The 57,671-nt window shown below is 36.3% G+C and carries 62 protein-coding genes (2 of these 62 running past the window's edge); all 62 read left to right on the top strand.

All coding sequences use genetic code 11. The features are described from left to right. Window positions 1–1,286: the 3' portion of a signal recognition particle protein gene (gene ffh / locus BMY13_RS12695; RefSeq protein WP_092505034.1), read on the top strand. Its footprint begins 58 nt before the window's first position; 1,286 of the gene's 1,344 nt are visible here — the last part of the coding sequence; the start codon falls outside the window, past its left edge; it ends in the stop codon at window positions 1,284–1,286. Window positions 1,287–1,682: 396 nt separating this feature from the next. After that, window positions 1,683–1,955, top strand: coding sequence for a 30S ribosomal protein S16 (gene rpsP / locus BMY13_RS12690; protein ID WP_092492974.1), 273 nt, complete (start codon window positions 1,683–1,685; stop codon window positions 1,953–1,955). Window positions 1,956–1,969: 14 nt separating this feature from the next. After that, window positions 1,970–2,197 carry a KH domain-containing protein gene (locus BMY13_RS12685; protein ID WP_092492973.1) on the top strand — a complete coding sequence of 76 codons (228 nt, stop codon included), beginning with the start codon at window positions 1,970–1,972 and terminating at the stop codon, window positions 2,195–2,197. A gap of 84 nt (window positions 2,198–2,281) precedes the next feature. Next, window positions 2,282–2,671 (top strand): YlqD family protein, encoded by a 390-nt coding sequence (locus BMY13_RS12680; protein WP_092492972.1) that lies wholly within the window; start codon window positions 2,282–2,284, stop codon window positions 2,669–2,671. Window positions 2,672–2,682: 11 nt separating this feature from the next. Continuing rightward, window positions 2,683–3,198, top strand: a complete 516-nt coding sequence (rimM, locus tag BMY13_RS12675) for a ribosome maturation factor RimM (RefSeq protein ID WP_092492971.1) — start codon at window positions 2,683–2,685, stop codon at window positions 3,196–3,198. Then, on the top strand, window positions 3,198–3,929 hold the full coding sequence (gene trmD / locus BMY13_RS12670) for a tRNA (guanosine(37)-N1)-methyltransferase TrmD (protein WP_092505032.1): 732 nt from the start codon (window positions 3,198–3,200) through the stop codon (window positions 3,927–3,929). Before rimM ends, trmD begins: the two co-directional genes overlap by 1 nt. Window positions 3,930–4,064: 135 nt before the next feature. Further along, window positions 4,065–4,409: a 50S ribosomal protein L19 gene (rplS, locus tag BMY13_RS12665; protein WP_092492969.1), complete on the top strand. Its 345-nt coding sequence runs from the start codon at window positions 4,065–4,067 to the stop codon at window positions 4,407–4,409. Between the two features lie 145 nt (window positions 4,410–4,554). Next, window positions 4,555–5,115 carry a signal peptidase I gene (gene lepB / locus BMY13_RS12660; RefSeq protein ID WP_092492968.1) on the top strand — a complete coding sequence of 187 codons (561 nt, stop codon included), beginning with the start codon at window positions 4,555–4,557 and terminating at the stop codon, window positions 5,113–5,115. A gap of 12 nt (window positions 5,116–5,127) precedes the next feature. Continuing rightward, on the top strand, window positions 5,128–5,976 hold the full coding sequence (ylqF, locus tag BMY13_RS12655; protein ID WP_092492967.1) for a ribosome biogenesis GTPase YlqF: 849 nt from the start codon (window positions 5,128–5,130) through the stop codon (window positions 5,974–5,976). A gap of 81 nt (window positions 5,977–6,057) precedes the next feature. Then, complete coding sequence (locus BMY13_RS12650) at window positions 6,058–6,828, top strand: ribonuclease HII (RefSeq protein WP_092505029.1); 771 nt, start codon at window positions 6,058–6,060, stop codon at window positions 6,826–6,828. Between the two features lie 565 nt (window positions 6,829–7,393). After that, on the top strand, window positions 7,394–9,178 hold the full coding sequence (locus BMY13_RS12645) for a hypothetical protein (protein ID WP_092505027.1): 1,785 nt from the start codon (window positions 7,394–7,396) through the stop codon (window positions 9,176–9,178). Further along, window positions 9,175–9,456 (top strand): EscU/YscU/HrcU family type III secretion system export apparatus switch protein, encoded by a 282-nt coding sequence (locus tag BMY13_RS12640; RefSeq protein WP_092505273.1) that lies wholly within the window; start codon window positions 9,175–9,177, stop codon window positions 9,454–9,456. The genes BMY13_RS12645 and BMY13_RS12640 overlap by 4 nt, the downstream gene beginning before the upstream one ends. Before the next feature lie 294 nt (window positions 9,457–9,750). Continuing rightward, window positions 9,751–10,911: an ADP-forming succinate--CoA ligase subunit beta gene (gene sucC, locus BMY13_RS12635; protein ID WP_092492964.1), complete on the top strand. Its 1,161-nt coding sequence runs from the start codon at window positions 9,751–9,753 to the stop codon at window positions 10,909–10,911. 66 nt (window positions 10,912–10,977) lie between these two features. After that, complete coding sequence (gene sucD, locus BMY13_RS12630; RefSeq protein WP_092492963.1) at window positions 10,978–11,880, top strand: succinate--CoA ligase subunit alpha; 903 nt, start codon at window positions 10,978–10,980, stop codon at window positions 11,878–11,880. Between the two features lie 68 nt (window positions 11,881–11,948). Continuing rightward, entirely contained in the window at window positions 11,949–12,842 is an 894-nt protein-coding gene (gene dprA / locus BMY13_RS12625) for a DNA-processing protein DprA (RefSeq protein ID WP_092492962.1), read from the top strand. 118 nt (window positions 12,843–12,960) lie between these two features. After that, entirely contained in the window at window positions 12,961–15,039 is a 2,079-nt protein-coding gene (gene topA, locus BMY13_RS12620) for a type I DNA topoisomerase (RefSeq protein WP_092505025.1), read from the top strand. 768 nt (window positions 15,040–15,807) lie between these two features. Continuing rightward, complete coding sequence (xerC, locus tag BMY13_RS12615; protein ID WP_092492960.1) at window positions 15,808–16,752, top strand: tyrosine recombinase XerC; 945 nt, start codon at window positions 15,808–15,810, stop codon at window positions 16,750–16,752. Further along, the gene (hslV, locus tag BMY13_RS12610; protein ID WP_092492959.1) at window positions 16,742–17,287 is read left to right on the top strand and encodes an ATP-dependent protease subunit HslV; all 546 of its coding nucleotides are present in this window, start codon (window positions 16,742–16,744) and stop codon (window positions 17,285–17,287) included. Before xerC ends, hslV begins: the two co-directional genes overlap by 11 nt. 20 nt (window positions 17,288–17,307) lie before the next feature. Next, a complete protein-coding gene (gene hslU, locus BMY13_RS12605; protein WP_092505023.1) occupies window positions 17,308–18,699 on the top strand; it encodes an ATP-dependent protease ATPase subunit HslU in 1,392 nt (463 codons plus the stop codon). Between the two features lie 27 nt (window positions 18,700–18,726). Further along, window positions 18,727–19,506, top strand: coding sequence for a GTP-sensing pleiotropic transcriptional regulator CodY (gene codY, locus BMY13_RS12600; protein WP_092492957.1), 780 nt, complete (start codon window positions 18,727–18,729; stop codon window positions 19,504–19,506). A gap of 281 nt (window positions 19,507–19,787) precedes the next feature. Further along, window positions 19,788–20,186, top strand: coding sequence for a flagellar basal body rod protein FlgB (flgB, locus tag BMY13_RS12595; RefSeq protein WP_092492956.1), 399 nt, complete (start codon window positions 19,788–19,790; stop codon window positions 20,184–20,186). Between the two features lie 2 nt (window positions 20,187–20,188). After that, window positions 20,189–20,641 carry a flagellar basal body rod protein FlgC gene (gene flgC / locus BMY13_RS12590; protein ID WP_092492955.1) on the top strand — a complete coding sequence of 151 codons (453 nt, stop codon included), beginning with the start codon at window positions 20,189–20,191 and terminating at the stop codon, window positions 20,639–20,641. A gap of 18 nt (window positions 20,642–20,659) precedes the next feature. After that, window positions 20,660–20,965, top strand: a complete 306-nt coding sequence (gene fliE, locus BMY13_RS12585) for a flagellar hook-basal body complex protein FliE (RefSeq protein WP_092492954.1) — start codon at window positions 20,660–20,662, stop codon at window positions 20,963–20,965. A gap of 369 nt (window positions 20,966–21,334) precedes the next feature. Then, on the top strand, window positions 21,335–22,930 hold the full coding sequence (gene fliF / locus BMY13_RS12580; RefSeq protein WP_092505021.1) for a flagellar basal-body MS-ring/collar protein FliF: 1,596 nt from the start codon (window positions 21,335–21,337) through the stop codon (window positions 22,928–22,930). A gap of 14 nt (window positions 22,931–22,944) precedes the next feature. Beyond that, window positions 22,945–23,955, top strand: coding sequence for a flagellar motor switch protein FliG (gene fliG / locus BMY13_RS12575; RefSeq protein WP_092492952.1), 1,011 nt, complete (start codon window positions 22,945–22,947; stop codon window positions 23,953–23,955). Then, the gene (gene fliH, locus BMY13_RS12570; RefSeq protein ID WP_175476798.1) at window positions 23,948–24,712 is read left to right on the top strand and encodes a flagellar assembly protein FliH; all 765 of its coding nucleotides are present in this window, start codon (window positions 23,948–23,950) and stop codon (window positions 24,710–24,712) included. Before fliG ends, fliH begins: the two co-directional genes overlap by 8 nt. Continuing rightward, complete coding sequence (gene fliI, locus BMY13_RS12565) at window positions 24,709–26,022, top strand: flagellar protein export ATPase FliI (protein ID WP_092492950.1); 1,314 nt, start codon at window positions 24,709–24,711, stop codon at window positions 26,020–26,022. The genes fliH and fliI overlap by 4 nt, the downstream gene beginning before the upstream one ends. Continuing rightward, complete coding sequence (gene fliJ, locus BMY13_RS12560) at window positions 26,022–26,468, top strand: flagellar export protein FliJ (protein WP_092492949.1); 447 nt, start codon at window positions 26,022–26,024, stop codon at window positions 26,466–26,468. The genes fliI and fliJ overlap by 1 nt, the downstream gene beginning before the upstream one ends. 8 nt (window positions 26,469–26,476) lie before the next feature. Beyond that, window positions 26,477–27,073, top strand: a complete 597-nt coding sequence (locus BMY13_RS12555; RefSeq protein WP_175476797.1) for a MotE family protein — start codon at window positions 26,477–26,479, stop codon at window positions 27,071–27,073. Window positions 27,074–27,109: 36 nt separating this feature from the next. Then, complete coding sequence (locus BMY13_RS12550) at window positions 27,110–28,492, top strand: flagellar hook-length control protein FliK (protein WP_092505017.1); 1,383 nt, start codon at window positions 27,110–27,112, stop codon at window positions 28,490–28,492. 9 nt (window positions 28,493–28,501) lie between these two features. Beyond that, on the top strand, window positions 28,502–28,999 hold the full coding sequence (gene flgD, locus BMY13_RS12545; protein ID WP_092493240.1) for a flagellar hook assembly protein FlgD: 498 nt from the start codon (window positions 28,502–28,504) through the stop codon (window positions 28,997–28,999). Window position 29,000: 1 nt separating this feature from the next. After that, a complete protein-coding gene (locus BMY13_RS12540; RefSeq protein ID WP_092492946.1) occupies window positions 29,001–29,372 on the top strand; it encodes a TIGR02530 family flagellar biosynthesis protein in 372 nt (123 codons plus the stop codon). 122 nt (window positions 29,373–29,494) lie between these two features. Next, window positions 29,495–30,385 (top strand): flagellar basal body rod protein FlgG, encoded by an 891-nt coding sequence (gene flgG, locus BMY13_RS12535; protein WP_092492945.1) that lies wholly within the window; start codon window positions 29,495–29,497, stop codon window positions 30,383–30,385. A gap of 51 nt (window positions 30,386–30,436) precedes the next feature. Beyond that, window positions 30,437–30,658, top strand: a complete 222-nt coding sequence (locus tag BMY13_RS12530) for a flagellar FlbD family protein (protein ID WP_092492944.1) — start codon at window positions 30,437–30,439, stop codon at window positions 30,656–30,658. Continuing rightward, the gene (fliL, locus tag BMY13_RS12525; protein WP_092505015.1) at window positions 30,648–31,070 is read left to right on the top strand and encodes a flagellar basal body-associated protein FliL; all 423 of its coding nucleotides are present in this window, start codon (window positions 30,648–30,650) and stop codon (window positions 31,068–31,070) included. The genes BMY13_RS12530 and fliL overlap by 11 nt, the downstream gene beginning before the upstream one ends. A 36-nt stretch (window positions 31,071–31,106) precedes the next feature. Then, a complete protein-coding gene (fliM, locus tag BMY13_RS12520) occupies window positions 31,107–32,099 on the top strand; it encodes a flagellar motor switch protein FliM (RefSeq protein ID WP_092492942.1) in 993 nt (330 codons plus the stop codon). Beyond that, on the top strand, window positions 32,089–33,234 hold the full coding sequence (fliY, locus tag BMY13_RS12515) for a flagellar motor switch phosphatase FliY (RefSeq protein WP_175476812.1): 1,146 nt from the start codon (window positions 32,089–32,091) through the stop codon (window positions 33,232–33,234). The genes fliM and fliY overlap by 11 nt, the downstream gene beginning before the upstream one ends. Before the next feature lie 25 nt (window positions 33,235–33,259). Beyond that, complete coding sequence (locus BMY13_RS12510) at window positions 33,260–33,622, top strand: response regulator (RefSeq protein WP_092492940.1); 363 nt, start codon at window positions 33,260–33,262, stop codon at window positions 33,620–33,622. 16 nt (window positions 33,623–33,638) lie between these two features. Next, window positions 33,639–34,283 (top strand): flagellar biosynthetic protein FliO, encoded by a 645-nt coding sequence (locus BMY13_RS12505; RefSeq protein ID WP_139180786.1) that lies wholly within the window; start codon window positions 33,639–33,641, stop codon window positions 34,281–34,283. Further along, window positions 34,276–34,941 carry a flagellar type III secretion system pore protein FliP gene (gene fliP, locus BMY13_RS12500; protein ID WP_092492938.1) on the top strand — a complete coding sequence of 222 codons (666 nt, stop codon included), beginning with the start codon at window positions 34,276–34,278 and terminating at the stop codon, window positions 34,939–34,941. Before BMY13_RS12505 ends, fliP begins: the two co-directional genes overlap by 8 nt. Before the next feature lie 15 nt (window positions 34,942–34,956). Next, window positions 34,957–35,226 carry a flagellar biosynthesis protein FliQ gene (fliQ, locus tag BMY13_RS12495; RefSeq protein WP_092492937.1) on the top strand — a complete coding sequence of 90 codons (270 nt, stop codon included), beginning with the start codon at window positions 34,957–34,959 and terminating at the stop codon, window positions 35,224–35,226. Window positions 35,227–35,229: 3 nt separating this feature from the next. Then, entirely contained in the window at window positions 35,230–36,009 is a 780-nt protein-coding gene (fliR, locus tag BMY13_RS12490) for a flagellar biosynthetic protein FliR (RefSeq protein ID WP_092492936.1), read from the top strand. Window position 36,010: 1 nt separating this feature from the next. Then, window positions 36,011–37,102: a flagellar biosynthesis protein FlhB gene (gene flhB / locus BMY13_RS12485; protein WP_092492935.1), complete on the top strand. Its 1,092-nt coding sequence runs from the start codon at window positions 36,011–36,013 to the stop codon at window positions 37,100–37,102. Window positions 37,103–37,114: 12 nt separating this feature from the next. Further along, window positions 37,115–39,148, top strand: a complete 2,034-nt coding sequence (flhA, locus tag BMY13_RS12480) for a flagellar biosynthesis protein FlhA (protein WP_092492934.1) — start codon at window positions 37,115–37,117, stop codon at window positions 39,146–39,148. Beyond that, window positions 39,145–40,260, top strand: coding sequence for a flagellar biosynthesis GTPase FlhF (gene flhF / locus BMY13_RS12475; protein WP_092505011.1), 1,116 nt, complete (start codon window positions 39,145–39,147; stop codon window positions 40,258–40,260). The genes flhA and flhF overlap by 4 nt, the downstream gene beginning before the upstream one ends. After that, complete coding sequence (locus tag BMY13_RS12470; RefSeq protein WP_092505009.1) at window positions 40,253–41,116, top strand: MinD/ParA family protein; 864 nt, start codon at window positions 40,253–40,255, stop codon at window positions 41,114–41,116. The genes flhF and BMY13_RS12470 overlap by 8 nt, the downstream gene beginning before the upstream one ends. A gap of 5 nt (window positions 41,117–41,121) precedes the next feature. Beyond that, on the top strand, window positions 41,122–42,180 hold the full coding sequence (locus BMY13_RS12465; RefSeq protein WP_092505007.1) for a protein-glutamate methylesterase/protein-glutamine glutaminase: 1,059 nt from the start codon (window positions 41,122–41,124) through the stop codon (window positions 42,178–42,180). A gap of 1 nt (window position 42,181) precedes the next feature. Next, the gene (locus BMY13_RS12460; RefSeq protein ID WP_092505005.1) at window positions 42,182–44,206 is read left to right on the top strand and encodes a chemotaxis protein CheA; all 2,025 of its coding nucleotides are present in this window, start codon (window positions 42,182–42,184) and stop codon (window positions 44,204–44,206) included. A gap of 23 nt (window positions 44,207–44,229) precedes the next feature. Beyond that, on the top strand, window positions 44,230–44,700 hold the full coding sequence (locus tag BMY13_RS12455) for a chemotaxis protein CheW (protein WP_092505003.1): 471 nt from the start codon (window positions 44,230–44,232) through the stop codon (window positions 44,698–44,700). Between the two features lie 4 nt (window positions 44,701–44,704). Continuing rightward, a complete protein-coding gene (locus BMY13_RS12450) occupies window positions 44,705–45,343 on the top strand; it encodes a chemotaxis protein CheC (protein WP_092492928.1) in 639 nt (212 codons plus the stop codon). Next, entirely contained in the window at window positions 45,336–45,833 is a 498-nt protein-coding gene (locus BMY13_RS12445) for a chemotaxis protein CheD (protein WP_092492927.1), read from the top strand. The genes BMY13_RS12450 and BMY13_RS12445 overlap by 8 nt, the downstream gene beginning before the upstream one ends. Before the next feature lie 51 nt (window positions 45,834–45,884). Further along, the gene (locus BMY13_RS12440; RefSeq protein ID WP_092492926.1) at window positions 45,885–46,664 is read left to right on the top strand and encodes a FliA/WhiG family RNA polymerase sigma factor; all 780 of its coding nucleotides are present in this window, start codon (window positions 45,885–45,887) and stop codon (window positions 46,662–46,664) included. A gap of 611 nt (window positions 46,665–47,275) precedes the next feature. Next, complete coding sequence (locus BMY13_RS12435) at window positions 47,276–47,584, top strand: hypothetical protein (protein WP_245736102.1); 309 nt, start codon at window positions 47,276–47,278, stop codon at window positions 47,582–47,584. 9 nt (window positions 47,585–47,593) lie between these two features. Beyond that, the gene (locus BMY13_RS12430; protein WP_092505001.1) at window positions 47,594–48,013 is read left to right on the top strand and encodes a helix-turn-helix domain-containing protein; all 420 of its coding nucleotides are present in this window, start codon (window positions 47,594–47,596) and stop codon (window positions 48,011–48,013) included. A 927-nt stretch (window positions 48,014–48,940) separates the two neighbouring features. Continuing rightward, the gene (gene rpsB / locus BMY13_RS12425; protein WP_092504999.1) at window positions 48,941–49,708 is read left to right on the top strand and encodes a 30S ribosomal protein S2; all 768 of its coding nucleotides are present in this window, start codon (window positions 48,941–48,943) and stop codon (window positions 49,706–49,708) included. Window positions 49,709–49,898: 190 nt separating this feature from the next. Beyond that, on the top strand, window positions 49,899–50,783 hold the full coding sequence (tsf, locus tag BMY13_RS12420; RefSeq protein WP_092492922.1) for a translation elongation factor Ts: 885 nt from the start codon (window positions 49,899–49,901) through the stop codon (window positions 50,781–50,783). 434 nt (window positions 50,784–51,217) lie between these two features. Continuing rightward, window positions 51,218–51,940 carry a UMP kinase gene (pyrH, locus tag BMY13_RS12415; protein WP_092492921.1) on the top strand — a complete coding sequence of 241 codons (723 nt, stop codon included), beginning with the start codon at window positions 51,218–51,220 and terminating at the stop codon, window positions 51,938–51,940. A gap of 2 nt (window positions 51,941–51,942) precedes the next feature. Continuing rightward, the gene (gene frr, locus BMY13_RS12410) at window positions 51,943–52,500 is read left to right on the top strand and encodes a ribosome recycling factor (RefSeq protein ID WP_092492920.1); all 558 of its coding nucleotides are present in this window, start codon (window positions 51,943–51,945) and stop codon (window positions 52,498–52,500) included. Window positions 52,501–52,873: 373 nt separating this feature from the next. Beyond that, window positions 52,874–53,638 (top strand): undecaprenyl pyrophosphate synthase, encoded by a 765-nt coding sequence (locus tag BMY13_RS12405; RefSeq protein WP_092504997.1) that lies wholly within the window; start codon window positions 52,874–52,876, stop codon window positions 53,636–53,638. Window positions 53,639–53,653: 15 nt separating this feature from the next. Further along, entirely contained in the window at window positions 53,654–54,424 is a 771-nt protein-coding gene (locus BMY13_RS12400; protein WP_092492918.1) for a phosphatidate cytidylyltransferase, read from the top strand. 92 nt (window positions 54,425–54,516) lie between these two features. Next, window positions 54,517–55,776, top strand: a complete 1,260-nt coding sequence (rseP, locus tag BMY13_RS12395; protein ID WP_092504995.1) for an RIP metalloprotease RseP — start codon at window positions 54,517–54,519, stop codon at window positions 55,774–55,776. A 98-nt stretch (window positions 55,777–55,874) separates the two neighbouring features. After that, window positions 55,875–57,671: the beginning of a PolC-type DNA polymerase III gene (locus BMY13_RS12390; protein WP_092504993.1), read on the top strand. The gene runs 2,496 nt beyond the window's last position; only the first 1,797 of its 4,293 coding nucleotides appear in the window; the start codon lies at window positions 55,875–55,877; the stop codon falls past the right edge of the window.

The following is a 57,671-nucleotide window of genomic DNA, read 5'->3' as shown; positions in this document are numbered from 1 at the left end:
AGGGTAAGGTCTCAGAACAAGACGTTAAAGAAATGACGCGTGAAGTTAGACTCGCTTTACTTGAAGCCGATGTAAACTTTAAAGTTGTAAAAGACTTAATTAAACGGATTAAAGAACGCGCTGTTGGTCAGGAAGTGATGGAGAGCTTAACACCTGGACAGCAGGTGATCAAAGTTGTAAAAGAAGAATTAACAGAACTAATGGGTGGTGAGCAAAGCAAAATAGCTGTTGCCGATCGTTCACCAACTGTAATCATGATGGTTGGTCTGCAAGGTGCCGGTAAGACAACGACAACCGGTAAGCTCGCAAACCATTTACGAAAACAGCATAATCGCTCGCCATTATTAGCAGCATGCGACGTTTATCGTCCAGCAGCGATAGAGCAGCTTGAAACTCTTGGCCAGCAATTGGATATGCCTGTTTTTTCAAAAGGTACAGAGGCTAATCCTGTTGATATCGCATCTGAAGCCGTACAACAGGCTAAAGCAGACCACAATGATTATGTCATTATTGATACAGCAGGACGTTTACATGTTGATACTGATTTAATGGATGAACTACAGCAAGTTAAGTCATCCGTTAAACCAGATGAAATATTCCTAGTTGTCGATGCAATGACAGGTCAGGACGCAGTAAATGTTGCCGAAAGCTTTAATGAACAGCTAGACTTATCTGGTGTTGTTTTAACTAAACTTGATGGTGATACACGTGGTGGTGCAGCACTTTCCATCAAAGCTGTTACTGATAAACCTATAAAATTTGCCGGTACGGGTGAAAAACTAGATGGATTTGAGGCATTTCATCCTGAACGAATGGCATCTCGAATTCTCGGTATGGGTGATGTGTTATCACTTATTGAAAAAGCACAGACAAACGTTGATGAGAAACAAGCAAAAGAACTCGAACAAAAAATGCGTACAGCATCCTTTACCTTTGATGACTTTTTGGAGCAGATGGGTCAAGTGAAGGAAATGGGACCTTTAGAAGATCTGATGGGTATGATTCCTGGTGCCAGCAAGATGAAGGGTCTGAAAAACGCACAAATTGATGAGAAACAGCTTGTTTATGTTGAAGCGATTATCCAATCGATGACTAAGAAAGAACGACAAGAGCCAAGTATTATGAACGCAAGCCGGAAAAAACGAATTGCAAAAGGTTCTGGAACTTCAGTTTCACAGGTGAACCGTTTATTGAAGCAATTTGATGAAATGAAAAAAATGATGAAGCAAATGACAGGTGCCCAAAAAGGTAAAAAAGGCAAAGGAATGAAGTTTCCGTTTATGTAAGAACAAAAGCGCAAGCGCCTGTTTAGCGCCGTATGGACTGGACTGACCCGTGTGAGATAAAGGATACACGAAGAGCGTTAGCGATTCGATGTTGACTTATCGTAGACACGGGGAGGGAAGTCCACTAGGTGCTAGGCGCTGGAGCTGGACGAGGCTGAATCGGGAGTTCAGTTATCCATAGCACTTAAATTTTATAGTTTCCTAAACAAGAACAAAGGCGCAAGCGCCAGCCCATCGCAGGCGGATTGACGTTGCCGCGCGAAGTGGCGGTTTTAGTCTATCTTCCTTTAAGATTCAATATCTTTCTATCATGTAATGGAAAAACACTTTACAGACTTTGAACTTTCTGTTAGAATCTAAAATTGTGTAAAACATATTTATTGGAGGTGCAATAACATGGCAGTTAAAATTCGTTTAAAACGTATGGGATCTAAAAGAAATCCATTTTATCGTTTAGTTGTAGCAGATTCACGTTCTCCACGCGATGGTCGCTTAATCGAGCAAATTGGAACATACAATCCTGTAGTTAATCCAGTTGAAGTTAAAATAGATGAAGAAAAAGCATTGGATTGGATGACTAAAGGTGCAAAACCAAGTGATACAGTTCGTAACCTTTTCTCAAAAGAAGGCATCATGAAAAAATTCCACGACCAGAAAAATCAAAAGTAAAGTAGTGTGATATCATGAAAGCCCTAATCGAATCAATTGTTACACCACTAGTTGATCAACCAGAGGACATTGTTGTAACAGAAACAGAAGAGGATGCAAAGATTGTTTACCATCTTTCTGTAAATCAAAACGATGTTGGTAAGGTTATTGGCAAAAATGGACGTATCGCAAAGGCAATTCGAACCGTTGTTTATGCAGCGAAATCGGATGCAAATAAACGTATTTATTTGGATATTATGTAAAGGGAGAGGGGATACCTTTCCCTTTTTCCACATCTAATTCATTATTTTCTGTACCAAGACTGTTTAGGAGAGCGAGGAACAGTAGTGCAAATAATAAAGAAGGTTCTCATAAAGCAAGTTATTACCGACAAAAGCAAAGCAAAATTGCACAAAAATTTTTATAATCATAAAATGCGACTTGAACAAGAGTGTCAACAGCTCCTGTTTGAACAACGTAAATTACAAAATAAAACAGGCGTATCAAAACAAGAACTTTCTCAGCGATTTCAGCAGGAAGTTAAAAATCGCAAGGAAAAGATTAAATTGCTTGATTTTAAGATCGAACAGTTGGATATGCTGGAAATAGGCAGTGAAATTACGGAAAAAGAAGTTGAATCTCTTGTTGAAGTGAAAGTTGGATCGCATTGGAATGAGATTATGGAAGAAACAGCGATTGTTATTGAAGATGACATCGTTATTCGAATTGATGAGTAGCAGGTGAAATTATGACTGAAAAGATGTTTAATGTAGGTAAAATAATAAACACACATGGTATAAGAGGCGAAGTAAAAGTACTTCGTATCAGTGATTTTGATGAACGGTTTGAAGTTGGAGGAACATTATTTTTAGTGAAAGAAAACGAAGCTCCTATTGAATTGGAAATAAATTCACATCGTGTACATAAGGGGTTTGATCTTCTTCAATTTAAAGGAATCGACAACATTAGCGATGTTGAGCATTATAAAGGTGCATTTTTGAAAATAACGGAAGGTCAATTAACCGACCTGGAAGAAGATGAATACTATTACCACGAAATTATTGGCTGTGATGTTTATTTGCTTAGTGGTGAAAAAATCGGAGTAATTAAAGAAATTTTGTCACCGGGAGCAAATGATGTATGGGTTATGAAACAAGAAAAGGGGAAAGACGTCCTCATTCCCTATATTGAAGAAATTGTCAAGCAGGTTGATGTGGCAGCTAATAAAGTGATTATCGAACCAATGGAAGGACTGCTGGACTAATGCATATTGATGTATTGACCTTATTTCCTGAAATGTTGTCCGGAGTTTTTAATTCTTCGATTCTTAAAAAAGCATATGAAAAAGATAAATTTAGCTATAACCTAATAAACTTTCGTGATTATAGCCAAGATAAACATTATAAAGTCGATGACTACCCATATGGTGGAGGAGCAGGTATGGTGTTAACTCCACAACCTGTATTTGATGCTGTTGAAGCAGTTGTTAAGGAAAGGCCAACAAAGCCACGAATTGTACTTATGTGTCCACAGGGTGAACCTTATAATCAGAAAAAAGCCGAGGAGCTAGCAAAAGAAGAGCATCTTGTATTTATTTGTGGTCATTATGAGGGGTACGATGAACGGATCAGAGAACAGCTCGTCACCGATGAAATTTCCATAGGTGATTATGTGCTTACCGGTGGAGAACTTGGCGCTATGGTTGTTATCGACAGTGTTGTTCGCTTATTACCTGATGTGCTAGGTAATAAAGAATCTGCACCTGACGACTCTTTTTCAACTGGCTTATTGGAACATCCACATTACACTCGTCCAGCTAACTTTCGAGGTATGAAAGTTCCAGATATTCTGTTGTCTGGTGACCATGCTAAAATAGAATCATGGCGCAGGAAAGAATCATTGAAACGGACATATGAAAGACGACGTGAATTAATTGATAAACACTCTTTATCCGATGAAGACACTAAAATATGGAATGAATTTAATAATAAATAGAAAAATATAGTTGAACTCATTATATCAATATGGTATATTTACTGTTGTGCTTAAGTAGGATACTTAAGTCGTATAAACGGTGTTCCGCTGTCCCTTAGCGAGATATGAGCATTGGTTTGGAAGGAGTGAAGTAGGATGCAACAATTAATTGCAGACATTACAAAAGAGCAACTTCGCACTGATCATCCTGAGTTTCGCCCAGGAGACACTGTTAAAGTACACGTTAAAGTTGTCGAAGGAACACGTGAACGTATTCAGGTTTTCGAAGGTGTTGTAATTAAACGCCAAAACGGAGGAATCAGTGAAACATTTACAGTAAGAAAAATTTCTTACGGTGTTGGTGTTGAACGTACATTCCCAGTACATTCACCTCGCGTTGCGAAAATTGAAGTTTCTCGTCGTGGTATTGTTCGACGTGCAAAACTATACTATCTACGTAATTTACGTGGTAAAGCAGCACGTATTAAAGAACGCAGATAATAGTCAACATTATTGGAAAGGAGCTTGGCCCATGTGTGCAAGCTCCTTTTTACTTTAAATACAAGTACTAATTTTAATGTTAAATGATATAATAAAGGTAATAAATAATACTATAATACATATAGCTGTTGTCGGAGGGGAATATATGGCTAAACAGAAAAGTGAATGGTTTGACTGGATAAAGGCTTTACTAATTGCTTTTGCATTAGCCTTTATTGTCCGAACGTTCTTTTTTGCCCCAATTGTTGTAGATGGTCCATCCATGATGCCTACATTGCATGATCGGGACCAAATGATTGTTAATAAATTTTTATATGATATAGATGAGCCAAAACGGTTTGATATAGTTGTTTTCCATGCTTCAGACCAAAAGGATTTCATAAAACGGATTATCGGATTACCTGGTGAACACGTTGCTGTTGACGATGATGTATTGTATATCAATGGAGAAGAGGTCAAGGAACCATTTCTGACAGCACAAAAACAAAATAGAATGTCTACTAATTCTTTAACAAGTGAATTTAAGCTTGAAGAGCTTCCCGGTGAATATAAACAGATTCCTGAAGATCATGTGCTTGTGTTAGGGGATAATCGTAACAACTCAACAGATAGCCGTATGTTAGGTCTAATACCCATGGATCAAATTGTTGGAAAAACAAGTTTAATATACTGGCCATTTGACAGAATGCAGACTATAAGTAAATAAGGTGATAAAACAATGACTATACAATGGTTCCCAGGGCATATGGCAAAAGCAAGACGTGAAGTCGAAGAGAAATTAAAGTTAGTTGATTTCGTAATGGAGCTAGTTGATGCCAGAGCCCCATTATCTTCACAAAACCCAATGCTGCAACAAGTCTTACAAAACAAGCCTAAAATGATTGTTCTGATGAAAAGAGATTTAGCAGATAATCGTGAAACGGATAGATGGATCTCTTATTTTAAAGAACAAAACGTGTATGCGATAGCAATTAACGTGAATGATAAGGCTGACTTGAAACGAGTAATCCAATTAGGTAAAGAGCTAGGTCAAGAAAAAATGGAAAAACTAAGAAAAAAAGGTATTCAGCCACGGCCGGCCCGGGCAATGATAATCGGTATTCCAAATGTAGGTAAGTCTACTTTAATTAATCGTCTCGCAAATAAAAAGATTGCAAAAACTGGTGACAAGCCAGGAGTAACAAAGCACCAGCTATGGATTAAAGTAAAAAAAGACTTTGAGTTACTTGATACACCGGGAATTTTGTGGCCTAAATTTGAAGATGAAATAGTTGGCTATCGATTAGCAGCTATTGGTACGATTAAGGATCAACTCCTATCGTTGCAGGATATCGTAGCATTCGTTATTAAATATATGCAAGAGCATTACCCCAAACAGCTTGAAGAGCGCTATACAATTGAACCTGATATGGAAGATATGTGGGAGATATTTGTATCTATTGGAAAACAGCGTGGTGCATTGGAAAGTGGCGGAAACGTAAATTTTGAAAAAGTATCGGATTTGGTAATACGTGATCTGAGGACCGGTAAACTTGGCGACATCACACTTGAAACACCTGAAAGTTAAGTGGCATACATCTATTGATGATGTCACTTTTCACTTTTTCAGGGAAACAGCCGATATAAAGAAATAGAAAAAGGTGATTAAATGGAACATAAATCGATTGCTATGATAAAAAAGCTATTTGAAACTGAAAAGGTTGATGAATCATTTGTAAATGATTTGAAAAAGGACGAGCGAAAAGGAGTTCAGAAACTCATTAAACAGTATGAACGCCAAAAACTAAGAGAACAGAAAATAAAACAGAACTTTGTGCAAATGTCCCGGTATGAGAAAAACTGCTATGCGAATGGCTGCCAGTATATAGCTGGTGTTGATGAAGCTGGTCGCGGACCACTTGCGGGCCCTGTTGTAGCCGCTTCCGTTATTTTACCAAGGGAATTTGAATTGCTTGGATTAAACGATTCCAAACAGCTGAATGAGTCCACAAGAAACAAGTTCTTTAGTATTTTAAAGAATCAGGCGGTTAGTTATGGAATATCCATTATAAGCAGCCAAAAAATCGACCAGGTCAATATCTACGAAGCTACGAAACTTGCAATGTATGATGCTATAAACCAATTGAATCCAAAACCGGATCATGTATTACTTGATGCCGTATCACTTGAAAATTTACCATGTACCTCTGAACCCATTATAAAGGGTGATCAAGAAAGCATAACTATTGCTGCTGCAAGTATTTTGGCAAAGGTTACTCGTGATAATTTAATGAAGGAATTACATAAGAATTACCCTGTCTATGAATTCAAATCTAATATGGGGTACGGCACGAAGCATCATATGGAGATGTTAACAGAACACGGCATATCTCCCTATCATCGAAAGTCGTATGCACCTGTAAGAAATGCTATTAACTAATAACCGTTATCTAAAAGATTGTTGCATTATCAAAATAACGAAATCATAGCGTAGTTGATATAAACTGCGACATAGATTCGATTAATATCATTTAGTGAGGCTCACTAACCGCGAAGTTGGAATATACTCGCTTTCACCACTCCGGGTACAAAGGCGACATCTGTTCAAGTTTATGCTTTCACAGTTTCTTCCCTATCCGTGGGCTCACCACGAGCCTCCAACGCATAGGACGTGCCAGTGCAGACGTTGCCACAGGACGAGGCGTACTTAGTCTGCCTCGCTCGCAAAGAACGCTCCCTGTGGGGGCTCTTAGGATCGCTGTCCCACAGGAGTCTCGCATATTCCAACTGCTGGTTTAGATGGTCTAAAATCTTGTTTATATCATCACAATATGCATTTATTTTTTTGAATAATTGAGCAAAACCCAGCGGAATGTATTTCCGAAGCGATGACGAATCACTCTGCTATTTTGCCATGTTACTTCACAGTTTATATCAACTGCGACGGTTAAAGACCTGTATGTTTTACGAAATGCGCTTAATTGATTGATGGAGGGGGGCTTTCTATGAGTATTCAACATTTATCAGGACAGCGAATAACTTCATCTCAGGTTTCTAATTCCACACAAACCTTAAGACCAGGGCAAATTGTTCAAGGAAAAATTGTTAAATTATTCCCGGATAATAAAGCACAAATTCAGCTTGGAACACAAAAAATGATCGCTCAATTAGAAGCCTCTTTGGCTGTTGGTGGAAAGTATCATTTTCAAGTTCAAGCATCAGATAATGTTATTCATTTAAAAGTAATTGGAGAACAATTAAAAAATCAGTCTAATACAAATATGGTGAGTCTAATACGGCAACTTGGTCTTAAACCCACTAAGACTAATGTTGCACTTATGCAGTCTTTAATTAGTGAAAAGATACCGTTTTCAAAAGAGCAAATACAAAAGGCATTCCAGCAGTTGGATGGCGCACAAAATAAATATAATACCCAGCAAATAGTGAAAGAAATGATTTCGGCAAGATTACCAATAACAGACTCGGTTTATCAAGCATTGGCTGCAACAAACAAGACTGGAATGACAGACCAAATGAAGTCATTGTTGCAGCAGTTAAGACAAGATCCTAATCAAACTCAGCTCCATCAGAATTTAATTAATCGAATCAGTCAATTGACTGAACGACCTAATCAGGTAGTAAGGCAAATCATAAGTCAAGCTGCCACTAATAACCAACAACTCTTTAATGTGCTAAAAAGCTCTGGAGCTGTAGATGCAAATGTTGAGTTTTCTGCTTGGAAGTCAGAATGGGCAGCTTTTTCAAGACAAAATAATCTTGCTTCAGGTAACCATGCAATATTACCATTTGAGTTAAGCAATACTAAAGCAATTAGATTGCTAGAACAAATGAGTGGTAATAGTACTAATATAAGGGCCACATCAAAGGCAATTGTTCAAACTTGGGGACTTTCTGTTGAAACTGCCACTGCAAACAATACAACATTGCCAGGGCAGGAATTTGCCCAACTGAAACAGCAGATAAGCAAGTCTTTAATGCCTATTATCTCAGGGACTCAGCAGCAACAACTAACAAAGCTCATAGAGAATAATCCAGCACAAATGCGTCAACTTCTTACTGTATTACAAACGATGGCAAGCAGCGATACTTACACAAACATAGAGCGTACTTTAACAACGATGAAACTAGGTGAATCGTTTCTTAATTCTTCTCCAAAGGAACAATTTTTAGGTCAATTACAACAAGTATTGCGATTTACTGGACTGAACTATGAGAATCAGCTTGCAAATAATATGGGACAACAGCAAACAGCTACAATTAAATCGATGCTTATGCAAATCCTGCAGCAATCGGAGGGGACTGTTCAGGATCGTTCACAACAATTATTGAACTTTATAAATGGAATGCAAATACAGTCGGTAAATGACACAACCAATTTTCTTCAAGCAAGCTTACAGATTCCGGCTGAAAAATTAGATTTACCTAATGATATGCAACTAGAATTCGAGGGGAAAAAGTCTGAGAACGGGAAAATAAACCCTGATTTTTGTCGAATAATATTTTATTTGGAACTAGCACATCTAAAGGAAACCATTATTGACATGAATATTCAAAAACGTGCTGTAGCTATAACCATATATAATGATCAAGGTGAAATCGCTGATTACTCTACTTCCCTTAAACCAATGTTGAAAGAAGGACTGGAGTCATTAAATTATAAGCTTTCAACTATTACTATTAAACCAATTCATGAAAACAATCACACAGATAATGATAAGCTCAAAACAGCGTATCAGAATTCCTATCAGGGAGTGGATTATTGGGTATGACTGAAAAAAGAAATAAAGCCGCAGCATTAAGGTATGACCAGAATCATGAGCATGCACCAAAAGTAACTGCAACTGGAAAAGGACTCATAGCAGAAAGTATTATAGAAAAAGCCAAGGAAAATAATGTTCCTGTTCAGGAAGATTCCTCATTAGTTGAGCTTTTGGCAGAACTTAACATAAATGAAACTATTCCTGAAGAATTGTATCAAGCAGTTGCTGAAGTGTTCGCATTTGTCTACAAAACAGACCAAAATGTAGCAAATTCTAACAAAAATTAGCTAAATACTTATCTTATAATTACAATCGTTTGCCGACCATAAAAAGTGTCATATATTTTAATAAAATATTATGACACTTTTTTCGATTGATATTCGATTATAATAATGAAAGGTAGTTTGTGCCCGTGAAAAAAGTTGATATCCTTTATAACTGCAACTACCTGCAATGCTGAGCACTCTCGGTACATCTCAGATCAGTTTCTGTCAATTTTGTCTAATAATCACTTATTGTTGTGAAATTTGTTGTTTTTTTATACAATAGGAATGCAGTGAATTTTGATGGGAGGATGAAAGATGAACATTCATGAGTATCAAGGCAAAGATATTTTGCGAAGCTATGGTGTAAATGTTCCAAATGGACATGTTGCATATACGGTAGACGAAGCAGTTGAAGCTGCGGAAAAACTCGATAGTTCCGTAAAAGTAGTTAAAGCACAAATCCACGCAGGTGGTCGGGGTAAAGCTGGCGGCGTGAAAATTGCGAAAAACTTGGATGAAGTGCGTACATACGCAAATGAAATTTTAGGAAAAACATTAGTTACACACCAAACTGGTCCAGAAGGTAAGGAAGTCAAGCGTCTTCTTATCGAGGAAGGCTGTGATATTCAAAAAGAATATTATGTTGGACTAGTAATGGATCGTGCTACTTCTCGTGTTGTTATGATGGCATCAGAAGAAGGTGGTACAGAAATTGAGGAAGTTGCTGCAGAAACACCGGAGAAAATTTTCAAGGAAATTATTGATCCAGTAGTGGGACTTTCAGGTTACCAAGCTCGGAGACTAGCATTTAATATAAATATTCCAGATGAATTAATTGGTAAGGCAGCGAAGTTTATGATGAGTCTTTATACTGCATTTGTAGACAAAGATTGCTCTATCGCTGAAATTAATCCGCTTGTTACAACTGGTGATGGACAGGTTCTTGCATTAGATTCCAAATTAAACTTTGATGATAATGCAATGTTTCGTCAAAAAGACATCCTTGAGTTACGTGATTTGGATGAGGAAGATGAGAAGGAAATTGATGCATCCAAATATGATCTAAGTTATGTATCATTAGATGGTAACATTGGTTGTATGGTTAATGGTGCAGGGCTTGCTATGTCTACTATGGATATCATTAAACATTACGGCGGCGACCCCGCTAACTTCCTTGACGTTGGGGGCGGTGCAACAGCTGAAAAGGTTACGGAAGCATTTAAAATCATTTTGTCCGATTCCAATGTAAAAGGTATTTTTGTTAACATTTTTGGCGGTATTATGAAGTGTGATGTTATTGCTGAAGGTGTTGTAGAAGCGACTAAACAAGTAGGATTAGAAATGCCGCTTGTAGTACGTTTGGAAGGAACTAACGTTAAGTTAGGTAAGCAGATACTCGACGAATCTGGTTTAAACATTACGTCAGCAGGATCAATGGCTGATGGCGCCGAAAAAATTGTCTCTATGGTAAAGTAGGTTCAATAGAAGAGGCTACTGTATTAGAAAAAATGATCGTATTTTGTGCAGAAAGGACGGACGAAAATGAGTGTATATGTAAATAAAGATACTAAAGTAATTGTCCAAGGTATTACTGGTGGTACAGCAAAATTTCATACAAAACAAATGCTTGAATATGGTACAAAAATCGTTGGCGGTGTGACACCGAAAAAAGGCGGTACAGAAGTAGAAGGGGTTCCTGTATTTAATACAGTACAGGATGCAGTTGAAGAAACAGGAGCTACTGCTTCTGTCATTTATGTGCCTGCACCATTTGCTGCAGATGCAATCCTGGAAGCGGTAGATGCTGATTTAGACCTTGCTATCTGTATTACGGAGCATATTCCTGTTATGGATATGGTCAAAGTAAAAAGGTATATGGAAGGCAAAAAAACACGCCTTGTAGGTCCTAACTGCCCAGGTGTTATTACACCAGAAGAATGTAAAATTGGTATTATGCCAGGATACATTCATAAGAAAGGACATATCGGTGTTGTTTCACGTTCTGGAACATTAACTTATGAAGCAGTGCATCAATTATCAGAAAATGGATATGGACAATCTTCTGCTGTCGGTATTGGTGGAGATCCTGTTAATGGTACTGATTTCATTGATGTATTAAAAGCATTTAATGATGACCCAGATACAGAAGCAGTAATTATGATTGGTGAAATCGGCGGAACTGCGGAAGAAGAAGCTGCTGAGTGGGTGAAAGCTAATATGACAAAGCCAGTAGTAGGCTTTATTGGTGGCGCTACAGCACCTCCAGGAAAGCGTATGGGTCATGCTGGGGCGATTATCTCTGGTGGTAAAGGTACAGCAGATGAGAAGATACGTGTCATGAACGATTGTGGTATTAAAGTTGCTGAGACACCAGCAGTAATGGGTGAAACCATGATTAGCGTATTAAAAGAAAAAAATCTTCAAGACAAATGTAAAACACATTAATTAAATGTTTGGAACCCTGAGGTGAAATTGCTTCTGGGTTCCTCCTATATAAATAAGGAAGTGATCTATTGGAATTAGTTCGAAAACGGTTAATTCATTTGCACCGCTGTCGTGGTATTACGCGTAAAACCATCCGAAATTTCTTCCGCTATGACCCTACATTAAAAAGCATCTACACACTTACTTCAACGCAATTTACCCAATTTTTTTCATTACCCCATAAAAATGCAGTTTTATTTCATTCAGACCTTCGTAGCCAGGAATTAAAGAACCAGCTTAAAAGTGACTTAAAATCATATAAAGTGATAACAGTAGTTGACGGAAACTATCCTTTTGTGTTAAAAACTATTAAAGACGCGCCACTGGTACTATATGCCATTGGTGATACAGATTTATTGCACCAAAATCCAATTCTGAGTGTAATTGGGACACGAAAACCATCCAGGGAAGCCAAATTAAAAATGGAGAAATATGTTCTGCCATTAATTCAGAGAAACTGGGTCATTGTTAGTGGTATGGCTACAGGGATTGATAGTTTTGCACATCAGATGGCCTTGCAAAATAATGGAAAGACAATTGCAGTCCTGGGTAGTGGATTTAACCACATATATCCTAAAGAAAATACAGTTCTTTTTAAACAAATTGCTAAATACGGCTTGTTACTTTCTGAGTATACTCCTAATTCACCGCCAGAGCGATTTTACTTTCCAGAAAGAAATCGGATAATAAGTGGCTTAAGTTTCGGTACATTAGTAATAGAAGCTACCAATAAGAGTGGTACCTTAATTACAGTTGACCAGGCTTTAGACCAAGGCAGAGAGGTATATGCTGTTCCTGGATCCCCGTTATTGGAACAAACTAAGGGGTGTCATAAAATGATTCAGGATGGTGCGAAATTAGTACTAGACCCTGGTGATATTTTAGAAGATTGGGATAGAATAATGCCGAATTGGGTTATTTGAAAGCATTGTTCTAGAGTATTATATTTTATATCATGTTTGACAAATGTATGGTAACTATTTAATATTAGTGAAGATTTCCAATTTATTTAATAATAACCTCATTTTGGGAGGAAAATAAATGTCAGATTACCTCGTGATCGTCGAATCGCCTGCAAAAGCGAAAACGATCGAACGTTATTTAGGAAAAAAATATAAAGTAAAAGCATCCATGGGACATGTAAGGGATTTACCAAAAAGTCAAATGGGTGTAGATATAGAAGATCAATTTAAGCCCAAGTATATAACGATTCGTGGTAAAGGCGATGTTTTAAAAGAATTGAAAACTGCAGCTAAGAAAGCAAAGAAAGTTTATCTTGCAGCCGACCCCGACAGAGAGGGGGAAGCAATTGCCTGGCATTTAGCACATAGTTTAAACGTTGATGAAAATTCACAATGTCGTGTTGTTTTTAATGAAATAACAAAAGATGCTATAAAGGAATCGTTTAAACATCCTCGTACGATCAATAATGATTTGGTTGATGCTCAACAAGCAAGACGGATTCTTGATCGTCTTGTTGGTTATAACATAAGCCCTTTGTTATGGAAGAAGGTTAAAAAAGGTTTAAGTGCCGGTCGAGTACAATCGGTAGCAGTAAAAATGATTATTGACCGAGAGAGGGAAATAGAGAACTTCAAACCTGAGGAATATTGGTCTATCGAGGCTAGTTTCCTCAAAGATAAAGAAGTTTTCGAAGGATCATTTTATGGAGTTGACAACAAGAAGAAGGAATTGAAAACAGAGCAGGATGTAAAATCCATTATCGAAAAAATGGATGATAAAAAATTCTCGGTTGATAAAGTAAATAAACGTGAGCGGAAACGAAATCCAGCTAAGCCTTTTACAACATCTTCATTACAACAAGAAGCTGCGCGAAAGCTTAACTTCCGTGCTAAGAAAACAATGATGGTTGCACAGCAGTTATATGAAGGTATTGATTTAGGAAAAAAATCTGGAGGAATAACAGGTTTAATTACGTATATGCGTACAGACTCAACTCGAATTTCCGATACCGCCAAACAAGAGGCTAAAGGATATATAGAAGAACAGTATGGTAAGGAGTTTCTAGGCAATACAAGTAAGGGTAAGAAACAAGAGGGTGCCCAGGATGCCCATGAGGCAGTTAGACCCACATCGGCTATACGTGATCCAAAAACAATGAAACCCGTTTTGTCTAGAGATCAGTATCGTCTGTACAAGTTGATCTGGGAACGCTTTCTTGCAAGTCAAATGGCACCTGCTATTATGGACACTATGACTGTTCACCTACTAAACAATGGAGTTGAGTTTCGAGCAACTGGATCCAAAGTTAAATTTAAAGGGTTTATGAAAGTATATGTAGAAGGTACAGATGATAATAAGAAGGACGAAAACAAGTTTTTGCCTGACTTAAAGGAAGGTATGGTTGTTGATGCAACAGAGGTTACACCAAACCAGCATTTCACACAGCCGCCACCAAGATATACGGAAGCAAGACTTGTTCGAACAATGGAAGAGCAAGGTATTGGCCGACCATCCACATTTGCACCTACATTGGACACAATTCAGCGTCGCGGGTATGTAAGTATTGATAATAAACGCTTTATTCCAACTGAACTAGGTGGAATTGTAATAGATATCCTAGAAGAATTCTTCCCGGAAATAATCGATGTAGATTTTACTGTGAAAATGGAGGGGGATCTTGATTCCATTGAAGAAGGAAAAACAGAATGGGTTCAAATACTCGATACATTTTATTCAGATTTTCATAAGCGACTGGAAAAAGCAGAACAGGAAATGGAAAAGATAGAAATAAGAGATGAACCTGCTGGCATTGACTGTGAAAAATGCGGACATGAAATGGTATACAAGATGGGGAGATATGGTAAGTTTTTAGCTTGTTCGAACTTCCCAGAGTGTCGGAACACAAAACCGATTTTAAAAGAAATTGGTGTGAAATGTCCTAAGTGTGAAGAAGGAAATGTGGTTGAACGTAAGTCAAAGAAAAAGAGAACTTTTTACGGATGTGATCGTTTTCCTGATTGTGACTTTGTTTCATGGGATAAACCAATTTCAAGACCATGTCCAAAATGCGAATCATTACTTGTTGAAAAGAAAAATAAAAAAGAAACTCGAATACAATGTGTGAATTGTGATTATAAAGAAAGTATACAAAATTAACTGCTCGTTCTAACGAGTAGTTTTTTTTGCAGTTAAGCAAGTATAACTACTTACTTACTGCATAATATGTAGGTTTTTAACTTACTAAATAGGGGAAGGATGAATAAACAGGGAGGTTATTAACAAAAAGGAACAAAAAACTAACTTTGTGGCTGTTGATACAGAACATATACGCGAAGTTTCAGTTCCTGATAACAGCATTGAATATGAAATCATGGCCAGCCGTGATGAAGTTAAAGCAGCAATAATTTATTGAAAAAATAAGGATGGTCGAAAAGCAACGGAATATATAAGAAAACCATTTGATGAGTGGGGAGCTGACGATGAACGAAGAAGTTATGATGATCATCTGATTAAAATTTATCGTCGTTTATATGAATTAGGTACGACTGATACGAAAAATAAAATAAATCAATTAGGACTGTTTTGGGTGTAGAAGTAATATGGCATTAAGTCATGCACTCCAAATTTCTAAGAAAACAAAAAATCTTTCAAAAAATATTGATTTAACAATTAGTCAAGTTTTTTAAATAATTCAATTCTTGATTGTTGACTATTGAATATGAAAAAGATATAATTACGCATTGGTAAGATTATTTACTTGACAGACGTAGGTTCCCCCCGAATATCATTGATACGGGTAACCTTATCTTATTAGAGTGAAAGACATTGAGTCCAATTCAGAATTTTGTTACAATTTAGTTAAGTTTATTGCTTTCCTAATTATTCTGTGATATGATTTATTCGCTGTTTGAACGAGGTGGAAAATTGAATCATTTTAAAAAATCCAGCGAGGCATTTATTGAGTATTTACAAATAGAGAAAAACGCTTCGCAATACACTGTCAAATATTATCTAAATGATCTGGAAACCTTTTTCGCTTTTTTATACCAAGAGGGAATTGATAATCTTCAAGAAGTTAATTATCAAGAGATTCGCTTGTTTTTAACAATTTTATACGACCGAAAGTTAAGCAGGAGATCTGTATCAAGGAAAATTTCCAGCATTAGAAGTTTTTATAAGTTTTTGGAACGTGAAGATCAAGTGACTGGCAATCCATTCGTTAATGTGACTCTTCCCAAGGCTTCTAAACCAATACCTAGCTTTCTTTATATGGAAGAATTGGAAAAGTTATTTGAAGTGAATGATTTATCCGATCCTGTTGGACAGCGAAATCAAGCAATAATTGAGACACTCTATGCAACTGGTATACGAGTAAGTGAGTGTCAAGGGATGTTATTGGAAGATATTGATTTCACTATTGGTACAATGTTTATAAAAGGGAAGGGTAGAAAAGAACGATATATACCATTTGGACGATTTGCAGAAGTTGCATTGGATACCTACATAAATGATGGAAGGAATAAACTTTTAGATAAAGCTAATAGTTCTACAAACTCCGTCTTTCTTAATGCTAGAGGTGCTCCGCTGACTTCAAGAGGAATGAGACTGATTCTCAATAAGATAGTTGAAAAAGCAGCATTAACAGTACATGTTAACCCACATAAACTGAGGCATACATTTGCAACACATATGTTGAATGAGGGTGCTGATCTCCGTACAGTCCAAGAATTATTAGGGCACGAAAATTTATCAGCTACTCAAATATATACACATGTAACAAAGGATCGTTTGCGTAGTGTATATATGAATAGTCATCCAAGAGCAAGTGATAAATATTCAGATCAAAGAGGTGATGATAGTGGCAGCTGAAATGCATGCTACAACGATTTTTGCTATTAAACATGACGATCAATGTGCAATGAGTGGCGATGGGCAGGTTACATTAGGAAATGCTGTTGTCATGAAACATAAAGCAAAAAAAGTTCGTACATTATTTAATGGGCAGGTGTTAGCTGGGTTTGCAGGGTCTGTTGCGGATGCTTTCACTTTATTTGAAAAATTTGAGGGGAAGCTTGAAGCATATGACGGAAATCTTGCTAGAGCTTCTGTGGAGTTAGCAAAAGAATGGCGTAGTGATAAAGTTCTTCGTAAATTAGAGGCTATGCTAATTGTGATGAATAAAGAGAACATGTTCCTTGTGTCTGGCACTGGAGAAGTCATTGAACCTGACGATGGTATACTTGCAATAGGTTCTGGTGGAAACTATGCATTAAGTGCTGGGAGAGCTTTAGTAAGATATTCAGAAAGTTTAACAGCGAAAGAGATTGCCAAAGCAGCGTTGGAAGTAGCGGGTGAAATATGTGTCTATACAAATGACCATATTACATTAGAGGTACTTGATTAATGAGGAGGCCTTCGTGAATAATGAGTATTGATTTTACGCCAAAACAAATTGTGGGTCAGTTAGATAAGTATATAATTGGTCAGGATAATGCAAAAAAGTCGGTTGCTGTAGCATTGAGGAACCGGTACCGCAGAATGAAGCTTGATGAGGATATTAAAGAAGAAATAGTACCAAAGAACATTTTAATGATTGGACCAACAGGAATAGGAAAAACTGAAATTGCCCGCAGACTGGCTAACTTAGTTAGTGCACCTTTTGTGAAAGTTGAGGCAACGAAGTTTACTGAAGTTGGTTACGTTGGTCGTGATGTTGAATCAATGATTCGTGACCTGGTTGAAATGTCTATGCGGATGGTTAAAGAAGAAAAAATGAGTGAAGTAATGGGCAAAGCAGAGACTGAAGCTAATAAAAAACTAGTTCAATTACTGGTACCACAAGCAAAAAAGCAAAATAGTATGAAAAATCCGCTTGAAATGTTATTCTCGGCTGAGGAAGAGAACGATGAGGGTGAAAATGCACCAAAAGATGAGGAAATTAAGAATAAACGTAAGCGGGTAGAAAATCAGTTATCCCTTGGAGAGTTAGAGGATAATTTAGTAACAATTGAAATTGAAGAAGTGCCACCATCAATGTTTGATATGCTTCAGGGATCAGGAATGGAGCAAATGGGCACAAACATGCAAGATGCTTTAGGTCAATTTATGCCTAAGAAAAAGAAAAAACGTAAACTTCCTGTTTCTGAAGCAAGAAAAATTCTAACACAGCAAGAAGCGCATAAACTGGTTGACATGGAAGAGGCTGGTCAAGAGGCTGTTCAGCGTGCCGAGCAATCAGGCATAATATTTATCGATGAAATTGATAAGGTTGCAGCAAAACAGGATAATTCTGCAAATGTTTCAAGAGAAGGGGTACAGCGCGATATTTTACCTATTGTTGAAGGATCTACTGTAGTAACAAAACATGGTCCTGTGAAGACGGATCACATGCTTTTTATAGCTGCAGGTGCATTCCACATGGCAAAACCTTCTGATTTAATACCTGAATTACAAGGAAGATTTCCAATCAGAGTAGAACTTGAAAAGCTAACCGTTGAAGATTTTAAACGAATTTTGAAAGAACCATCAAATGCTTTGTTAAAACAATATACTGCATTGATTAAAATTGAAGGTATAAATGTTGTTTTTACGGACGAAGCTATAAATAGACTGGCAGAAATTGCCTATCAAGTTAATCAGGATACAGATAATATTGGTGCAAGAAGACTCCATACCATCTTAGAAAAGCTTTTAGAAGATTTATCGTTTGAAGCACCGGATATTAATATGGAAACAATTGATATTACGAAAGAATATGTCGATAAAAAATTAAGTAATATTGTTAAAAACAAAGATTTAAGTCAATTTATACTATAAATCGAATTAACGAAATGGAGGATCATTATGGAACTTTTAGATCGCGCAAGAAAAATTAACGCTATGTTGCAAAAAGCAACAGGGAAATCGGTGAACTTTAATGAGATGTCTGCATCCTTAAGAGATGTAATCAAAGGTAATATTTTTATCTTGAGCAGACGAGGAAAGTTGTTAGGGTTTGCAATTAACCAGGAAATCGAGAATGAACGCATGAAATCTATGCTTGAGGAAAGGCAATTTCCTGAGGAATATACAGATGGATTATTCAATATTCATGAAACTACTGCAAACCTTGATATTGATAGCCCTTATACTGCATTCCCAGTAGAAAATCGTGAATTATTCGGTAGTGGCTTGACTACTATTGTTCCGATAATTGGTGGAGGAGAACGTCTGGGTACACTTATATTAAGCAGATTAAATGATAGTTTTAGTGATGATGATTTACTTCTTGCTGAATATGGGTCAACTGTAGTAGGCATGGAAATATTGCATGAGAAAACAGAAGAAATTGAAGTTGAAGCTAGAAGTAAAGCAGTAGTCCAAATGGCAATTAGTTCTCTGTCCTATAGTGAATTAGAGGCAATTGATCATATTTTTGAAGAATTAAATGGTAACGAAGGACTGCTGGTTGCAAGTAAAATTGCAGACAGAGTTGGAATTACCAGGTCAGTCATTGTTAATGCTTTAAGAAAGCTCGAGAGTGCTGGTGTAATTGAGTCACGCTCACTTGGAATGAAGGGTACTTACATTAAAGTATTAAACAGTAAATTCCTCGTAGAATTGGAAAAATTACGTTCAAGATAAAACATTCATACAAAAAACGGTTATCCCGAGGATAACCGTTTTTTTGTATGAAAAAATTTTTTTGAAAGGTAATAATTTCACAAAAATTAACATTTCATATCAATTTCTGTAAAAAAAAGTATATTTTACATGCTAATAGTCCTAGATAAATTTAACTAATTATTTTTCCCAATGAGAAAATTGTCGAAATGTGATAGACTTTAAATCTGATATAAATTACAATGTTCGTATACATAAAATAGTTTATGTCGGTCTTTTTACTAAAAGTTAGGAGGATTGCAATGGAATTATTTGGTGGTACATTCCAAAAACTTGAAAACTCCCTAAATTATGCATCGGCTAAAAACCGGACTATTTCAAACAATATTGCAAATGTCGACACACCTAATTATAAGTCAAAAGACGTTGCATTTAAAAATGTGTTAAATGAGGCACTAAATACATCCTTTGAGACAAAGCGAACACATCCGAAACATATATCTTTTAACAATGTAAATACTAACCAATCTTTTCAAACAATTACGAATAGGAATTCTATGTATAACCACAATGGGAATAACGTTGACATAGATAAAGAAATGTCCGACTTAGCAAAAAATCAAATCTATTATCGAAGTTTGGTTGATCGTATGAATGGTAAATTCAGCAGTCTTCAAACGGTAATTAGAGGAGGGAGGTAATTATGTCAATATTTAATGCAATTAACACAAGTGCAAGTGCACTAACAGCGCAAAGGCTTCGAATGGATGTTGTATCTTCTAATATTGCTAATGCTCAAACAACCAGGGCCACAATGAATGAAAATGGTGAATATGAACCTTATCGACGGAAAATGGTTGTTATGGAACCTAACGGACAAAATTTCAAATCTTTCTTACATAAAGCAACAAACTCATCAGACCAGGGTTCTGGAGTGAAAGTATCAGAAATTACTGAAGATGATGAGCCATTTAAGGTTGTTTATAACCCCAATCATCCAGACGCTGATGAAGCTGGTTATGTAGAAATGCCGAATGTGGACCCATTAAAAGAAATGGTTGATTTAATGAGTACAACCAGATCGTATGAAGCGAATATCACATCAATGAATGCGAGTAAAAATATGTTGTTAAAGGCACTGGAAATTGGAAAATAAAAACGAAGGAGCTATTATATGAACCCTTTAGTAAATGGAGTAACTCAGCCTGCAATTACCAATCCGGGAGCAGGTAAGCCGTCAATTTCACCAGGTGAGGCACAGAGTAACTTTGCAAATTCGTTAAAAGCAGCAATTGAACAGGTGAATGATACACAAGTTGCTTCGAATTCAAAAACTGAGGCAATGGCTAATGGAGAAATTGATGATTTACATAATGTTATGATTACAGCACAAAAAGCAAGCATTACGTTGGAGACCTCTGTACAAGTACAACGTAAAGTAATTGATGCTTATAAAGAAATTATGCGCATGCAGATATAAAGGAAATATCTAGTAGCAACTGAAAAGAGCAAGTGATTATGCTTAGCAGTATAGAAACCAAAATGGCTGCCGTGTGCAGCCACTATCTACTATAAAAATGCAAACTGGAAGTTAACCTTTGTTGGTAATACTAATTAATTTCATTATTGCATAAGTGCAACTGAGGCATTCGCCATTAGTGCTTGCGCTCCAAAGTATAAGGAATTCTAAGTAGATAAAAACGCTTTCTGGTGATAAGCTAAGTTTTCTATTATTTTTTTGCTCTTTAAACTGTAAAAAATATTCAAACGATTTTTATGAGGTCCTAATAGTTGCTATAGAATACAGAGATAGCTATTAAATAGAAACTGGAATTTGGCGGGGGAATATATGAAGGAAAAATTATTGAAATTCAAAGATACAGCTAAATCTTTTTGGACCAGGCGTACTAAAGGTCAAAAGGGAATATTTATAGGTTCTATTGCAATAGTTGTTGCTTTGATTCTAGCAATAATACTGTTTACATCTGATTCTAAACTAGTTCCTTTATATAATAACCTATCTTTACAAGAAGTCGGACAAATAAAAACTGAATTAGATGCAAGAGGTGTTCCTTATGAGCTAGAAAGTGGAGGTACAACTGTTACGGTACCTGAAAGTAGCGTAAATTCATTACTTGTTGATCTTGCAGGGCAAGGAATACCTAATAGTGGTAATATTGATTACTCCTTTTTCAGTGAAAATGCTTCCTGGGGTATTACAGATAACGAATTCAGTATGATAAAACTGGATGCTATGCAAACGGAATTAGCTAATTTAATAAAAGGTGTAGAAGGAATTGAAGATGCAAAAGTCATGATCAATATGCCTGAAGAGCCTGTTTTTGTTAGTGAATCTGTACAGGATGCAAGTGCTTCTATAGTGATAAATACACAACCTGGCTATCAATTTAAAGGCAATCAAATTGATTCATTATATCACTTAGTATCAAAAGCTGTTCCTAATCTGCCTTCTGAAGATATCGTTATTATGAATCAGTATTTTGAATACTTCGACAGGAATACACAAAATGGTGTTGCCAATAAGGATACATATACATATCAGCAGGATGTTAAGCAAGATATAGAACGTGATATAAGACGAAGACTTCAACAGATGCTTGGAGCTATGGTTGGGATGGAGAATGTTATTGTTTCTGTAACAGCTGATGTTGACTTCAGACAGGAAAACCGAGTTGAAGAACTTATTGAGCCAGTAGATGTAGAAAATATGGAAGGTGTACCGATAAGTATTGAAAGTATTCATGAAACCTATACAGGTAACCCTCCGGTCGGCGGAACTGCTGGAACTGGTGAAGAAGACATACCTAATTATGAGGCAACTGAAGAAGGAGAAGATGGTGAATACGAACTTTCTAAAGAGACGATAAATAATGAATATAACCGTATTCGTAAAGAAATTGTTGAGAGTCCCTACAAAATTCGTGATTTGGGAATTCAAGTAGCAGTTGACGAAGTGAAAAGCAAAAATGGGGATGAAATTCAATATTTATCGAATCAGGAACAAGAAACAGTTTCTGCTGGAATGGCATCAATTTTAGATTCTATCATCAGTACATCAATAGATGGGGAATATGGGGAGATTCAGACTGAAGAAAAAACATCTATCGTGTTCCAGGAATTCAGTGAAAGTGCTGATACAGCACAACCAACTACTCCAGTTATTCCATTATGGATGTATATAGCAGGCGGAATATTATTAGCTATTATTATCTTATTAATCTTCTTGTTAGTTCGTAACCGTAATAAGGAAGAAGAGGAAGTAGTAGAAGAGACGATAGGAACTCAAACGAGTGAAGAGCTACCAGAAATAGGTGATGAACAGGACTCTGAATCAGTAGTACGTAAAAAACAATTAGAGAAAATGGCTAAAGATAAACCAGAAGAATTTGCTAAACTTTTACGAAGCTGGATTTCGGATGATTAAGGAGGTATTTTGAAATGGCAAAACATTCTACTCTCACAGGCAAACAAAAAGCGGCTATCCTCTTAATCTCCTTGGGTCCAGACGTATCTGCTCAAGTGTACAAGCATTTATCGGAAGAAGAAATAGAAAAATTGAGTTTGGAAATTTCTTCAGTAAAAAAAGTTGAATCGAATACGAAGGAAGATGTTCTTGATCAATTTCACCAAATTGCTTTGGCGCAGGATTATATTACACAAGGCGGGATTGGGTATGCAAAATCTGTGCTGGAAAAAGCTTTTGGGCAGAGTGAGGCAACTAACATCATAGAACGACTGACATCATCATTACAAGTCAGGCCATTTGATTTTGCACGTAAAGCCGATCCGCAGCAAGTATTAAATTTTATTCAACATGAACACCCACAAACTATCGCACTTGTATTATCCTACTTAGATCCGGAGCAGTCAGGACAAATATTATCCGAGTTACCACAGGAAATGCAGGCAGAGATTGCAAAACGTATCGCAACAATGGATTCAACATCACCTGAGATTATAAGTCAGGTGGAGCAGGTATTAGAACGGAAAATATCTTCCTCATTAACTGAAGACTATACTCAAACTGGTGGTATTGCAGCCGTTGTTGAAGTATTAAATGGTGTTGATAGAAGTACCGAAAAAACAATTTTGGATGCACTTGAAATCCAGGACCCAGAGTTGGCTGAAGAAATCAAAAAACGCATGTTTGTATTTGAGGATATTGTTGTACTGGATAATCGTGCAATACAACGTGTCATACGGGAAGTTGAAAATGAGGATTTACGTCTTTCACTTAAGGTTGCTAGTGATGAAGTAAAGGATATAGTCTTTAACAATATGTCTCAACGGATGGCAGAGACATTTAAAGAGGAAATGGAATATATGGGGCCAGTTAGATTACGAGATGTGGAAGAAGCGCAAACAAGAATCGTGGGTGCCATACGTCGCTTGGAGGAAATTGGCGAAATCGTTATAGCCCGTGGTGGAGGTGATGATATCATTGTCTAATATTTTTTCAAACCAATCACGTACAATGAAAGAAAAACTTATAACAGTGAGGCCGATTGAGTTAAATAATCAAGATAGCGCTCAGGCTTCTACTGGTTTAGAAGATGATCGAATAAGTATACAATCGGAAATCACTCAAGCACGCGATAGGCTCCAGCAAATACAAGAACAACAAGCGACATTGGTACAACAAACAAATGCTGAAATTGAAAAAGCTAAAGAAAATTGGGAAGCCGAAAGAGAAAAGTACATTAAACAGGCTCAGGATGAGGGATTTGAAAAAGGCTTTGAACTTGGTAAGCAAGAGGGCCAGGACCAATATAAGGAATTACTGACAAATGCTAATAAAATTGTTGAATCAGCAACGAAAGATTATCATTCTACAATTGAACAAAGCGATGAAACTATTTTAGAGCTAGCCATACATGTTGCAGAAAAGATTATCAAGAAAGAGTTAAATGAGAATCCTGACTCATTCATCAAAATTGTTAATACAGCAATTAAAGATATAAAAGACCAGTCTGATCTTTCAATATATTTACACCCAAATAATTATGAACTGGTGATGAAGCAAAAAGATGAAATTGTCCAACTTGTTGATAAGGATTTAAATGTATCTTTCTATATTAATGAACAATTAAAAGAAGATAGTTGTTTGATTGAACATCCCTTTGGACGAATTGATGCCAGTATAGATGTTCAACTCCAGGAACTGCGTGAAGTATTATATGAGGTCAATATGGAGAGTGACCAATGACAACAACAAAATTTTTTGATGCCATTGATCAAGCAGACACATTAAAACGGTATGGGAAAGTATTGCGGGTTGTGGGGCTCATGATTGAATCACAGGGTCCTGATGCAAATATCGGTGAAGTTTGTCTGATTCATAGCTCGACTAATAAAAAACCAGTCATGTCTGAAGTAGTTGGTTTTAACAATGAAAAAATTATTCTTATGCCATACGCGCAGGTAACTGAAATCGGCCCAGGATGTTTAGTAGAGTCAACAGGTGAAGCATTGTCAGTGAAAATCGGACGAGGTTTAATTGGTAAAGTAGTTGATTCGCTTGGCAGGTGTTTGGATGATTCTAAACTTCCAAAAGGGTTGTCAAGTTATTTAACGGAGCAATCACCACCAAACCCACTATCACGTGCGCCCATATCTGAGCCAATCCAGGTGGGGGTTAAGGCAATTGATTCGTTGTTAACAGTAGGTAAAGGGCAAAGGATAGGTATATTTGCAGGTAGCGGCGTTGGTAAAAGTACTTTACTTGGCATGATAGCTCGTAATAGTAGCGCAGATATAAATGTGATTGGTTTAATTGGTGAGCGAGGCAGGGAAGTTCGAGAGTTTATTGAGAATGACCTGGGAGATGAAGGGTTAAAAAAGTCTATTGTAGTGGTAGCAACATCTGATCAGCCAGCTTTAATGCGAATAAAAGGAGCATATACCGCAACTGCAATTAGTGAATATTTTCGAGACCTAGGATTTCAAGTTAATCTGATGATGGATTCTGTAACAAGGGTTGCAATGGCGCAAAGAGAGGTTGGTTTAGCGACTGGAGAGCCACCAACAACAAAAGGCTATACCCCGTCTGTATTTGCTACATTGCCTAAACTATTGGAACGAACAGGCACAAGTGAAAATGGAACTATAACGGCATTCTATACTGTTCTGGTAGACGGTGATGATATGAATGAACCAATTGCTGACACAGTTAGGGGTATACTGGATGGTCATTTTGTATTAGATAGAAACTTAGCTGAACAAGGTCAATTTCCTGCTATTAATATATTAAAGTCGATTAGTAGAGTAATGAATCAGGTTTCTAGTAAACAACATTTGGATGCTGCGCAAAAAATAAGGACATTAATGGCTACTTATGAAGAGAATAACGAATTAATTCAAATTGGTGCTTATAAGCGGGGAACTAATCAGGAAATCGATAAGGCAATATCATACCACCCAAAGATACAGGAGTTTTTGAAGCAAGAAATATTTGAATACCAAACGCTTGAAGAATCAATTAATCAGATGCAAAAGTTGCTTAATGGAGGAATTTGATGGCAGAGACAGTTGCATTATCCAAAATATTAAATGTACGTGAAAGTGAAAAGAGAGATGCACAAAAAGCATATCAGCAATCAATTGATTTCTTTGAGGAAATAGCTACACAATTGTATAACCTACTAAGAAAAAAAGAAGTAGCTGAAGAATCATATGAAGGATATCTGCATCAAACAACACCAATAGACAGGATTAAAGAGCAAGTAGGCTATATAGAAATATTGAATAACCAGATTGTCAAACTTCAGCATGATGTACAAAAAGCAAGAAATGAAATGGATACTAACCATGAGAAACTAACCAATGCGTTTGTTGAAGTGAAAAAGTTTGAAAAAATAATTGAACACAGGCATAAGGCAGATGAAGAGCTTACTAAGAAGAATGAAAATGCTCAAATGGATGAAATTTCTATGCAGCAATATTTTAGCCAGAAAATTAGGTGAGAAATATGGTGAAGGATAATAATAAACAACAAAATAAAACGAATCCAATTCTATGGTTCTTTTTTGCCATTGTAATTCCATTTATTGTTGCGGTAACTTTAACAATAATTATATTTACAGTTGCTGGTGTTGATGTTATCGGTTGGGCTAAAAGTACTGGAAATAGTATACCAGTTGTATCTTCTATGATCACGACGGATAAAGAGAAGAATGAACAGCGAGAAGAACAGAAGACGAAGAATATTATTGCTACTAAAGATGAGAAAATATCACAACTGAATCAGAAAGTGTCTAATCTCGAGTCTACCGTCGGACAATTGGAACAGGAAATTGTCAAACTTGAGAACAGTAATTCCGATGAGAATAAGAGCGAATCAGAAACCTCTGATGATGCAGCTGAATCAGGGGAGGATTCAATTAAAGCGATTTCTTCATCTTTTAAGGAAATGGATAGTGAACAGGCAGCATTAATTATTGAAAATATGGAGCAAGATTTAGCTGTAGGAATACTTAAGAAATTACCTAATGATGTGCGTGGGAGAATTTTTGAAGAAATGGAACCTGATTTGGCTGCAGAGTTGACTCAATTGTTTGTAACAAACTAATTCTTATGTGACTTAACTTGAAAGGGGGTGAGAAAGATGAATGCGATTGGAACTATTTTTCAACAGGTAATGCAAACACGAGGAGCATTGGAGCAAAACTCCAGAAAGGGCACACCAGATAAACAGTCTGTTTTTCAAAATTTATTGTCAGGCTCAAAAACGGGAGTAACCGAACAATTAAGTAGCGAAGATAACTCACAGGATGAAATGTCTATCGTTAACATGCTGATGGATACAAGTGATGTTCAAAAGCTAATTAATAGTGCAGCCTCAGAAGAAGAAGCAATGCAAAAGTTAGTGCAAGCTATTAAAAGCATTGCTACAGGAAAAGAGGGCTCGTTATCGGAAGAAAAAGCAATGCAAATGTTGGAAGCTACAATTAATAGTATTGTTGTGGATAATGAGAATGGTGCAGCATTAAAAGCGCAAGTAATGAAAATGCTCGAAGGATCAATTAACAAACTAATATCAGAGCAGAATGGTAAAACAGAAGTAAATGTAGGTTCATTTCTTACTTATTTAGAACAATCAACAGTCTTGAGCAATAAAGCTCTTCAACAACAATTTGAGGCATTGTCCGTAAAAGCTGAAAAATTACTATCACAAATAACGGATCAGAAAAGCGCTTCTAAAGCAGCACCGGTATTACTAAAGTTGCTGGAACAATGGACAGCTCTAGAGAAAAAACAAGATATGAAACAAGCAGTAATTTCACAAGATTCATTTAAAAGCAGTAGTAAAGAACAGGGAATATGGAAAGAACTCTTACAATCTTTTCAAAAGAGAAATCAACTTGTTTCCAAGCAACAGTACAATTCTGATGCGAAAGTAACTAGTAATGATGTAACAAAATGGTTGCAGCATGCAGTAGGAAGTCAAGCAAATAGTGATAAAATATCCGGACAGCAACCCATGTCAATGACATCATCGATTCCTTTATCAAAGGTTGAACAATACGTTATTCATATGAATCAAAATCAAAGTAACAATACAGTAGACAAACAATTAATAGATCAGTTCCAAAAAGTTATGAAAACTAGCAAATTCTTAACAATGCAAAATGGTACATCGCAGTTAAATATCACATTACGGCCGGAAAACCTTGGTGACATGATGGTCAAACTGACACAAATGAATGGGGAAATGACCGTTAAAATAATGGTTACTTCTCATGCTGCTAAAGAAATGCTTGAGTCGAATATGCACCAACTGAGAAACATGTTGTCACCACAACAGGTAGTGGTTGAAAAGCAGGAAGTATCATCTCAACAAGCGCAAACGAATCAAAGTGAACAAGATGATGAACACAATAGTAGACAGGAACAAGGTCAGTCCAATCACTCTGAACAGGACGATCAAGAAGAAGATAATGATTTTGAGACGCAATTTCAAAATATCTTAATGAATGAGAAAGTGTAGGTGAAAAACATGACAACTATAGATCCATCACTATATTTAAATAACCAATCGACAGAGCGGGTTCCAAGTCCTGATCTAGGTAAAGATGAATTCTTGAAGATTTTAATGACCCAGCTGCAAAATCAGGATCCAACAAATCCAATGAAGGATCAAGAGTTTGTATCTCAAATGGCATCATTTTCATCCCTGGAACAAATGATGAATATGACGAACTCAATTGATAATCTTGTACAAAATCAAACGGTTTCTCCAATACTAAAAAATAGTCATATGATTGGCAAAGAAGTTTCTTATCAAGCTTATGATGAAGAGACTGGAGAAAAAATCGGCATTGAAACAAGTAAAGTTACTGCTGTAAGTCAAGATCAAGGTTGGGCTGTACTGGAACTTGAGAATGGTGAAAAGATTTATGCAGATTCGATTACACAGGTGAGCGATCCAGATGCGAGTTCAGATAGTGGTACTGAAGAAAATGTAACAGGGCCTTCTCCTGAAGGAAGTGAGTAATATGGATCGCATTAATCAGTTACAGCAGCATCATGCAATGCCATTACCACCAGTAAGGAAAACAGAAACAAAGAATGAATCAACTAACTTTAAGGACATTTTAGCAGAGATACACCATCCTAAAGTCAGTAAGCACGCCAAAGAACGCTTAAATGAACGAAATATAACGATAAGTGAAACGCAATGGCAAGCAATTTCAGAAAAAATGACTGAAGCTAAACATAAAGGTGTAACGGATTCATTAGTTGTTACGGATAACGCTGCATTGCTTGTAAGTACTAAAAACAATACAGTCGTAACAGCAATGAACAAGGAAGAAGCAACAAGCAAAATTTTCACCAATATTAATGGAACAATACTAATAAACGAATAGGCTGGACCCGATTGGGAGGCCCATTAAGCTGTTGAATGAGTGATACAGCTAAAATAGTGGATGCACTTCTATTAGTCGCTGAAGCTAGATTTGATAAAAACCAATAAAGGGGAGAAATAATTATGTTACGTTCAATGTATGCAGGTATTTCTGGAATGAAAGGTTTTCAAACGAAATTGGATGTTATTGGTAATAATATTGCCAACGTAAATACTGCAGGGTTTAAAAAGGGACGTGTAACGTTTCAGGATATGATGAGTCAAATGTCATCAGGTGCACAAGGTGCAACAGATACTCGTGGTGGTGTAAACCCAGCACAGATTGGATTAGGTTCACAAATGGGTTCAATTGATAACATCCATACACAAGGTTTCCGTCAAACAACGAATAATCCGCTAGATTTTTCATTGGAAGGTGATGGAATGTTCGTTGTTGCAAGTGATATAGCTAGAGATGATCCTCAAGGCGATATATTTGACCCAAGTAACCCTAATGAACTTGATAATATTAATTTGGATAATTCAAATGTTTCTTACACTCGAGCGGGAAATTTTTATCTGGATACAAATGGGAACATTGTGAACTCTGATGGATTATATTTAATGGGCTCTGCTAATCAGGGCGACACTGGGAATATTTCTGCACTCAACATTCCTGAAACAGCACAAAGTTTCAGTGTACAAACAAATGGTACTGTAAATTATATTGATGCAGATGGTAATACTCAAGTAGCCGGGCAAGTTGCTCTTGCAAGTTTCTCAAACCCAGCCGGTCTTCAAAAAGCAGGTAGTAACTTGTATTTAAATACGGAGAACGCGGGTTATACCGGGTTATCTGAACCTGAAACTGATGGAGTTGCATCAATAGTCAGTGGTTCACTAGAAATGTCAAATGTGGACCTTGCCTCAGAATTTACTGAGATGATTACAGCACAGCGTGGATTCCAGGCTAATACTAGAATCATTACAACATCAGATGAAATTCTTCAAGAACTGGTGAATTTAAAACGATAATGTAGGGAGGTAGGGGGTGTCCATCAATAAGGTGGCACTCCTGCCATAAATATGGTTCAGCTTACTAGACTAAATGGAGAACTATTTCTATTAAATGCAATTATGATTGAACAGATTCAATCACATCCAGATACGACGATTACATTGATGAATGGTAAGAAAATTGTTGTCAAAGACTCTGAATCTGACGTTCAACAAATAGTAACAGACTATTATCGTAAAATCGGTTTAAATGGATGGTTTAAAGAAGTGGGTGATGTTAATGAGCGGTAGACTGGGGAAAACGATGGTGACATCAATAAGTATTTTATTGTTGGCTGGTGTAGTTGCACTTATAGTAGTTTTAAATTTTACCGGTGATAAAAATAACGGCAATGCACAATCAATTGATGAAATCGTAGAAAATTCGTATCAAACTTCTGAAATCACTACCGATTTACAAGATGGCAGTTTTGTACGAATTCAATTTCAAATTATAACGGATAGTAAGGACGCGAAGGAAGAAGTTATAAAAAGGGAATTTCAGCTTAAAAACATCTTAATAAAAGAACTTGCTAAAATGAATGAAGAAGATTTCAAATCAGGATTATCAAATTTAGAAGATGTTGTTCAGTTAGAATTAAATAAGGTAATGACAGAAGGTAGCATTACAGATGTGTATACAATAAATAAAATATTACAGTAGTAAGGTAAATTCTCCTGTTTGGAGGTGAGGTTTCTAGTGGAAGAAGTACTTTCGCAAAATGAGATTGATGCATTATTATCAGCAATATCGTCGGGCGAAATGAATGCAGATGAATTAAAAAAAGAAGAAAAAGAGCAAAAGGTTCGAGAATATGATTTTAAGCGTGCGCTTCGATTTTCTAAAGATCAAATCCGCAGTTTGTCCAGGATTCATGAGAATTATGCCCGTTTATTAACAACTTACTTCTCTGCGCAATTAAGAACATATGTCAATATCTCTGTTGCGTCTGTTGACCAAATACCTTATGAAGAATTTATTCGATCTGTTCCCAAAATGACCGTATTAAACATGTACAGTCTAGAACCACTTGAAGGCAGAATTTTAATGGAAGTTAATCCAAATATTGCATATGGAATGCTTGACAGGGTTCTTGGTGGAAAAGGGCATAGTGTTAACAAAGTAGAAAATTTAACTGAAATTGAAACAATGCTAATGTCTCAACTATTTGAAAAAGCGACAGTTAACTTACAAGAGGCTTGGTCATCCTTAATCGAAATTGATCCAGTACTAGAGGATTTTGAAGTGAATCCGCAATTTCTTCAAATGGTATCACCAAATGAAACAGTTGTTGTAGTTTCATTAAATACAACAATAGGTGAAACGAGTGGCATGATTAACATTTGTATTCCACATATAGTATTAGAACCTATTATTCCAAAGTTATCAGTGCATTATTGGATGCAAACAGCTACTAAGAAGCGGGACCCAGAAGCATATGAAAAATTATCTAACAATATTCAACTTGCTAATATTGAAGCAAAGACAATATTGGGTAACACCAATATTAGCATTCAGCAGCTACTTAATTTAGGTGCAGATGACATAATAGCGCTAAATCAGTCAATAGATCATCCATTAACATTAGCGGTAAATGATGAACCTAAATTCTATGTACAGCCTGGCAAATTTAAAAATAAGATGTCAGTGCAAGTACTCGGAGAAATTAAGGGGGGGGACAATAATGAATGACGGTATGCTTTCCCAAGACGAAATAGATGCACTTCTAAAAGTAGGTGAAGAAGAGGACGATATGGTTAAAAATTCAAGCGATACTTTAAATTCTTTATCAACAATTGAAATAGATACCCTAGGTGAAATAGGTAATATCTCTTTTGGAAGCTCGGCAACAACATTGTCTACTTTACTAAATCAAAAAGTAGATATTACAACTCCAAAAGTTACTGTTATCAAAAATACTGAAATAAATAATGTATTTGATTTTGATCATGTAAATATTCAGGTAAATTATATAGAAGGATTCAATGGGAAAAATGTACTGGTTATGAAGTCAGAAGATGCTGCTGTTATTTCAGACATTATGCTAGGTGGTGACGGAACATCTCCTGATAACGAATTAAATGAAATACATTTGAGTGCTGTTCAGGAAGCAATGAATCAAATGATGGGAACTGCTGCAACAAGTATGTCAACGGTATTTGGGAAACGTGTTGATATATCACCGCCAACTATTAAACTTGAAAAATCTAATGGTGATAAAAGTGAAGAATCTATCTCTGATGAAGAACAATTTGTGAAAGTTTCTTTTCAGCTGCAAGTTGGTAACCTAATAGACTCTAATATAATGCAGTTGATACCTGTTCAATTTGCTAAGGAATTGGTTGATCAGTTGTTGAATGCATCTTCTTCTGATGGGGAAAAAGAAGCAGCAGTAACAGCAGAGACAGAAAAGCCAAAAGTGAAAACTGAACAGAAGACGAATTCAGATCAGGAAAGGTCTGAGAGTGCACAATATCTGGGAGATTCAATTGACCAAGATAGTTCTTCTATTCAACAAGCAACATTCTCGAATTTTGAACAAGTTGAGTTGAACAAGAATGAGCAGCGTAATCTGGACATGCTTTTGGATATACCATTAAAAGTAACGGTTGAACTTGGTCGTACAAAAAGGACCATTAAGGATATTTTGGAACTATCAGCTGGATCAATAATTGAATTAGACAAACTTGCAGGTGAACCAGTGGATATCTTGGTGAACGAAAAATTAATTGCTAAGGGTGAAGTAGTAGTTATTGATGAGAACTTTGGTGTTCGTGTAACAGATATTAGCAGCAGAACAGACCGTTTAATGAAACTAAATAAATAATATATTTAAAAGGGGGATTACTACAATGGCAAAACAAATTTTAATAGTAGATGACGCAGCTTTCATGCGTATGATGATAAAAGATATTTTAAGTAAAAACGGATTTGAAGTGGTTGGCGAAGCGCAAGATGGCGTAGAAGCAATTGAGAAATATAAGGAGTTGAAACCTGATCTCGTTACACTCGATATTACGATGCCAGAGATGGACGGGTTAGCTGCTTTAAAAGAATTAAAACAATTAGATGGTGATGCAAATATAATCATGTGCTCTGCTATGGGACAACAAGCTATGGTTATAGATGCTATTCAGGCTGGCGCTAAAGATTTCATCGTTAAACCGTTCCAGGCAGAACGAGTTGTTGAAGCAATCCAGAAGGCGCTAGATTAAGAAACGAGTGAGTATAGTGATAAAAAGACTAGGATTATTTATTTGTATCATAGCTTTCGTTTTCACCGCTTCGTATCCTGAGATTACTGAGGCGGGACCTAGTGTGGAAAATTGCCTCGATGAAGATGTTGATTGTACAAAGACTGAAACAGCTCCTAATGATACCGATAGTGATGAGGAGTCTGGTGAAATGAGTAATGGATCATTACTATTTAACTTGGTCAAAATGTTTTTTGCCTTACTGTTGGTACTTGGACTTATATACTTATTACTTAAGTTTTTAAGCAAGCGTAATAAATTGTTTCAACAAGTAAAAGCGTTGGAAAATTTAGGTGGTATCTCAGTTGGTCCTAATAAATCAATTCAGCTTGTCCGAATAGGCTCAAAAATCTTCGTTATAGGTGTCGGTGAAAATGTGGAAATGCTACAAGAAATTAGTGAAGAAGAAGCAAAAAAAGAGATTTTACATAGTAATGAATCCAATGAAGAGCAATCAAAGTCATTATTGACTTCTATTTTTCAACAAAAAGCAGATTCAGATGAAGCAAATCAATCTAAGAAAGATTTTAAAAATATGTTTTCAAGTGAATTAAATAAATTAAAACAAAGCAGAACAAAATTAATCAATCAACGTAAACAGAAGGAAGATAAACATGAATGAATTTATCGATATGTTTTCTGGATCTGATCCTTCATCTATATCAACATCAGTAAAACTATTATTATTACTTACTGTTTTATCGTTAGCACCAAGTATATTAATTTTAATGACAAGTTTTACAAGGATAATAATTGTACTGTCATTTGTTAGAACATCACTTGCTACTCAGCAAATGCCACCAAACCAAGTATTAATCGGACTGGCGTTGTTTCTTACATTTTTTGTAATGGCACCAACGTTTAATCAAGTCTACGATGAGGCTTTACAGCCGCTTTTTGAAGAAAATATAACATTGGATGAAGCATATGATCGAGCAAGTACACCAATGAAAGAATTTATGTCAAAACATACAAGGCAAAAAGACCTGGCACTATTTATGAATTATGCAGAAATTGATAAACCAGATAATATACAGGATATTCCGTTAACTACATTGGTACCAGCTTTCGCGATTAGCGAATTAAAAACTGCCTTTCAGATGGGATTCATGATCTTCGTTCCATTTTTGATTATTGATATGGCTGTTGCAAGTGTTCTTATGTCCATGGGGATGATGATGCTACCACCAGTAATGATTTCATTACCGTTTAAAATACTGTTATTTGTATTAGTAGATGGCTGGTACTTAATAACACAGTCATTATTACAAGGTTTTTAAGGCAGGTGATTATATTTGACGAGTGAGTTTGTATTAACCTTAGCTGAAAAAGGTGTCTATGTTATTTTACTTATATCTGGCCCATTGCTTATCTTGGCGTTAGCTGTGGGACTTCTTGTCAGTATTTTCCAGGCCACAACTCAAATACAGGAACAAACACTAGCCTTTATACCAAAAATTGTAGCTGTGTTAGTAGGACTTGTATTTTTTGGACCATGGATGCTTACGAAAATGGTCGAATTCACGGTGAATTTATATCAAAATCTTAATCAGTTTGTAGGGTAAAGTATGTTAGATATTATTAATCTTTCTAGTATTCCTGTTTTTTTACTAATTTTTGTACGAGTTCTAGCATTTTTTTCGACAGTTCCATTATTTTCGTATCGAACAATACCAACGCCATTTAAGATTGGTTTTTCATTCTTTTTGGCATTAGTAATGTTTTACACAGTTGACTCATCGGACGTGTTAATTGATGATATGTTTTTGTTCTTATTAGTTAAGGAAGCAATTGTTGGTCTTTTAATAGGATTACTAGCTTATATTATACTATCAGCCATCCAAATTGCTGGTGGTTTCATAGATTTCCAAATGGGATTTGCAATTGCTAATGTAATTGATCCGCAAACAGGTGCTCAAAGTCCCTTAACAGGTCAGTATCTTTATATAATTGCCTTATTATTCTTATTATCGGTAAATGGTCATCATTTGTTAATAGATGGAATCTTTTATAGCTATAATTTAATTCCTATAGAATCTTTTATTCCATTTGAAGATGGTACAATCGCTGATTTTGTGATAACTACTTTTAATAAAATGTTTGTGATTGCTTTCCAGATGGCGATTCCAATTGTTGGCTGTTTATTTTTAGTTGATGTTGCGCTGGGAATTATTGCTAGAGCAGTACCACAATTAAATGTGTTTGTAGTAGGATTACCGATAAAAATTTTCGTGAGTTTTGTCGTTATTTTATTTTTCCTTAGTCTTTACATTGTTTTGGCGAAAAGCCTTTTTGAAACGATGTTTGATGCAATGCGAGGTTTAATGCAATTATTCGGAGGTGCTTAATGTGCACTTAAAACTGGACTTGCAATATTTTGCGGGCGCCGATGAAAAAACGGAAAAAGCTACACCCAAAAAACGTCAGGACGAAAGGAAAAAAGGGAAAGTAGCCAAAAGTCAGGACATAAATACAGCATTTTTATTGTTTTTTTGTTTCGTGATTTTAGTAGTGTTTGGTGGATTCATGAAAGACATTATGACAACAATGTTTCAACACACCTTTACAGAGTATATGAATTGGGACGTAACGATACCATCAGTTGGCCAGGTATTAACAGAAACATCATTAGAGCTTGGGAAAATGCTGGCGCCAATAATGGTCGTTGCAATTCTTGCAGGTTTGGCCTCTAATTTCACACAAATCGGATTTTTGTTTACGACAGAGCCATTAAAGCTTGATTTGAAGAAACTGGATCCAATTCAAGGAGCAAAAAAGATTTTTTCGGCTAGAGCTTTAGTTGAACTCCTAAAGTCGTTATTAAAAATCACCTTTATTGGAATAATTACTTTTTTAATTATTTGGATATATAAAGATGAGATGATGATGCTTGCATTCAAAACCGCTGAGAGTGCTATTGGTTTTTTTGGAAGAATTACAATTATTATGGGTGTTTCAGCAGCATTCGCATTACTATTTCTATCTGTTTTAGATTACACCTATCAAAAATATGACTTCGAAAAAAGCTTAAAGATGTCGAAAAAAGATGTTAAAGATGAGCATAAAAATATCGAAGGTGACCCTCAAATCAAAGCGAAAATTAAAGAGAAACAACGTCAAATGGCGACGAGGCGGATGATGAGCGAGATTCCTTCAGCAGATGTGGTGATTACTAACCCTACACATTTTGCTATCGCGATTAAGTATGACGAAGATAAAGCTTCCGCTCCATATGTTGTTGCAAAAGGGGTCGATCAGATAGCGTTCAAAATTAGGGAAATTGCTAAAGCAAACAGTGTAGTTACAGTTGAAAATAAGCCACTGGCAAGAACCTTATATGATGTCATTGAAATTGGTGATATTATACCAGAAGAATTTTATCAAGCTGTAGCTGAAATGCTGGCTTACGTTTACAGGGTAGAGAAAAAAGTTGGGCAATAAGGAGAGACATCTATGAAAGCACGTGATTTATCCGTACTTTTAGGAGTAATTTTAATAATAGTTATGCTTGTCGTCCCTTTACCGGGATGGCTATTAAGTATACTTATTTTATGTAATATATCTTTAGCACTTGTCGTTATTTTAGTTTCGATGAATACACGTGAGGCACTGCAGTTTTCTATATTTCCTTCTCTCTTATTGTTATTGACATTGTTTCGACTTGCTTTGAACGTTTCGACTACCAGATCAATATTATCTGAGGCAGAAGCTGGTGGAGTCATTGCTACATTCGGATCTTTTGTAATTGGCGATAACCCTCTTGTAGGCTTTGTTGTATTTGTTATTCTAGTAATTATTCAATTTTTAGTCATTACAAAAGGTGCAGAGAGAGTATCTGAAGTTGCTGCAAGATTCACATTAGATGCTATGCCTGGTAAGCAGATGAGTATTGATGCAGATTTGAATGCTGGATTGATTTCAGAGCAACAGGCTAAAGAACGACGTGAGAAAGTAGAAAGTGAAGCTGATTTCCATGGTGCTATGGATGGTGCAAGTAAATTCGTGAAAGGTGATGCCATAGCAGGGATTATTATTGTGTTAATTAATATTATCTTTGGACTTGTTATTGGTATGGTTCAGATGGACTTCACCTTTACGGAGGCAATGAATACATATATGCGTCTTACCGTTGGCGATGGATTAGTAAGTCAGATACCTGCACTATTAATAGCAACTGCTACAGGGATTGTAGTTACAAGAACAACATCAACCGGTAATTTGGGCAGTGATGTAACGGAACAGCTCCTGCAATACCCAAAACTGTTATTTATTGCAGCGGGAACATTATTCCTACTAGGGTTTACACCAATTAATTTCTTCCTAACAACAACGATGGCCGGACTATTAGCATTAGGCGGATATGTACTTCTTAGACCATCCGATGAAAAAGAAGAGACTGATATCGAGGAAGAGGAGCAGACCGAGTCATCATCAATGAAGTCACCTGAAAGTGTCGTAAATTTATTAAACATGGATCCGATTGAATTCGAATTTGGTTATGCACTTATTCCGTTGGTCGATGCTAGTCAAGGCGGAGATTTACTTGACCGGGTAGTAATGATTCGAAGACAGCTTGCTATCGAATTGGGTATTGTAGTTCCAGTAGTGCGAATTCGAGATAATATTCAGCTAAACCCGAATGAGTACCGGCTGAAAATAAAGGGAAATGAAGTCGCATTTGGAGAATTGTTGCTTGATCATTATCTAGCAATGACTCCAGACATAGATGATGAAGAGATAGATGGTATCGAGACAAAAGAGCCGGCATTTGGTTTACCGGCAAAGTGGATTAGTGAAGAGAATAAGGATGATGCAGAGTTATCCGGGTACACGGTGGTTGATCCTCCATCAGTTGTTTCGACTCATATCACGGAAATAATCAAACAAAATGCTCATGCGCTTTTGGGCCGTCAGGAAACAAAGCAGTTAATCGATCACTTGAAAGAAAACTATCCAATCCTGGTAGAGGAGGTTACTCCAGAGCCATTAGCAGTTGGCGATGTTCAAAAAGTTTTAGCTAAGCTGCTTAAAGAAAATATCTCGGTTCGGAATCTACCAATTATTTTTGAAACGTTGGCTGATTTTGCCAAGATGACAAATGACACAGAACTTTTAACCGAATATGTACGGCAAGCATTATCATCACAAATAACGAAACAATATGCAACTGATGATATGTCATTAAAAGTGATTACTGTTTCAGGAAAAGTAGAAAAAATGATTGCAGAAAGTATTCAACAGACTGAGCATGGTAATTACATAGCGTTAGACCCTGAGTCACAGCAAATTATCGTGAAAACACTCCATGATGAAGTAGAAAAGCTGACATTGCAAGAAGAAACAGCTGTTGTTCTATGCTCACCTGCAATCAGGATGTATCTAAAACAGTTATTAGATAGGTTCCTTCCACAAGTGGTTGTGCTATCGTATAACGAATTAGAACCAAGTGTTCAAATACAAAGTGTTGGAGTGGTGAATGTAGCATGAAGGTGAAAAAGTATGTAGCATCAACAATGCCAGAGGCCATGAATCGAATACGTAAAGAACTAGGACCTGAAGCTGTCATATTAAATTCAAAGGAGATTTTCCACGGTGGCTTTTTAGGGTTTTTTAAGAAAAGAAATATTGAAGTAATTGCGGCACTCGACCCACAGCCTCAGCCACCAAAAAAGCAGGAAACGTTAAAGGATACGAGTCGTGTCAATAAAACAGCGAATGTTGAAGATGGTACTATTTTAAATGAAATACGACACTTAAAGAAAATTATTGAAGTGCAGTCATCGCATAGAAATAACGATTATCCGGATGAGTATCAAGTTATTTTTTACCACTTGATAAATCAAGAAATTGATAAGGATTTGGCAGAAAGTATAATTGATACCATTCTTAGCAAACATGATAATTTACCAGAACATACTCCAACACAAGCTAGTATTTTGGATGATACAAAGGCAGAAATAGAAAACAGATTAAGTGAATTACCATTTGAGGGACTGACATATCAAAAGAAGATTATTCAATTTGTTGGTCCAACAGGGGTTGGAAAAACAACTACTATTGCAAAAGTAGCAGCGGCTAGTATGTTAAAGGACAACAAAAAGGTTGCACTTATTACTGCTGATACATATCGAATTGCGGCTATAGAACAATTAAAAACATATTCAAAGATACTAGATATACCAATTGAAGTCGCTTATAATATTGACGATTACAAGGATGCTGTTGAAAAGTTTAAATCCTATGATTTAATTCTTGTTGATACTGCTGGACGCAATTTTCGCGATGAAAAGTACGTAAAAGAACTGCAGAATAGTATTGAATTTAATGCTTCTATCGAAACGTATTTAGTATTATCCATGACAGCAAAGTCAAAAGATATAACAGAAATACACGATCAATTCAGGCATTTATCGATAAGTGAAGTTATTTTTACTAAAGTTGATGAGACAAGACAATATGGCAGCATGTTGAACATTGCGTTAAAGAAAAATGTAGGAGTGGCATTTATGACAAATGGGCAGGATGTACCGGACGATATAATTGAGCCGTCTCCGAAACTGATTAGTAACTATATAGTAGGTGAATATAGTGATGCATGATCAAGCTGCAAGCCTTAGACGTCAATTGGCAATTTCCAAAGACCCAAGACAGGGAAGAACAATAGCAGTAGTAAGTGGAAAGGGTGGTGTGGGAAAATCAAATGTCGCGTTAAACTTTTCATTAGAGCTACTTAATCAGGATAAGAAAGTTCTTCTGCTAGATTTGGATGTCGGAATGGGTAATATTGATATATTACTAGGTTTACATTCGGAGAAAACAATTGTTGATATGTTTACTGGTCACTTATCCGTTCATGATATTATAGAAACAGGACCACGTGGTTTGGCATATGTTGCAGCAGGGTCGGGGTTAACAGATCTTTTTATGATGGATCAGGAGAAAAGAGACTACTTCTATCAGCAATATGATGAATTAGTTAATATGTATGATTATATCATTTTTGATATGGGGGCAGGAGCAACAAATGATAGTCTATCATTAATTCTTGCATCTGATGAATGTGTTGTCGTCACCACGCCAGAACCGACATCCATTACTGATGCGTATGGCATGATAAAGCACATTTTAAATAAGCAAAGAAATATGCCAATATCAGTTATTATGAACCGCTCAGCTTCTGTGAAAAGTGGATACCAAGCATTGGATAGATTTCAAAGGGTTGTTACTCAATTTTTAGATGTAGAAATTCAGAAGCTGGGCATACTCCCTGATGATAAAATAGTATCAACTGCAGTAATCCGCCAAATACCATACGTTCTATTAAATGAAAAGGCTGCTGTATCTAAGGCTATTAAAGAAATTGTCAACAACTACACATCATATGGAACTGAATATCAGCAACAAAAATCTACTTCCTTTGTAACAAAATTAAAGCAGTTTATGATGGAGAGGTAATTCACATGACGCCCATACGCATTGTAGTGATTGATGATTCAGCATTTATGCGTAAAATAATCACAGATATGTTATCCAGTGATAATCGAATCGAAGTAGTTGCTGCAGCAAGAAATGGCCAGGATGGACTTCAAAAAGTTCATAAACATAAGCCAGATGTTGTTACACTCGATGTTGAAATGCCGGTAATGGATGGAATTACAGCATTACAACATATTATGGAGCAAATACCAACTCCAGTAATTATGCTCTCAAGTGCGACAAAAGAAGGCACATCCAAGACAGTCCAGGCAATATCTGAAGGGGCAGTTGAATTTATAACAAAGCCTACAGGAGTAAATTCCATAGACACAGCTCAAATGAAAGAAGTGATAATAACTAAGGTTATTGTTGCTTCACAAGCGAAAATAGTTAAAAAGAGACCCTTAAAGGAAAATGGCAGCGTAACAGATACTACTGTTCTGCGAAGATATTCCAAATCAATTGTAACTATAGGGGCATCTACTGGTGGACCGAAAGCACTTAAACGGGTTTTAAGCGATTTGCCAGGTAACATTCCGGCATCTATATTGATTGTGCAGCATATGCCTCCAGGGTTTACCAAGTCACTTGCCGAACGATTAGATAAATTAGCTAATATTCATATTAAAGAAGCATCCCATGGAGAATTTATAAATGAAGGAACTGCATATATTGCACCAGGAAATTATCATATGAAGTTGAACACTGTTGGAACTGCGCATGTTATTGAGTTGACTCAGGAAAAACCAAGAAATGGGCATAGACCTGCAGTTGATGTTCTTTTTGAATCATTGGCAAAAGTTGAAAAGGTTAACAAAATTTCTGCTGTGTTAACTGGAATGGGCAGTGATGGATCACAGGGAATAAATGATTTGAAAGAATCTGACCCAGAATCAGTTATAATTGCCGAAGCGGAAGAATCATCTGTTGTATATGGAATGCCTAAAGCAGCTGTGAAAACAAACCGCGTCAATCATATTGTTCATTTACATCAAGTAGGGGATACCATTACGAAGTTAGTAAATAGATCAGGGGGGACGTAAAATGGATACAACACAATATTTAGATGTGTTTATTGATGAAAGCACAGAGCACTTGGAAGAGTTATACAAACAGTTACTTGAATTGGAGAAAAATCCGGAAGACAAAAAGATTATAGATGAAATATTTCGGGCTGCACATACATTGAAAGGTATGTCTGCAACTATGGGCTATACGGATGTAGCTAACTTAACGCATAAGTTGGAAAACATTTTTGATGGTATCAGGTACGATAAAATAGCTGTCCAATCTGACATGATTGATATTCTTTTTGAAGCGGTTGATCAGTTAAACGCAATTGTTGAAGATATCGGAAACGGAGGAGACGGAAAACGAGATGTAAGCCATATTGTTATATATCTGGATAAAATTGAAAAAGGTGAAAAGGAAATAATTAATGATAAAGCCAATGAAAACGGTTCAAGTGAAACCTTTAATACACTTGAAACTGTTAAATCATTAGACCAGTTTGAGATTTCCATTTTAAAAGAATCATCAGAACGCGGTTTTTTTAACTATGAAATATCAGTACACTTAAGCGAAGATTGTTTACTAAAAGGTGCTCGTGTTTTTATGGTATTTGAAGTATTAGAGAAACTTGGAGAGGTTATTAAATCCGAACCATCTGTTAATGAGCTGGAAGAAGAGAACTTTGAAAATTCTTTTACAATGCTTCTAGTATCTCAATTTGAAGAAGAAGAAATACAATCGAAAATTATGAAAGTGTCAGAAATTGAAAAAGTTAACGTAAATCACTTTTCAATAGATACATATACACAGGAGCAGAAGAATAAAGAGTCTGCGATGGAAATCCGTGAGGAAAAGGAATTGCCAGAAAAAAATAAAGATGAAGGAAAAAGTACTGGTAAGAGCACTCTAAGTAAAACAATTCGGGTAAATATTGATCGCCTGGATGTTTTAATGAACTTATTTGAGGAATTGGTTATTGACCGTGGGCGTTTAGAGCAAATTTCATTGGAGCTTGATAACAACGATTTGCAGGAAACTGTCGAGCGTATGACACGTGTGTCCGGAGACTTGCAAAATATCATTCTAACAATGCGAATGGTACCAATTGATCAGGTGTTTAATCGATTTCCGCGTATGATAAGGCAAATTGCACGTGATTTAAATAAAATTGTGGAAATTGACATCATTGGTGCAGAAACGGAATTAGACCGAACAGTTATTGATGAAGTCGGCGATCCATTGGTCCATCTAATAAGAAATGCAATGGATCACGGGATTGAATTACCACAAGAGCGAAAAGCAAAAGGAAAGCCCGAGAAAGGAACAATTACGCTAGAGGCATACCATAGTGGAAATCATGTGTTCATTGAAATATCAGATGATGGTGCCGGGATTAATAAACAAAAAGTACTTGAAAAGGCAATTACTAACCAAGTAATAAGCAGTGCACATGCTGAGACCCTATCAGATCAACAAATCTATGATCTAATTATGGAAAGCGGATTCTCAACAGCAGACGCAATTTCCGATTTGTCGGGACGTGGTGTAGGGTTGGATGTTGTGAAGAATACAATAGAGTCATTAGGTGGCGGTATAACAATTGACGCAACAGTCGATAAAGGGTCAAAATTTTCGATTCAATTACCGTTAACCTTATCAATAATGTCTGTGTTGTTAGTAGAATTACAAAATGAAAAGTATGCAGTTCCATTATCATCAATAATTGAGACTTCCATCATTCATAAAGACCGGATCATGTATGCTCATAATAAAAGCGTAATAGATTTTCGGGGTAAAGTAGTACCGCTAGCTTATTTGAGTGAGATTTTTACTGTTCCACAAACAAATAAAGAAGATCAAGAATATTTATCGGTTGTCATTGTTCGTAAAGGAGATAAAATGGCTGGACTTGTTGTCGATTCGTTGATTGGTCAGCAGGAAGTCGTATTAAAATCATTAGGAGATTATTTATCTAACACTTTTGCTATATCTGGAGCAACTATTCTGGGAGACGGAGAAGTAGCCTTGATTATTGACAGTAACGCTCTAATTAAATAAAAACTGAAATTGGAGGAATTAAAATGAACAATGAGACAATTGTTGATCGTAAGGTAATTATTTTTCAATTAAATGATGAAGAATATGCTGTATCAGTACAGCAAGTAGGTTCAATTGAGCGAATCCAACCGATAACAAGAGTTCCACAAACTGCTGATTTCGTTAAAGGGGTTATTAATTTACGTGGGGTCGTTACACCGATAATCGATCTTAGAATCCGCTTTGGGTTAAAGGAAACTGAGTTCACAGAATCCAGTCGGATCATCATTGTTTACCTTGATGAAATGGAGGTAGGTCTGATTGTTGATGCTGCAAACGATGTAATTGATATTCCAGAAGACACGATTGAACCAGCGCCAGAAGTAATAGGGTCAGTAGATGTTGATTATATTGACGGTGTTGCAAAACTTGATAATCGTTTACTAATACTGCTCAATTTACGAAAGGTTTTAACTAAAGAGGAAATAAACGAGTTAAAATCAGTGGAAGGTTAATAGGATGGAAGATATAAGTCGTCTTTCAACAGTACAAATGGATGTGTTGCGGGAAATAGGAAATATTGGTGCTGGAAATGCAGCTACATCTATGTCGAAATTAATTAATAAAAAAATTGATATGCAGGTTCCTTCTGTGAATGTTGTGGCGTTCGATGAAGTGATGGAGATGATAGGTGGTCCAGAAACGCCCATCGTTGGAATTATGATACACATTTCGGGTGAGGCTACAGGAAAAGTTTATTTTATTCTAAGTATTGAGGAAGCTGAATCATTGGTAAAAAGTATTACCAATGAACATGACTTTAATTTATTAAGTGATAAAGAACCAAATGAATTGGTACTTTCTGCATTAAAAGAAACAGGCAATATACTAACTGGATCCTATATTACTGCCCTATCTGATTTCACAAGCCTTCAGATGCAACCATCAGTACCATATTTAAGTATTGATATGGCTGGAGCTGTATTGACAGTTGGCTTAATTGAAGTATCACAAGTTACTGATTATGCCATAATTATTGATACCAAAATTAATGATAGTGAATCTGCTGATGGGATACATGGTAATTTCTTTTTTCTGCCAGATCCGGAAGCGTTTCCTAAAATATTTAAAGTATTGGGAATTGAAAATAATGGATGATACACAAATAGTGGTAAAGGTTAGAATTGCTGATTTGAATATTGTAAAAGCACCACATCTAATACGCACATCAGGCCTTGGATCATGTGTAGGTGTAGTTTTATATGACTTATCACGTAAAGTTGCAGGATTAGCACATGTGATGTTGCCGGACTCTAACCTTGCGAAACAGTTAAATATGAATGAATTTAAATATGCCAATACTGCTATAGACTATTTAATTAAAGAATTATGCACAAATGGTGCGAGAAAATATGCTTTACAAGCTAAGTTAGCCGGTGGTGCACAAATGTTTCAATTTGAATCATCTAATGATTTAATGCGGATTGGTCCAAGAAATGTACAAGCTATCCAAGAGAAGCTAAGACAATATGGAATACCAGTTGTAGCTATGGATGTTGGTGGTAACAGTGGCAGAACAATTGATTTTGACCCTGCCACAGGTAACTTGAAAATACGTACAGTAAATAAAGGTGAATTGGTCATATAGCATAAAATTAGAAGTCCCCATTTACTATAAATAAAAGGGAGGAGCAATCAAATGACAACTAATAAATCTCCTCTAGAGCAAAAACTGTGGAAAAACTGGCTAGAAAACAAAGATAATGAAGCCGCAAATGAATTAATTGAAAATTATATGTATCTAGTAACCTTTCACGTCGAAAGAGTTTCGAGTCACCTGCCAAGTAATGTTAATAAAGATGACTTGAAGAGCTTTGGATTGATGGGCTTATTTGATGCGTTAAATAAATTTGAACACAATCGTAATCTTAAATTTGATACATACGCATCGTTTCGTATACGTGGTGCTATTATTGATGGGCTAAGAAAGGAAGATTGGCTACCAAGATCCATTAGAGAAAAGACTAAAAGAATTGAGAAAGTGTCCCAGGAGTTGGAGCAAAGTTATCAGCGTATTCCAACTGCTGATGAGATTGCTGCTAAGTTAGAAATACCTGTACATGAAGTGGAAGAATTGGTAAAAGACTCCCTTTTTGCAAACATATTGTCAATTGAAGAAAAACCTAAAGATAATTCAGCAGAACATAAAGAGGGTATTGGTTATACCATACCTGATGAATCTTCCATTTCACCAGATGATCATATGCTTCAAACAGAAATAAAACAGGAACTAACAGAAAGTATTAAACTGTTAAATGAAAATGAACAGATGGTTGTTAGTTTATTTTATCATCAGGAACTCACTTTAACAGAGATAGGGCAAGTTCTGGAATTGACGACTTCCCGTATATCGCAAATTCACAGAAAAGCTATTTTCAAATTAAAAAACACAATTAATAAAATGCAATCTACCCAATAAACAAGAGAGTAAAATTTTAGAATTCCTGGTCCTTATGGGTCAAGAAGATTAAAAACGTGAGCAATGTTCGTTATCGGACCGAGAAACACGCAGAAAGTTTGGAACAAAGGTAGGTAAATGCACCCTCGCCAGCAGTGGAAATATACCCACGGAAAGTGTGTATATTTCCACCGTGGCGCTAAGAAAAATCAACCAACAGGGAAGATCGTTTTTTAAGAACATGAATTACATAGCACAACATCAATGCAAAATGACAAGTCTTTTATCAAAGAGGTAATATAATTGATGGTTCTTTCTCTGCTGGTAAGTTAGTAGAAGCAAAGCATACCAAACAGAAATTATACTTGGTGTTAACAAAAAGGTAGTTGATCATGAGAAAAAATTATTGGCACAAAAAGAGGAATTACAAGCAACACTATCGAAATAAAAGACAATTGAGAATAAATCAATAGATGAATTCCTTCTGATTATATGAGGTCAAGTTAATTCAAGTGAAATTATTACTTTTGGAAGATATAAACGTAAAAGTGATAGAAATCATCAATATATATAAATGAAGTTAGGCAATAATGAAATTGTTATGCAAAGTATAAAATAGAAAATTAAGGGAAGTGATTCTGTTGAGCTGGAAATCAATAGAAATGCAGGTGGCGCTTCCAAGGACACAAGATGCAGGAAAACTTCAAGAACAAATGCTGAAACAAAACCAGCACTTTCAAGAGTCGCTTGCGCAAAGTCAATTAAAAGATATTGAACAGAAACGTAAGCGGGTACAAGAGTTTGAAAGCATTAATGACGTTAAAATTAAGGACGAAGATGAACAGGGTGTTAATAATTCAGAAGAACAGAAAGCTAAATCTGAGTATGATGAATTTGCAGAACATCCTTACTTGGGTAAAAAAATTGATTTTAGTGGATAGAGGGATACGATGACATCAATGTTACTTATAATAAGTTTTTTGTTACACTTAGTTGCTTTAGTAGCAATCTTTCAATTGTTCAAACAGCTTCAGCTATTAAAAAAGGATAGTTCACAAGATATTATGGAACTATTGGAAACATATTTAGAGGAAATTAAAGAAGAAAACCGTTTTTTAGAGGAAGAAATTGGGAAGACTAATTCTGAGACCGTTGCTCCATCATCGATAGAATTTGAAGCAGAACAGAAAGAAGAAAATGTACCTGAATATATCCCTGAGTCTGCTAAAGTTGTAGATGATTCCGAAACTTCAATGCAAGCAAAAATACTACAGCTTTATGATCAAGGATTAAAAGTGGAAGATATCGCACGACGGTTGAACTGTGGAAAAACTGAAGCAGAGCTAATAATAAAACTGCATGGTAAATAAACCAAGAGAATTACCCTGTCTATCTGACTTATGGATAGGTAGAGCATCTCCATTCTAAAAGTTCGTTGTGAAACAAAATCTGTAAACTGCAACATAATGCGGAAAAACACTTAAGCACTATGATACCCCTCTGGAAATACACTTCACTAACCTTAGAGCAACGCTCCAGCTTCCTCAGAAGCAAAAACCGCTTCCTGCGGGATCTTCAGCTGTTGCTACGACGAACAGGACGTTCTAGTACCGGCGTTGGTCGCAGAGGTGACCGTTTTTAGCCAGTTTCCTGCAGTAGTCTTCGTGTATTTCCTGCGCTGGATTTTACTCATTATGTCCTATAATTAGCAAAATGTATTTGATGGATTTAAATAAGATCTAAATCATTTAAACGAGCAGTTGGAATTACGAGACACTGCGGAAAGCGAGCCTAAGAAACCCCACAGTGAGCGTTTTTTGCTAGCGAGGCAGACTAAGCACGCCACGTCCTGTGGCAACGTCTGCACTAGCACGTCATATGCGTCGAAGGCTCGTGGTAAGCTAAGGAGGACACTGTAAAAGCGGCTGCTTGAGAAGATGTCGCCTTGGTACCCGGAGCGGTGAAAGCAGTTGCGTGGGCAGAGAGTCATGTAATATACTGAGAGTTGGTTACCTTTAGTCTGTGTTGGAGTTTATATCGCCTGCAATGGTTAAAGAGCGGTATAATTTACGAATAGAACAAAAAAATATTATTGTTTATGAGAAAACTATTAATAAAACTTGATTGCGAATATCTGATATGGTATATTTATTTTTGGTGTAAATACTATGTTCACCGATCGAAAGTGAGCAAGTTAAACAACACACGTTTAGTGATTTGGGTAAATGGTGCCATTTAATGGTCTTTATGCAAAAATGACCTAAGCGGAGGAATAAAACCAATAGGAGGAATTTTTTATGTCAGTAATTTCGATGAAACAATTGTTGGAGGCTGGTGTACATTTCGGTCACCAGACACGCCGTTGGAATCCAAAGATGAAGAAATATATCTTCACAGAGCGTAACGGTATTTATATCATTGACCTTCAAAAAACAGTTAAGAAGGTAGATGAAGCGTACAAATACGTTAAAGAAATCGCATCAAATGGCGGTACAGTTCTTTTTGTAGGTACAAAAAAACAAGCGCAGGACTCAGTTCGTGATGAAGCAACTCGTTCTGGCATGTACTATATTAACCAACGCTGGTTAGGTGGAACATTAACTAATTTCCAAACAATCCGTAAACGTATCAACCGTCTTAAAGATATTGAGCGTATGGAAGAGGATGGTACTTTTGAAGTACTTCCTAAAAAAGAAGTAGTAGACTTATTGAAAGAAAAAGATCGCTTAGTTAAATTTCTAGGTGGAATAAAAGAAATGAAAAAACTTCCAGACGCTATGTTTGTAATCGATCCGCGTAAAGAACGCATTGCGATTGCTGAAGCACATAAATTGAATATTCCGATTATCGGAATGGTCGACACAAATTGTGACCCAGATGAAATTGACTATGTTATCCCAGCGAACGATGATGCAATTCGTGCTGTCAAGCTTTTAACATCTAAAATAGCAGACGCTATTCTAGAAGTGAAGCAAGGCGAAGAAACTGAAGAAGTAGAAGCGCAAGCAAAAGCACAAGTTGAAGAAGCTGTCGCTGTAGACAACGCTGAAACTGATAAAGAGTAGTATTGTAAAAGGTCGGGTGATAAGGGGATAAGCCTTTTATCACCCTTTTTTGCAGCTATGAATGTATAAATACTTTCCTGCTGCATAAGTGCAATTAAGGCTTGCACTTCAAAGTATAAGGGTTTTAAGTAAAATTGACACATAGGTTTTGCAAAAAAAATATAGTTTCACATTACAAGGAGGATTTACAATGGACATTACCGCTAAAATGGTTAAAGAACTTCGAGAAAGAACCGGCGCAGGAATGATGGACTGTAAGAAAGCACTTCAAGAAACAGATGGAGACATCGATAAAGCAATTGACTTCTTACGTGAAAAAGGTGTTGCAAAAGCAGCGAAAAAAGCAGACCGCGTTGCTGCTGAAGGGTTAACACATATTGAGATTGATAATAATTCTGCTGTGCTTTTAGAAGTTAACTGCGAAACAGACTTTGTAACTAAAAATGATCAATTTAAACAATTGCTATCTGAACTAGGTAAACATATTGTGAAGCAAAATCCTGAAACAGTTGAAGAAGCTTTACAGCAAAACCTTCATGGTGAAGGTGATAAAGTTGAATCATACATCAACTCTATAATTGCTAAAATTGGAGAAAAGATTTCACTTCGCCGTTTTACACTTTTGAACAAAACGGATAATGATGCGTTTGGTGCTTATCTTCATATGGGAGGCAGTATTGGTGTACTTTCTTTACTTGAAGGAACAACTGATGATGAAGTTGCGAAAGATATAGCTATGCATGCAGCAGCTGTTAGTCCACGTTATGTATCACGTGATGCAGTGTCTGAAGATGAAGTAAACCGTGAGCGCGAGGTATTAAAAACACAGGCTTTAAATGAAGGTAAGCCAGAAAAAATCGTTGAAAAAATGGTTGAGGGTCGTCTAGGTAAATTCTTTGAAGAAATTTGTCTTTTGGAACAAAATTTTGTCAAAGATCCAGATCAAAAAGTAAAGAATTATGTAGCTGATAAAGGTGCTGAAGTGAAAACGTTTGTTCGCTATGAAGTAGGCGAAGGTATGGAAAAACGTGAAGAAAATTTCGCTGAAGAAGTAAAGAGCCAAATGAAAAAATAATAAATTCTAAAAATAGGGAACACGTAACTGTTGTTCCCTATTTCTGGAGTAAGATAGTATAAATCTTTTGCGTTACGTACTTTGGTTACTGTGTAAGCAACATCTGGCTCCAGCACCCAGTGACTAGTGGATTTCCTACACCTCCTTATTTTAAGGAATAAATGATGTTCGACTAAAACCACCACATCCTGTGACAATGTCGACCCAACCGCGATGCGTGGGCGCGATTCATACGTCACTAAACGGCAGCTTACGCTTTTGTTCATAGTTGAGATAGTATAAATACTTTCTTACTACATTAAGTTCAACTAAGGGGTTCGCCATTAAGGCTTAGCGATAAGCCAAGTTTTCTAACTAGTACTAATAGGTACAATACTTGACCTGTACTTAACAAGCATTAATATAAACAATATTATATTTCTATGGAGGTAATTATGACAACAGCTCAGTACCGTAGAATTGTGTTAAAATTAAGTGGTGAGGCTTTAAGCGGAAAAGAAGGCTATGGAATAGAACCACAGGTAATTCAATCTATTGCCGCGCAAGTGAAAGAAGTAGCAGAATTAGGTGTAGAGGTAGCAATTGTAGTTGGTGGAGGAAATATCTGGCGTGGTAAAGTCGGTAGTGAAATGGGAATGGATCGTGCGACAGCTGATTATATGGGGATGCTGGCTACAATTATGAATTCTCTAGCACTTCAGGATAGCCTAGAAAATAATGGGATTCAGACCCGCGTCCAAACGTCTATTGAAATGCGACAAGTGGCTGAACCATATATAAGAAGAAAAGCAATTCGCCATCTCGAAAAGAAACGTGTTGTCATTTTTGCAGCAGGGACTGGAAATCCATTTTTCTCAACTGATACTACAGCAGCGTTACGGGCAGCAGAAATCGAAGCAGAAGTTATTTTAATGGCAAAAAATAATGTTGATGGAGTATATTCTGATGATCCAAAAGTTAATAAAAAAGCAGAAAAGTATACGGAGATATCATATTTGGAAATGCTAAATGAAGGTCTCGGTGTAATGGACTCTACAGCATCATCATTATGTATGGATAATGATATTCCACTAATTGTATTCTCAATTACCGAAGAAGGTAATATTAAAAGAGTGGTACAAGGTGAACCAATAGGAACAACAATAAGGGGGAAATAAAGATGTCAGATGTTATATTGAAGGAGACTCGTAGTAAAATGGAGCACGCAGTTCAGGCATTCTCAAAAAGCCTAGCAACAGTACGTGCTGGTCGCGCCAACCCATCGCTTTTGGACAGCATTTATGTTAATTATTATGGTGCGTCAACACCACTTAATCAATTAGCAACTATATCTGCACCAGAAGCTAGATTACTGGTCATTACACCATTTGATAAATCATCGATTGGTGATGTAGAAAAGGCTATACAAAAATCAGATTTAGGGTTGTCACCTTCAAATGATGGGAATGTTATCCGTATAAATATACCGTCTCTAACAGAAGAACGTCGTAAGGATTTAGTTAAAGTCGTTGGAAAATACGCCGAAGAGGGACGTGTACAGGTAAGGAATATTCGTCGTGAATCGAATGATCAACTAAAAAAAGCTGAGAAAAATAATGATCTAACTGAAGATGAACTCAAAAGTGCACAAGATGATGTGCAAAAAGAAACAAATAATCATATTGATAAGATTGATCAGCTAGCAAAAGGCAAGGAAAAGGAAATTCTTGAGGTTTAAATATATGGTGAGTCAAATAAGAAGCTTTAGCCCTCTTGTTTAAGAGGGCTTTTATTTCCAGTTCAAACGTATTAAAATAGTAAAGCTAGATCATTGATCATATAAATGTTATAAATGGTTTTTCCTTAAAATATAAGCAAAACTATCCTTTCTAAATATAGGTATAAGGCAGGTTTTTCTTATATTTTAATGAAATTCTTATAAAAATTTAATCATTATAATGCTATAATGGTGATTCATCCTAATAATATGAAATGATTTAATGTATCTAATATCGTTGGAACCAGGCGACAGGATGAGTTTTCTAATCCTTCATATTGATTATATTTAAAAGGGTTGTATAATGATAATCAACCATATCGGAGGACAAATTATGTCAATGAAGCTTCCTTTTTTAAAAAATAAACAACTAAAAGATTTAAGTGAAGAGAACGATCTTGATAATATACCAAATCATGTTGCTATCATAATGGATGGTAATGGACGATGGGCAAAAAAAAGAGGGTTACCCCGGATAGCTGGACATAAAGAAGGAATGAATGTTGTAAAAGAAATCGTCAAAGCAGCAAGAAATTCTAATGTAAAGATTCTGACATTATATGCTTTTTCCACAGAAAACTGGAAACGGCCCAAATCCGAAGTTGACTTTTTAATGAAATTGCCTAAAGAGTTTCTACATATATATTTGCCGGAGCTTATGGAAAATAAAGTGAGAATTAATACGATAGGTGATTTTGATGCCCTTCCTGATCATACCAAAGAAGCTATACATTATGCGAAAGAGAAGACAAAAAATAATGATGGCTTATTATTAAATTTTGCTTTAAACTATGGTAGTAGATTCGAAATCATGCGAGCCATCAAACAAGTTATGACAGATATTGATGGCTCAAAACTATCGATTGACAATTTAGACGAAAACACATTCTCAGAGTATCTATATACGAAAGATTTAACAGACCCTGATTTATTGATAAGAACAAGTGGTGAACAACGATTAAGTAATTTTCTATTGTGGCAGGTAGCTTATTCAGAATTTTGGTTTACAGACGTTTTATGGCCAGATTTTTCAGAAGAAATATTTAAAAATGCCCTCCATGATTATCAACAGCGAAAAAGAAGATATGGAGGTATTTAAGGTGTTGAATCAAACATGAAACAGCGAATTCAAACAGCAATCTTAGCAATTATAGTATTTTTGCCATTTGTTCTAATTGGGGGAAGACCCTTTGAAATATTTGTCTATATACTTGCGACAATTGGTTTAGTAGAGTTAATGCGAATGCGTGAAATTGGTAAATACTCTTTACCTGCGATTTTAGCAATTGCATTATTGTGGCTTGTCTTAGGTTCTATTCCTATATTATGGGTTACAAAATCTGAAGTAATTATGTTGTTTGTTTTATTACTACTGTCATATACTGTACTAGTTAAGAATAAATTTACTTTTGACGAGGCTGGTTTTATTCTTTTATCAACTATTTATATTGGGATGGGATTCTTTTACCTGATTGAAACACGGCAAGATGGTTTAATTTACTTATTTTATGTGTTACTTGTTATTTGGTCGACAGATACTGGTGCATATTTTACTGGCAAAGCTATTGGCAAGAGAAAACTTTGGCCGGAAATAAGCCCTAACAAAACAATTGAAGGAGCAGCAGGTGGTATTGCCCTTGCCATAATCGTCGCAATCATTTTCTTCCTTATAGAACCATTTTCTGACTCATTATTTTTGGTTATTGGTGTTACAATTTTAGTATCCATTTTTGGACAAATTGGAGATTTGGTTGAGTCTGCGTTTAAGCGTCATTATGATGTGAAAGATTCTGGTAACTTACTCCCAGGACACGGAGGGATATTGGATAGGCTAGATAGCTTATTGTTTGTTTTACCGATATTACACTTTATCCATTTTATATAAAAGTAACAACTTAACAAAACGTTAAGTTAAGAGTGAATTAAAATAACAAGAAGTCAAAGTTATTCCTAATCAGATAAAGGAAGGTGCTTCTTTTGAACACTGTAATCGCGTTTATTTTTATGTTCGGTCTGCTTGTGTTTATTCATGAGTTTGGCCATTTAATATTTGCAAAAAGAGCTGGAATGCTTGCTCGTGAATTTGCCATTGGGTTTGGGCCAAAAGTTTTTGCATTTACAAAGAATGAAACAGTTTATACCATTCGCTTATTACCTATTGGTGGATATGTTCGAGTGGCTGGCGAAGATCCAGAGATTGTTGAGCTTAAGCCTGGGCAGCATATAGGATTAGAATTTAATGAAAGTGGAAAGGTCAGTAAGATTATCGTTAATAACAAATCGAAGCATCCTAATGCACGTGTTATTGAGGTGGAACATGCTGATTTAGATCATAGATTGCTTATCGAAGGCTATGAAATTGATGAAGAAGATCAAAAATTAAGTTTTGAAGTAGATCGTAAAGCATTTTATGTTATGGATGAAAAGGAAACACAAATTGCTCCATATGATCGACAGTTTGCTTCAAAGAGTGTAGGTAAGCGGGCTATGCAATTGTTTGCCGGTCCAATGATGAATTTTATGTTGGCTATAGTCATTTTCTTTATTGTTGGACTTATTCAGGGTGTTCCAGTCGATAGAGCACTAGTTTCTGGGATACAACCGGATAGCCCTGCAGAAGAAGCTGGTCTTCAAGAAGGAGACGAAATTGTTCGGATTGAAGGCAATTCAGTCTCAACTTGGGATGAATTTACGGAAATAGTTCAGAACAATCCTGAAAATGAACTCAGCATGACAGTGCAACGTAATGGTGAAACTGAACCAATTTCAGTAACCCCTAAAAAGCTTGAAACTCAAGGCATGACAATTGGACAAGTAGGAGTCCAGCGGGCTTTTGAAAAATCACTTACTGGCACAGTTAAGTATGGATTTACCCGAACATATGATACAACTAAATTGATCTTGACTAACCTCGGGATGCTAGTCACCGGTCAGTTACCGATTGAAACATTATCGGGACCAGTTGGGATATATGACGCAACAGATCAGTTTGTTAAGGCAGGAATTATGACTTTCCTAATGTGGACTGCTATTTTAAGTATAAACTTAGGGATTGTGAACCTAGTTCCCTTGCCGGCACTCGATGGTGGCAGGCTACTATTTGTTGCACTTGAAGCGGTTAGAGGCAAGCCAATAGATCCGCAAAAAGAAGGTATTGTTCATTTTATTGGCTTTGCTTTACTGATGCTCTTAATGATTGTTGTGACATGGAATGATATCCAGCGATTATTTTTATAAAGTTTGATTTATGCTTAAGAACAGTTGAAAACCCTTGTCCAAATGGCAAGGGTTTTCCATCATTATAGTTCCACAACTATAATCAGGAGGAAAACATGATGGATATTTCAAAAAGAGAGAAAATGGTTCTATTATTAAAACAGTTGGAAATACCTGATGATTATCTGGAATCTTATTTTGGGGAAAGTCAGTTAATTAAACTTGAAGTACACAAACAGATAAAAAGCTGGCATTTTCATATTAGTGTCAAGCAGTTGTTGCCAATGAATATTTATACATTACTTCTTACAAAATTACATGAAACATTTCAGCAATTTGCTCAAATTGACCTGACATTGTACCCAGAGGATAAGGACTGTGATGACCAGACTATTTGTGATTATTGGCAGTCTTTTCTTCAATCTATTTCCAATTTATCACCTGCTTATAAAGATTTAGTACATAACCAGGTGCCTCGGGTTGAGAATAATAAAATTATGTTAACTGCAAGGAATGAAGCAGAAGGCAACGCACTGAAAAAACGTTTGGAAGATCCATTTCGTGATTATTGCAAAAAGATTGGAACAAATCCATACTCTCTTGTGATTGATGTTAAAACTGAAATGGCTGAATTGAAAAAGTTCAGAGAAAAAACAGCCTTGGAAGACCAGGAAATGGTTTTAAAGACTGTTCAGGAAAAAGAAAAACGTGATCAAGACAGACAGAAAAACGAGCAGAATAAACCACTAATGCTTGGTTATAAAATTCAGGATGATCCATTGCAAATGGAAGAAATTCAGGACGAGGAACGTCGTGTCACTGTACAGGGTTATGTTTTCGCTACAGATATTCGTCAGTTACGTTCCGGAAGAAGTTTATTAATTATTAAAGCAACAGATTATACGGACTCATTACAAATAAAGATGTTTTCAAAAGGTGATGAGGATGCCGAGAAATTTGAACATGTAAAATCGGGCATTTGGATTAAAGCAAGAGGCAGTATTCAAACTGATATGTTCACAAATGAATTGGCAATGATGGCTACTGATATTCATGAAGTGAAAGTAAAAACTCGAAAAGATACAGCACCTGAAGACGAGAAGCGAGTCGAGTTACACGCACATACGACAATGAGCCAAATGGATGCAGTGGTATCACCTTCAGCCCTAATAAATCAAGCTGCAACTTGGGGTCATAAAGCAATTGCCATTACCGATCATGCAGGTGTGCAAGGGTACCCCGAAGCCCACGCTGCTGGACAAAAACATGGAATTAAAATTCTCTATGGTGTGGAAGCGAATGTTGTTGATGATGGTGTGCCAATTGCTTATAACGAACATGATGTTGGTTTAGAAAATGGTACTTATATTGTCTTTGACGTAGAGACGACAGGTCTTTCAGCGGTATATGACACAATCATTGAACTTGCTGGTGTTAAGATTTATCAGGGAGAGGTTATTGATCGATTTGAATCATTTGCTAATCCTCATCATCCATTGTCGCAAACAACAACAGATTTAACTGGAATAACAGATGATATGGTGAATAACGCACCTGAAATTGATGACGTCCTAAAGGACTTTTATGAATGGATGGAAGATGGCATTCTTGTTGCACATAATGCCAGTTTCGACATTGGTTTTTTAAATCAGGGATTTAAAAAAATTGAATATAAAAAAGTTGAAAATCCGGTTATTGATACGCTTGAGCTTTCGCGATTTTTATTTCCGGAATTAAAAAATCATCGGCTAAATACTATGTGTAAACACTTGGATATCGAATTAACGCAGCATCACCGCGCTATTTATGATGCAGAGGCAACTGGCTATTTACTATGGAAGTTAGTTCAAGGACTTTTGAATAAAGATATTACAAATCACAATAAGTTAAATGATCACATGGGAGAAGGTAATGCT

Origin of the sequence: Virgibacillus subterraneus (genome assembly GCF_900110695.1) — a bacterium.
In the GTDB taxonomy this organism is placed as follows: domain Bacteria; phylum Bacillota; class Bacilli; order Bacillales; family Amphibacillaceae; genus Lentibacillus; species Lentibacillus subterraneus.
Note: the sequence above shows the minus strand (reverse complement) of the source record. Positions and strands in the feature narration are given on the sequence as shown.

Coding starts and splice junctions, on each gene's coding strand:
- lepB (WP_092492968.1), top strand. CDS start 4,555: ATGGCTAAACAGAAAAGTGAATGGTTTGACTGGATAAAGGCTTTACTA.
- BMY13_RS12450 (WP_092492928.1), top strand. CDS start 44,705: ATGGAAGATATAAGTCGTCTTTCAACAGTACAAATGGATGTGTTGCGG.
- flgC (WP_092492955.1), top strand. CDS start 20,189: ATGTCAATATTTAATGCAATTAACACAAGTGCAAGTGCACTAACAGCG.
- hslU (WP_092505023.1), top strand. CDS start 17,308: ATGAGTATTGATTTTACGCCAAAACAAATTGTGGGTCAGTTAGATAAG.
- fliP (WP_092492938.1), top strand. CDS start 34,276: ATGAATGAATTTATCGATATGTTTTCTGGATCTGATCCTTCATCTATA.
- BMY13_RS12550 (WP_092505017.1), top strand. CDS start 27,110: ATGAATGCGATTGGAACTATTTTTCAACAGGTAATGCAAACACGAGGA.
- flgB (WP_092492956.1), top strand. CDS start 19,788: ATGGAATTATTTGGTGGTACATTCCAAAAACTTGAAAACTCCCTAAAT.
- BMY13_RS12440 (WP_092492926.1), top strand. CDS start 45,885: ATGACAACTAATAAATCTCCTCTAGAGCAAAAACTGTGGAAAAACTGG.
- frr (WP_092492920.1), top strand. CDS start 51,943: ATGTCAGATGTTATATTGAAGGAGACTCGTAGTAAAATGGAGCACGCA.
- fliE (WP_092492954.1), top strand. CDS start 20,660: ATGAACCCTTTAGTAAATGGAGTAACTCAGCCTGCAATTACCAATCCG.
- BMY13_RS12530 (WP_092492944.1), top strand. CDS start 30,437: ATGGTTCAGCTTACTAGACTAAATGGAGAACTATTTCTATTAAATGCA.
- BMY13_RS12645 (WP_092505027.1), top strand. CDS start 7,394: ATGAGTATTCAACATTTATCAGGACAGCGAATAACTTCATCTCAGGTT.
- flhA (WP_092492934.1), top strand. CDS start 37,115: ATGAAAGCACGTGATTTATCCGTACTTTTAGGAGTAATTTTAATAATA.
- flgD (WP_092493240.1), top strand. CDS start 28,502: ATGACAACTATAGATCCATCACTATATTTAAATAACCAATCGACAGAG.
- BMY13_RS12465 (WP_092505007.1), top strand. CDS start 41,122: ATGACGCCCATACGCATTGTAGTGATTGATGATTCAGCATTTATGCGT.
- BMY13_RS12640 (WP_092505273.1), top strand. CDS start 9,175: ATGACTGAAAAAAGAAATAAAGCCGCAGCATTAAGGTATGACCAGAAT.
- flgG (WP_092492945.1), top strand. CDS start 29,495: ATGTTACGTTCAATGTATGCAGGTATTTCTGGAATGAAAGGTTTTCAA.
- sucD (WP_092492963.1), top strand. CDS start 10,978: ATGAGTGTATATGTAAATAAAGATACTAAAGTAATTGTCCAAGGTATT.
- rpsP (WP_092492974.1), top strand. CDS start 1,683: ATGGCAGTTAAAATTCGTTTAAAACGTATGGGATCTAAAAGAAATCCA.
- BMY13_RS12470 (WP_092505009.1), top strand. CDS start 40,253: ATGCATGATCAAGCTGCAAGCCTTAGACGTCAATTGGCAATTTCCAAA.
- rplS (WP_092492969.1), top strand. CDS start 4,065: ATGCAACAATTAATTGCAGACATTACAAAAGAGCAACTTCGCACTGAT.
- fliJ (WP_092492949.1), top strand. CDS start 26,022: ATGGCAGAGACAGTTGCATTATCCAAAATATTAAATGTACGTGAAAGT.
- codY (WP_092492957.1), top strand. CDS start 18,727: ATGGAACTTTTAGATCGCGCAAGAAAAATTAACGCTATGTTGCAAAAA.
- fliF (WP_092505021.1), top strand. CDS start 21,335: ATGAAGGAAAAATTATTGAAATTCAAAGATACAGCTAAATCTTTTTGG.
- fliR (WP_092492936.1), top strand. CDS start 35,230: ATGTTAGATATTATTAATCTTTCTAGTATTCCTGTTTTTTTACTAATT.
- BMY13_RS12430 (WP_092505001.1), top strand. CDS start 47,594: ATGACATCAATGTTACTTATAATAAGTTTTTTGTTACACTTAGTTGCT.
- rimM (WP_092492971.1), top strand. CDS start 2,683: ATGACTGAAAAGATGTTTAATGTAGGTAAAATAATAAACACACATGGT.
- BMY13_RS12445 (WP_092492927.1), top strand. CDS start 45,336: ATGGATGATACACAAATAGTGGTAAAGGTTAGAATTGCTGATTTGAAT.
- BMY13_RS12510 (WP_092492940.1), top strand. CDS start 33,260: ATGGCAAAACAAATTTTAATAGTAGATGACGCAGCTTTCATGCGTATG.
- fliI (WP_092492950.1), top strand. CDS start 24,709: ATGACAACAACAAAATTTTTTGATGCCATTGATCAAGCAGACACATTA.
- BMY13_RS12540 (WP_092492946.1), top strand. CDS start 29,001: ATGGATCGCATTAATCAGTTACAGCAGCATCATGCAATGCCATTACCA.
- tsf (WP_092492922.1), top strand. CDS start 49,899: ATGGACATTACCGCTAAAATGGTTAAAGAACTTCGAGAAAGAACCGGC.
- pyrH (WP_092492921.1), top strand. CDS start 51,218: ATGACAACAGCTCAGTACCGTAGAATTGTGTTAAAATTAAGTGGTGAG.
- BMY13_RS12400 (WP_092492918.1), top strand. CDS start 53,654: ATGAAACAGCGAATTCAAACAGCAATCTTAGCAATTATAGTATTTTTG.
- BMY13_RS12650 (WP_092505029.1), top strand. CDS start 6,058: ATGGAACATAAATCGATTGCTATGATAAAAAAGCTATTTGAAACTGAA.
- sucC (WP_092492964.1), top strand. CDS start 9,751: ATGAACATTCATGAGTATCAAGGCAAAGATATTTTGCGAAGCTATGGT.
- BMY13_RS12685 (WP_092492973.1), top strand. CDS start 1,970: ATGAAAGCCCTAATCGAATCAATTGTTACACCACTAGTTGATCAACCA.
- fliL (WP_092505015.1), top strand. CDS start 30,648: ATGAGCGGTAGACTGGGGAAAACGATGGTGACATCAATAAGTATTTTA.
- BMY13_RS12460 (WP_092505005.1), top strand. CDS start 42,182: ATGGATACAACACAATATTTAGATGTGTTTATTGATGAAAGCACAGAG.
- flhF (WP_092505011.1), top strand. CDS start 39,145: ATGAAGGTGAAAAAGTATGTAGCATCAACAATGCCAGAGGCCATGAAT.
- rpsB (WP_092504999.1), top strand. CDS start 48,941: ATGTCAGTAATTTCGATGAAACAATTGTTGGAGGCTGGTGTACATTTC.
- ylqF (WP_092492967.1), top strand. CDS start 5,128: ATGACTATACAATGGTTCCCAGGGCATATGGCAAAAGCAAGACGTGAA.
- topA (WP_092505025.1), top strand. CDS start 12,961: ATGTCAGATTACCTCGTGATCGTCGAATCGCCTGCAAAAGCGAAAACG.
- trmD (WP_092505032.1), top strand. CDS start 3,198: ATGCATATTGATGTATTGACCTTATTTCCTGAAATGTTGTCCGGAGTT.
- BMY13_RS12455 (WP_092505003.1), top strand. CDS start 44,230: ATGAACAATGAGACAATTGTTGATCGTAAGGTAATTATTTTTCAATTA.
- fliG (WP_092492952.1), top strand. CDS start 22,945: ATGGCAAAACATTCTACTCTCACAGGCAAACAAAAAGCGGCTATCCTC.
- BMY13_RS12405 (WP_092504997.1), top strand. CDS start 52,874: ATGTCAATGAAGCTTCCTTTTTTAAAAAATAAACAACTAAAAGATTTA.